The organism is Natrinema sp. H-ect1, from assembly GCF_041821105.1.
In the GTDB taxonomy this organism is placed as follows: domain Archaea; phylum Halobacteriota; class Halobacteria; order Halobacteriales; family Natrialbaceae; genus Natrinema; species Natrinema thermotolerans.
On the sequence record NZ_JBGUBA010000016.1, the window covers coordinates 1 to 41,146 of the forward strand.

Annotated in this window: 38 protein-coding genes and 1 pseudogene; 19 read left to right on the forward strand and 20 right to left on the reverse strand. The window is 66.6% G+C overall.

Annotation, left to right across the window (positions count from 1 at the left end):
- Positions 1-98: 98 nt before the first annotated feature.
- On the reverse strand, positions 99-905 hold the full coding sequence (locus ACERIM_RS18395; RefSeq protein WP_373633724.1) for a UbiA family prenyltransferase: 807 nt from the start codon (positions 903-905) through the stop codon (positions 99-101).
- 96 nt (positions 906-1,001) lie between these two features.
- Positions 1,002-2,654 carry a histidine kinase N-terminal 7TM domain-containing protein gene (locus ACERIM_RS18400; RefSeq protein ID WP_373633725.1) on the reverse strand — a complete coding sequence of 551 codons (1,653 nt, stop codon included), beginning with the start codon at positions 2,652-2,654 and terminating at the stop codon, positions 1,002-1,004.
- 386 nt (positions 2,655-3,040) lie between these two features.
- On the opposite strand from ACERIM_RS18400, the gene ACERIM_RS18405 reads away from it, so the two are divergent.
- The 3 genes from ACERIM_RS18405 (at position 3,041) to ACERIM_RS18415 (ending at position 4,388) form a co-directional block, all read left to right on the forward strand.
- Entirely contained in the window at positions 3,041-3,388 is a 348-nt protein-coding gene (locus ACERIM_RS18405; protein WP_006179535.1) for a winged helix-turn-helix domain-containing protein, read from the forward strand.
- Complete coding sequence (locus ACERIM_RS18410; RefSeq protein WP_006179534.1) at positions 3,385-3,696, forward strand: hypothetical protein; 312 nt, start codon at positions 3,385-3,387, stop codon at positions 3,694-3,696. Before ACERIM_RS18405 ends, ACERIM_RS18410 begins: the two co-directional genes overlap by 4 nt.
- A 308-nt stretch (positions 3,697-4,004) precedes the next feature.
- Positions 4,005-4,388: a universal stress protein gene (locus ACERIM_RS18415; RefSeq protein WP_049966394.1), complete on the forward strand. Its 384-nt coding sequence runs from the start codon at positions 4,005-4,007 to the stop codon at positions 4,386-4,388.
- Positions 4,389-4,466: 78 nt separating this feature from the next.
- Here the strand turns inward: ACERIM_RS18415 and ACERIM_RS18420 are convergent, their stop codons facing one another.
- The 3 genes from ACERIM_RS18420 to ACERIM_RS18430 all read right to left on the reverse strand — a co-directional run bounded on the left by ACERIM_RS18420 (position 4,467) and on the right by ACERIM_RS18430 (position 8,379).
- The gene (locus tag ACERIM_RS18420) at positions 4,467-5,255 is read right to left on the reverse strand and encodes a VOC family protein (protein WP_373633726.1); all 789 of its coding nucleotides are present in this window, start codon (positions 5,253-5,255) and stop codon (positions 4,467-4,469) included.
- A gap of 48 nt (positions 5,256-5,303) precedes the next feature.
- Complete coding sequence (locus ACERIM_RS18425; protein WP_006650419.1) at positions 5,304-7,028, reverse strand: Na+/H+ antiporter NhaC family protein; 1,725 nt, start codon at positions 7,026-7,028, stop codon at positions 5,304-5,306.
- A gap of 238 nt (positions 7,029-7,266) precedes the next feature.
- Positions 7,267-8,379, reverse strand: coding sequence for a GTP-binding protein (locus ACERIM_RS18430; protein ID WP_006179529.1), 1,113 nt, complete (start codon positions 8,377-8,379; stop codon positions 7,267-7,269).
- 155 nt (positions 8,380-8,534) lie between these two features.
- Here ACERIM_RS18430 and ACERIM_RS18435 point away from each other — a divergent pair, with 155 nt between their 5' ends.
- Positions 8,535-10,160 (forward strand): hypothetical protein, encoded by a 1,626-nt coding sequence (locus ACERIM_RS18435; protein ID WP_373633727.1) that lies wholly within the window; start codon positions 8,535-8,537, stop codon positions 10,158-10,160.
- 172 nt (positions 10,161-10,332) lie between these two features.
- The gene (locus ACERIM_RS18440; RefSeq protein ID WP_373633728.1) at positions 10,333-10,536 is read left to right on the forward strand and encodes a hypothetical protein; all 204 of its coding nucleotides are present in this window, start codon (positions 10,333-10,335) and stop codon (positions 10,534-10,536) included.
- 6 nt (positions 10,537-10,542) lie between these two features.
- On the opposite strand, the gene ACERIM_RS18445 is transcribed toward ACERIM_RS18440, so the two are convergent.
- Positions 10,543-11,835 carry a DUF1743 domain-containing protein gene (locus ACERIM_RS18445; protein WP_373633729.1) on the reverse strand — a complete coding sequence of 431 codons (1,293 nt, stop codon included), beginning with the start codon at positions 11,833-11,835 and terminating at the stop codon, positions 10,543-10,545.
- 181 nt (positions 11,836-12,016) lie between these two features.
- Between ACERIM_RS18445 and ACERIM_RS18450 the strand changes: the two genes are divergently transcribed.
- The gene (locus ACERIM_RS18450) at positions 12,017-12,982 is read left to right on the forward strand and encodes a transcriptional regulator (protein WP_006650422.1); all 966 of its coding nucleotides are present in this window, start codon (positions 12,017-12,019) and stop codon (positions 12,980-12,982) included.
- Between the two features lie 42 nt (positions 12,983-13,024).
- A complete protein-coding gene (locus ACERIM_RS18455; protein ID WP_373633730.1) occupies positions 13,025-13,234 on the forward strand; it encodes a hypothetical protein in 210 nt (69 codons plus the stop codon).
- Between the two features lie 72 nt (positions 13,235-13,306).
- Here the strand turns inward: ACERIM_RS18455 and ACERIM_RS18460 are convergent, their stop codons facing one another.
- A complete protein-coding gene (locus tag ACERIM_RS18460) occupies positions 13,307-13,561 on the reverse strand; it encodes a glutathione S-transferase N-terminal domain-containing protein (protein WP_049966401.1) in 255 nt (84 codons plus the stop codon).
- Positions 13,562-13,686: 125 nt separating this feature from the next.
- Positions 13,687-15,123 (reverse strand): NCS2 family permease, encoded by a 1,437-nt coding sequence (locus tag ACERIM_RS18465; RefSeq protein ID WP_373633731.1) that lies wholly within the window; start codon positions 15,121-15,123, stop codon positions 13,687-13,689.
- A gap of 192 nt (positions 15,124-15,315) precedes the next feature.
- Between ACERIM_RS18465 and ACERIM_RS18470 the strand changes: the two genes are divergently transcribed.
- On the forward strand, positions 15,316-15,978 hold the full coding sequence (locus tag ACERIM_RS18470; protein ID WP_006179522.1) for a TrkA family potassium uptake protein: 663 nt from the start codon (positions 15,316-15,318) through the stop codon (positions 15,976-15,978).
- Positions 15,979-16,134: 156 nt separating this feature from the next.
- On the opposite strand, the gene ACERIM_RS18475 is transcribed toward ACERIM_RS18470, so the two are convergent.
- Positions 16,135-17,226 carry a DNA methyltransferase gene (locus ACERIM_RS18475; RefSeq protein WP_373633732.1) on the reverse strand — a complete coding sequence of 364 codons (1,092 nt, stop codon included), beginning with the start codon at positions 17,224-17,226 and terminating at the stop codon, positions 16,135-16,137.
- 111 nt (positions 17,227-17,337) lie between these two features.
- Here ACERIM_RS18475 and ACERIM_RS18480 point away from each other — a divergent pair, with 111 nt between their 5' ends.
- Entirely contained in the window at positions 17,338-18,300 is a 963-nt protein-coding gene (locus tag ACERIM_RS18480; protein WP_373633733.1) for a calcium/sodium antiporter, read from the forward strand.
- A gap of 87 nt (positions 18,301-18,387) precedes the next feature.
- Positions 18,388-19,398, forward strand: coding sequence for a glutathione S-transferase family protein (locus tag ACERIM_RS18485; RefSeq protein ID WP_006650429.1), 1,011 nt, complete (start codon positions 18,388-18,390; stop codon positions 19,396-19,398).
- Positions 19,399-19,431: 33 nt separating this feature from the next.
- On the opposite strand, the gene ACERIM_RS18490 is transcribed toward ACERIM_RS18485, so the two are convergent.
- From ACERIM_RS18490 to ACERIM_RS18500, 3 genes are all read right to left on the reverse strand, one after another.
- Complete coding sequence (locus tag ACERIM_RS18490; protein WP_006650430.1) at positions 19,432-19,755, reverse strand: hypothetical protein; 324 nt, start codon at positions 19,753-19,755, stop codon at positions 19,432-19,434.
- A 65-nt stretch (positions 19,756-19,820) separates the two neighbouring features.
- The gene (locus ACERIM_RS18495) at positions 19,821-20,597 is read right to left on the reverse strand and encodes an NAD(P)-dependent oxidoreductase (protein WP_006650431.1); all 777 of its coding nucleotides are present in this window, start codon (positions 20,595-20,597) and stop codon (positions 19,821-19,823) included.
- Between the two features lie 176 nt (positions 20,598-20,773).
- Complete coding sequence (locus ACERIM_RS18500; protein WP_006650432.1) at positions 20,774-21,787, reverse strand: alcohol dehydrogenase catalytic domain-containing protein; 1,014 nt, start codon at positions 21,785-21,787, stop codon at positions 20,774-20,776.
- A 123-nt stretch (positions 21,788-21,910) separates the two neighbouring features.
- Here ACERIM_RS18500 and ACERIM_RS18505 point away from each other — a divergent pair, with 123 nt between their 5' ends.
- Positions 21,911-22,285 carry a 2Fe-2S iron-sulfur cluster-binding protein gene (locus tag ACERIM_RS18505; protein WP_006650433.1) on the forward strand — a complete coding sequence of 125 codons (375 nt, stop codon included), beginning with the start codon at positions 21,911-21,913 and terminating at the stop codon, positions 22,283-22,285.
- 87 nt (positions 22,286-22,372) lie between these two features.
- Positions 22,373-22,807 carry a DUF393 domain-containing protein gene (locus ACERIM_RS18510; protein ID WP_373633734.1) on the forward strand — a complete coding sequence of 145 codons (435 nt, stop codon included), beginning with the start codon at positions 22,373-22,375 and terminating at the stop codon, positions 22,805-22,807.
- A gap of 60 nt (positions 22,808-22,867) precedes the next feature.
- On the opposite strand, the gene ACERIM_RS18515 is transcribed toward ACERIM_RS18510, so the two are convergent.
- Entirely contained in the window at positions 22,868-24,259 is a 1,392-nt protein-coding gene (locus ACERIM_RS18515; protein ID WP_373633735.1) for a plastocyanin/azurin family copper-binding protein, read from the reverse strand.
- 148 nt (positions 24,260-24,407) lie between these two features.
- Positions 24,408-25,691, reverse strand: coding sequence for a Tat pathway signal protein (locus ACERIM_RS18520; protein ID WP_373633736.1), 1,284 nt, complete (start codon positions 25,689-25,691; stop codon positions 24,408-24,410).
- Positions 25,692-25,822: 131 nt separating this feature from the next.
- On the opposite strand from ACERIM_RS18520, the gene dps reads away from it, so the two are divergent.
- The 3 genes from dps (at position 25,823) to ACERIM_RS18535 (ending at position 28,009) form a co-directional block, all read left to right on the forward strand.
- On the forward strand, positions 25,823-26,482 hold the full coding sequence (gene dps, locus ACERIM_RS18525; protein ID WP_373633737.1) for a DNA protection during starvation protein: 660 nt from the start codon (positions 25,823-25,825) through the stop codon (positions 26,480-26,482).
- 139 nt (positions 26,483-26,621) lie between these two features.
- Positions 26,622-27,062 (forward strand): SRPBCC family protein, encoded by a 441-nt coding sequence (locus tag ACERIM_RS18530; protein WP_373633738.1) that lies wholly within the window; start codon positions 26,622-26,624, stop codon positions 27,060-27,062.
- A gap of 266 nt (positions 27,063-27,328) precedes the next feature.
- Positions 27,329-28,009: a DUF6735 family protein gene (locus ACERIM_RS18535; protein ID WP_373633739.1), complete on the forward strand. Its 681-nt coding sequence runs from the start codon at positions 27,329-27,331 to the stop codon at positions 28,007-28,009.
- Positions 28,010-28,019: 10 nt separating this feature from the next.
- On the opposite strand, the gene ACERIM_RS18540 is transcribed toward ACERIM_RS18535, so the two are convergent.
- Together ACERIM_RS18540 and ACERIM_RS18545 are read right to left on the reverse strand one after the other, a co-directional pair.
- Complete coding sequence (locus ACERIM_RS18540; protein WP_373633740.1) at positions 28,020-29,795, reverse strand: DNA mismatch repair protein; 1,776 nt, start codon at positions 29,793-29,795, stop codon at positions 28,020-28,022.
- Positions 29,796-29,900: 105 nt separating this feature from the next.
- Positions 29,901-32,978 carry an FAD-binding and (Fe-S)-binding domain-containing protein gene (locus ACERIM_RS18545; RefSeq protein ID WP_373633741.1) on the reverse strand — a complete coding sequence of 1,026 codons (3,078 nt, stop codon included), beginning with the start codon at positions 32,976-32,978 and terminating at the stop codon, positions 29,901-29,903.
- A 418-nt stretch (positions 32,979-33,396) separates the two neighbouring features.
- On the opposite strand from ACERIM_RS18545, the gene purF reads away from it, so the two are divergent.
- Both purF and ACERIM_RS18555 read left to right on the forward strand, forming a co-directional pair.
- Entirely contained in the window at positions 33,397-34,869 is a 1,473-nt protein-coding gene (purF, locus tag ACERIM_RS18550) for an amidophosphoribosyltransferase (protein ID WP_373633745.1), read from the forward strand.
- Between the two features lie 449 nt (positions 34,870-35,318).
- Positions 35,319-35,527 (forward strand): annotated as a pseudogene (locus ACERIM_RS18555) (tautomerase); the annotation flags it as partial.
- Positions 35,528-35,584: 57 nt separating this feature from the next.
- Here the strand turns inward: ACERIM_RS18555 and ACERIM_RS18560 are convergent.
- From ACERIM_RS18560 to ACERIM_RS18570, 3 genes are all read right to left on the reverse strand, one after another.
- A complete protein-coding gene (locus tag ACERIM_RS18560) occupies positions 35,585-36,790 on the reverse strand; it encodes an ArsA family ATPase (protein WP_373633742.1) in 1,206 nt (401 codons plus the stop codon).
- Positions 36,791-36,940: 150 nt separating this feature from the next.
- The gene (locus ACERIM_RS18565) at positions 36,941-38,383 is read right to left on the reverse strand and encodes a glycosyltransferase family 2 protein (RefSeq protein WP_373633743.1); all 1,443 of its coding nucleotides are present in this window, start codon (positions 38,381-38,383) and stop codon (positions 36,941-36,943) included.
- 73 nt (positions 38,384-38,456) lie between these two features.
- A complete protein-coding gene (locus ACERIM_RS18570) occupies positions 38,457-39,557 on the reverse strand; it encodes a pyridoxal phosphate-dependent aminotransferase (protein ID WP_006650446.1) in 1,101 nt (366 codons plus the stop codon).
- 109 nt (positions 39,558-39,666) lie between these two features.
- Here ACERIM_RS18570 and ACERIM_RS18575 point away from each other — a divergent pair, with 109 nt between their 5' ends.
- On the forward strand, positions 39,667-40,179 hold the full coding sequence (locus tag ACERIM_RS18575) for a CinA family protein (protein ID WP_373633744.1): 513 nt from the start codon (positions 39,667-39,669) through the stop codon (positions 40,177-40,179).
- 109 nt (positions 40,180-40,288) lie between these two features.
- Positions 40,289-40,774, forward strand: coding sequence for a metal-dependent hydrolase (locus ACERIM_RS18580; protein WP_006650448.1), 486 nt, complete (start codon positions 40,289-40,291; stop codon positions 40,772-40,774).
- Between the two features lie 19 nt (positions 40,775-40,793).
- Here the strand turns inward: ACERIM_RS18580 and ACERIM_RS18585 are convergent, their stop codons facing one another.
- Positions 40,794-41,117: a multidrug efflux SMR transporter gene (locus tag ACERIM_RS18585; protein ID WP_006650449.1), complete on the reverse strand. Its 324-nt coding sequence runs from the start codon at positions 41,115-41,117 to the stop codon at positions 40,794-40,796.
- Positions 41,118-41,146 lie beyond the last annotated feature (29 nt).

The window sequence follows — 41,146 nt, forward strand, 5'->3', positions numbered from 1 at the left end:
CGAGACGTCTACCCGGTGGACAGACCTGACTCGAGACGATCCTCGCGTGTTGTAGACGATGTTTGGCCCGGGTTTCTCTCCGGCAGTAGTACCCCTTCTCACCACGTCCCGTTCGACGGCTCTCCGGGTCGGTACTCCGGTGGCGGGGTGATATTCCGTGTCAGTTTACGAAACAGGGAGAGATACAGCAGGTATACTACCGTGAGGAGTGCCGGAATCACTCCGCCAAACCCGTAGATCGTACCGAGTCCGGCTGTTTTCAATGACAACACGAGGTATTTCGTCCGGCGCGGGCCGAGAGTAGAGGCAACAGTCGCGCGGTTCACTTCGTCGTCTCCGGTGATATCGTTTACGTTCCTCGACTCGACACCTGCAAAAATAATGGCGAACCAGGCCATGAACACCGCCACCGTTGGCATCGTAACACGCAGTGTCGTACTGAGAAATATCGGGAGGAAAATCAGCACTGCCCAGACCACTGCGACGTATGCAGAATCAATGAAGGGATAGCGCTTCGAGTCGTCGTACGTATAGATGAATACGAACGGCAATTGTGCGATGAGTAGTGCGAGTCCCGTCCGTGACGTCGATGCGAGGCCGATCGCAAAGAAGAGCGTGATGGCCTGATAGATGACGATACTGGCGAGGCTCGTATAGAGCAGTGGCGTATCGAAGCGTTCGACGAGCGCCGTCCTGTACGCGTTATTGATGCGGTCTTCCGGACTGATGTTGCGCCGGTCCTCGACGTAAATGACGTATACGCCCAGTGCAGGGAGGAGTATCCCAACACCGATTGCTGAAAGTGGGATATCGAGCGTGATTGCGGTTATGCATACCATAAGCACAGCGCCGATGCAAAGCCAGAGATTCAACAGGAAGGGGGTATGAACGGTCCGTGTATCCACAGTACTCGTACCGAGGCACCATGCTGAGTTAAAATTTCCTGAGGGAATGGAATCAAAACGCCGTCGAATGGCTCCGTTCGAAGAACATGTGAACACTTACCTATCCGAAACGGTCCGGGCTGGCTCATCCTCGGACTCCGCAGGAACGGGAAGCGTAATACGGACCTGTGCACCGCCGCTGTGCTGATTTCTACACTCGAAGACACCGCCCGCCTTTTCGGTCAGATACTTCACGATCCAGAGTCCGATCCCGCTAAGATGACTCATTTGGGTCTCTCCTTCCTCTCTCAGTACCTCGAGTTCGGTTTCGGGGATACCCTGGCCGTCGTCTTCGACGAATAACGTTACAGCGTGCTCCTCTATTTCGCTCCGAAGCACCACGGTAGCTTGATCGGGCTGGCCACGGTGTTCGACCGCGTTCTCGATTAGTTCCTGAACGGCGAAAGCGAATTTCGAATGACACTGCACGTCGACATCGTGAATTGACACCTCGAGAACGGTATCCGAGGGAATGTCGGCCTTCGTTATACCGTCTTCGACCATTTCCGGGAGGCTAGCAACCACGTTCCGGTCCTCACCGATCACACTATCGATAAGCCTAATTTTGTGGGCTTTGTTCACGATGTCTTCCGATGTATCCACAATATCTGTCAAATTATCGTCACCCCCATCGGGAAGGTCCTTTTGGAGACTTTCCGATTGACCGAGAATAATCTGCATCGACGTACGGATATCGTGTCGAAAGAACCTGATTAGAACGTCTTTTATCCGCTCGAGTTCCTTCTCCCGCTGTTTGAGTTCCGTTATTTCTCCGACGACGATTAATTTCCCGGCCAACCCACGACCGTACGCAAACGGTTGCGTCTGCGTTGTATAGTACTTGAGTTCGCCACGCTCCGTCCGAGAGAACGTCCCTTCGATTTCGCCTGTCGAAGAACGGGTCGGCAAGACGTCCTCGATACGTTCTCGGGAGTCCAAGTTCACATCGAACGTTTCAGCAGCGGTACTGTTCCCGTCGATGATTTCGTCTTCGGCGTTAAGAATGAAGACCGCTTCGTTGATAGCATTGAACGCTTGGTTTCGAGCGACGGGTGAGAACTCCAGAAACCCATGCCGGTTCACGGAGTGAGCGAAGTAGATTCCCGCGAACCCGTACAGTAGCGCGGTTCCATCGTAGTATGGGGGAAGGTAATCGACGATCGTGAGTGTCGTGGCGACCAGTACGCCGATGAAGAATATCGCGAGTGTCACCGCTCGTCTGCGATGCTTTCCGTCCGAGTGGATGGCTTCTGCGAAGAAAAGCGCAGTACTGGCGATCGTCATCAGATAGCCGTATCCCTGAACGATACCGACGAACAGGATTCCTTGTGGAAATCCGACTTGAAGCACGCCGTCGGTCCCAACAGTGTACTCGGCAGTGTAGACGATATCACCCGGATTGATCCAACTAAGGGCGAAGAATACGATCGCAGGCAGAAAAAAGGGGACGGCAGCTCTGTTCGATAGCGGTTGTTTGTAGGCAAACTCATACGCGAACAGGAAGAACGCGCCACCTGTTGCAGTAACGACTGTCCAGAAGACGTTCGCGATCGCATACGTAAGGCCAGCGGCTGGGACTAGATTCATCGTCGCGTAAAGAAATGCCCAGGCGGCCGCCAGAACCATGAAGAGAATAAACCATTGGATTGCCGGTTTCCGCCGCTTGTCGTACACCGTATAGGCGCTGTATAGTGCTGGGAGAGTACTCATGTATAACAAAAATGTTATAGTTATATAATTTAGCATACTCATTCTTCTATCTCAATAGAAGATACGGCTCCGATCTATTAAAAAATTCTATAGCTTGGAAAAATATTGGTGGCGATATAGAAAACGTCTGACATTCGTATCCTCTCATCGTCTCGTTGCTCAAAAACGAATCCACAATACCGTCCAGCGACGTCCGTGTGATGAGCCGGATGTCAGTTCCTCGAACGGGAACGCCGCATCGCTTATCAATGCTCATCACGCTACAGCCATGTTACTCACCCACGTTCCGTTCTCCGAACCCTCTGACGTCTCCACGGTGGGGTGTTTTCTCAGCCAGAAAAACCGGACCGCTTTTGATAGCCATGGCGGAAGGAACTGCCATACCAGTGAGTGAGGAAACCGACCTGTCGACCCTGCTTTCGGTTCTCGACGACGAGTACGCACGGGAAATCCTCACCCACACGAGCGTCGAACCCATGTCTGCTAGTACCCTGAGCGAACGGTGTGATGCCTCCCTCCCGACGATCTATCGACGACTCGATCGCCTCGAGGAGTGTCGCCTCGTCACCGAGGAGACCGAACTCGCATCCGACGGCAACCACTACAGCGTCTATAGTGCGAACCTCGACCACCTCGAACTGTCCTTGGAGGAGGGATCGTTCGAACTCGAGTTGACGTATCGCGAGGAAGACGTCGCCGACAAGTTCACCCGGATGTGGGAGGGGATGCGATGAGTCGGAACGTCGTCCGGATCGACGAGGCGACGCTGTTCGAGCTACTGACCGTCGCGAGTCTCTTCCTCGTCGCGCTGTTTGGCGCGGTCATCGCGTATCAGGCCTACCGTGGGTACCGGCGCAACGACGCACAGTCGATGCTCTATCTGTCCATCGGTCTCTCGCTGTTGACGGTGTTTCCCTTCCTGCTCAACGTCTTCGTGACGACGCTGGTCGATCCCGATCAGGTCGTCATCGCACTGCTCGAAAACGTGAGTCGATTGCTCGGGCTAGTTGCGATCACGTACTCGCTGTACGGTCGGCATTGAGTTGTCAGGCGGGCCGAAGCGGCAGGGACCACCGCTCAGGGGAACGGCCGACGCCGCACGTCCCCGCGCGAGGGGGGAATCGCGGGGACGTGTGGGGCAGGCGTCGCGGCCGTGGGATGATCGGATGCGGGGAAGCGGGGGACCACGCAGGCGTGCGGGGATTGCCTATCACGTCCCCCGTTTCCCGCTACTGCCCCGTTCCTATTAGTGATCCGAGAGCGTTTTCCGAGTCGGAAAATCCGCCCGACCGACGCGTTCGACGGTCCCGATCCCATAGGTTTGTGTCGACCCCAACCCTGCTAACGGCCATGCAGTATCTCGTCGGAACCGACTCGGTCCACACCACCGCAGCGATCTGTGACTACCTTGAGGAACGGGCGAACGGCGACGACGCTGTCACCGTGGTCGCCGTCGCGCCAGCCGACGACCCGACGGCGCGCCGGGACTGCGAGGAGGCGTTGAACGTCGCCCCCGTTCGGCTCGCGACGGTGGGCGAGGTCGAGACCGAGGTCCGTACCGGCTCCCCGGTCGCGGAACTCCGCGACGCGGCTACAGCCTCGGCGGCCGACGAACTCGTCGTCGGGGCTCACAGCGGCGATCCCGATGCGACGCGCGACCTCGGCTCGACCACGCGGGGATTGCTTGCGGATGCGGACCGGCCGGTCGTCGTCGTGCCGATCCCGGACCTCTAGCGGTTGCCCTCGTCGCCGACGGCTCGAGTGCTGACCGGCTCGAGACGCTCCGAGAAACGGAGAGAGCGTCGGGAGCGCTCAGAACGGGAACAGCGAGTCGGCCTCGAGGTCGCGCTCGATGAGTTCGATCTCGTGGCCGTCCTGGTCCGTGGTGAACGCGTACATGTCGTCGCAGCTCTCGGGATCGCGGTAGTCTTCGGCCTCCCGGGTCATGAGCTGCTCCCAGTCGTCGTGGAGGTCGTCGAGGCGGACACAGAGGTGACCCCAGGCGTCGCCCAGATCGTAGCTGCGGCCGTCGTAGTTGTATGTGAGTTCGACGGACATCGCCTCGTCGGCGGCGTCCGCGGGTTCGACGAAGTAGTTCGCGAAGGTGTCGGCCTCCCAGCGGCCAACCTCGTCGTAGCCGAACTTCCGGGTCCAGAAGCCGAGCGCTTCGTCGGCGTCCTCGACGCGGATCATGGTGTGATCGAGCGACCACAGCGCGCCGGTCTCACGCTGGACGATCTCGATCTCGTGACCGTCGGGGTCTTTCACGAACGCGTAGCGCCCGCCACAGGACTCGGGGTCCCGATAGTCCGCGACGCCCTCGTCCATGAGCTGCTGGTAGTAGTCCTCGAGTTCGCCCTCGGGAACGCGGACCGCAACGTGCCCCCAGGCGTCGCCCACGTCGGGCTCCTCGCCCTCGTTGTGGGTGATCTCGAGCATCGCGCCGTCCTCGTGCATGTTTTCGGGCCCGAGGTAGACGATGGTGAAGCCGTCGCCCTCGTAGCGGTCTTTCTCCTCATAGTCGAGGTGAGACTGGTACCAGTCGAGAGACGCCTCCAGATCGGCGACGCGAATCATCGTGTGATCGAGCGTTCCGTCCATACGCGAAGACAGGCCAGCAGACGGCAAAAACGTGGCGGAGGCGGCGGGCTACTCGTCTCCACCCGTCGAGTCCGCGTCGATTTCTCCCTCTGGCTCGGGCCCGGAGACGACCGGCTCCGTCGCAACCGGCTCGAGCCCCTTCCGGCCGGCGTCGAGTTCCGAGAGGCCGACGACGAGGCCGACGAGGACGACGACGCCGAGCGGGAGGAAGACGATCGGCGGGACGCCGAGATAGCCGTTGAGCAGGTAGCAGCCGACGACCACGAGGAAGACGGTCAGGGCGTAGGGTAGTTGCGTGCGAACGTGATCGATCAGGTCCGCACCGCTGAACGTCGCCGAGAGGACCGTGGTGTCGGAGATCGGCGAGGCGTGATCCCCGAAGATCGCACCGGAGAAGACGGCACCGACGGCGACCGGAACGAGTTCGAACCCGCTTCCGAACTCGTAGGCGACCCGGACCGCGATCGGGGTGACGAGTCCCATCGTCGCCCACGACGACCCCATGGTAAACGCGACGAACGCGGCGACGAAGAGGATGAGGACGGGGAGCAACGCTTCCGAGAGGTACGGTTCGGCGACAGTCGCCACGTATTCGCCGGTGCCGAGCGTCTCCGCAACGCTGCTGATCGTCCACGCGAGGACGAGGATGGTCACCGCCGTCAGCATGATTCCGAACCCGTCGATGACGGTCTCGACGCCCTCGCCGATGTCGAACAGGCCGTAGGCGAGGCCGATCGCGATCGCGGTCACGACCATGGCGAAGGAACCCCATATCAGCGCCGTCGCGAAGCTGCCCGCCCCGACGACATCGATCAGTACCTGCGTGAATCCCGCGTCGTTGACGGCTGCACCGAACGCAGTCGGCGCTCCCGCCTCGGCCTGACTCGACTGCCAGGACTGATATCCCGTCCAGAACGCGCCCGCGAGCGTGACCGCGACCAGGACGACGACGGGCGCGAAGAAGGTCCGCAACATCGGCCGCTCGTCGATCGGCTTGCCGAGGTCTTCCTCGACCTTCTGGAGCGGCTGTGCCCCTTCGCGGTTGACCGCGCCCGTCGTTCGGGCGCGGTGTTCGGCGTCGAGCATTTCGCCGTAGTCCCGGCCGGTGTAGACGACGATCCCGACCATGACGATCGCCAACAGTGCGTAGGTGTTGTACGGAATCGAGCGCACGAAGGTCGCGAACGCCGTCGGGGCCTCACCCGCGACACCCATCTCCTCGTAGGCACTGCCGATCAGCGACAGCTGGAACGCGACCCAGCTCGAGATGCCAAGCGTCGCGACGGGCGCGGCCGTCGAGTCGACGATGTAGGCGAGTTTTTCGCGGGAGATCCGCAACTGATCGGAGATTTCCCGCATGGTACTGCCGACGATGGCGGTGTTGGCGTAGTCGTCGAAGAACATGGCGATGCCAAGCCCCCACGTGGTCAGTCCGACGGTCTGTTGCGTCTCGAGGCGGTTTGTGGCCCAGTTTCGGACGGCGATCGCGCCCCCGAGTCGCCAGATGAGAGCGACACCGGAGCCCAGAAGCAGCGTGAAGACGAGGATCTGGACGTGGAAGCCGTCGTCGACGATGATCGCGGCCACGATCCAGTCGAAGGTCTGTGCGATGCCGTGGCCGCCGGTATGGATGACTGCACCCGACCAGATGCCCAGAAACAACGCCAGCATCGGTCGGCGGGTCGCGATCGCAAGGGCGATCGCCAGTAGCGGCGGGACGAGCGAGAGTATCCCCGAACCGATCAACTGTGAGAGCCACTCGATAGCAACCATATCTACCTACTAGTGGGGCTGCCGGATATTTTTGAGCGTTCCGTTTCGAACCCGTTCAGGTCAGAAACCCGAGACTATCCGAAACTCACTGAGGCGGGCTAGTAAACGGCAGTATAGCCGACGATAGTACGCACTGAAACGATTCACACACTAATCGAAACGAAGTCGTTCGAGTAGGAAGCGACGTGCTGATCGTACCCGGCAGGGTGTCGTCCGCTCGGCCGAACCCGTCGACGCGCTACCGTCGCAGAATCAGTTTCAGTACGTCCTCGTCCTCGAGGACGTGATCCGTCCCGACCTGCTGTTGGTCGTGGGCCGCACTCGGACCGGTCACTCGCGCAAAACGGAACCGCTCTTCCATTTCGCCGCCGAGTTTCGCGACGGCCTCACCGACGGTCGCGCCTTCCTCGACGACCAGCGGCTCCTCCCAGTCGATCCCGCGGCCGGGTTTGTCCATGTAGACCCGAATGAGCCCGAGGTTCTCCCAGAGGCGATCTTTGAGCGCCTCGAGGCCCTTCTCCTCTTCGGCGCTGATGAAGGTTACTTCCTCGGGGTCGAGGCCGCGCTCGCGCAACTGCTCGTCGACGGTTTCCTTGTAGTCGGGGTCGATGAGGTCGACCTTGTTGACGCAGGTGATCGAGGGGATGTACTCGCGATTTTCCATCAGGCCGTCGACCAGCCGGTCGATGGTGACGTTCTCCTGGAGGTTGACGTCGGCGTTGACGTAGCCGTGTTCGCGGAGGACGTGCTTGATCGTCTCCTCGTCTAGGTCCTGGTCGGTACTCGAGGTGATCTTGATGCCGTCTTTGATCTTCGGACGGACCGTGACCCGCGGGGGCTGCTGGTCGACGCGGATGTTGATGTCGTGGAGTTCCTTCTGGAGACGGTCGTACTGTTCGATCTCGAACACCGAGAGCATGAAGACGATCAGGTCGGCGTTGCGCACGACCGCGAGTACCTGCTGGCCGTCGCCCTTGCCCGCGGCCGCGCCCTCGATCAGGCCGGGCACGTCCAACATCTGGATGTTCGCGCCGCGGTGGCTGAGCATCCCGGGGTTGACGTCCAGCGTCGTGAACTCGTAGGAGCCGGTCTCGCTCTCGGCGTTGGTCATCGAGTTCAACAGCGAGGACTTGCCGACGCTCGGGAAGCCGACCAGCGCGACGGTCGCGTCGCCGTGTTTCTCGACGGAGTAGCCGCCGCCACCGCCGCTGCCGGACTGCTGGTTCTCGAGTTTCTCCTTTTTCTCGGCGAGCTTGGACTTCAACCGGCCGATGTGGGCCTCCGTGGACTTGTTGTAGGGCGTGTTGGCGATTTCTTCTTCGATCTCCTCGATCTCGTCCTCAAGCCCCATTTGGTCGTACACAGCCGGTCGGGCCGAAAAACCCTTTCGAGACTCCGCGTGGGCTCCCCGAGAGGTGCCGGAAACCCGGACGGTCGTTTCCTCGCGCCGGTTCGTTCCCGAGAGCTTCGATTAGCTATACCGTTCCCCGAGCGGTATGTCAGCGTATGCACAGGCGGGAGTACGTCACGGCGGTGGGAACCGTGGGAGCGCTCGCGACGCTCGGGACCGGGCGGGCACAGCGGGCACTCGAGCGGGGGTGTCCAGTCGACGACGCAACGAGCGTCCGGCCCGGCGAAGACGTCGTGTTCGAAGCGGCGGCAACGCCGGGCGTCGATCCGGCGACGGCCGAGTGGACGGTCGAGGGGCCGGGAGCGGCCGACCTCGCGGGAGCGGCCCCCTTCTGGAGTTACACGTATCGGACGGGGCATCCGGCGGCTCACGGTCGATTCGAGGAGCCCGGCGTCTACGAGGTGTCGGTGACCGTCGACGGGGCGAGCCTCGCGTGGCAGGTTACCGTCACCGACGACGCACCGTCGGCACCGACCGTCGAACTGACCTGCGAACCGGGACCCGACACGACTATCACGCCGAACGAGTCGATCGAGGTCACCGCGACGGCCGCCGACGACCACGGTGTTCTCCACTGGCTCGTCTGGCAGGAAGGGCGCAACGCAACCTTTCTCGAGCGGGCCGATCTGTCGGGGTCGACGGCGACGGTCACCTACGCTACGACCGGGGGCGATGCGATCTGGTTCATCGGCGGCTATCCGATGGCCGCGTGGGCCATCTGTCGCGACGGTCGGACGCGGGCAGCCCAGACCGACGGCCCGTCTGTCGAGGCGCTGCGTGACGTCTCGATCACCGGGACGAACACGCCGGTTCACGCCGGCGAGGACCTCGTCGTCGACGCCGAGGTCGCGGTCGAGGGGTACTCGACCTATCACGGGTTCGTCGAGGCGACCGTCGATCTGATCGTCGGTCACGATCCGACCCACGTCGACAGCGAGACCGTCGAGGTGTTCGCGGGCGAGTCCGAGCCGGTGGCCCTCGAGTTCACCACTGCGACGGTCCGCAACACCCAGACGTTCCCCGCCCGCGTCGAGACGCGCCACGCCGCCGCCGAGACCGACGTCACCGTCATCGGGACCGATGACCCGGCCGAACACGGCCACCTCGCGGTGACCGGCCTCGAGACGAACGCACCGGTCACGGGTGGCGAGTTCCTCGAGGTGACGGCCACGCTCGCGAACACGGGCGAGGGGCCGGCGAGTCGCGAGGTCGAACTCGTGGTGGGGCACGATCCGACGACCGTCGATAGCCGATCGGTCGCCGTCGGGGCTGGCGAGACGACGACGGTCACGATGGGCTATGACACCTATCCCGTCGCGAACGACGACGAGTTCCCCGTCCGCGTGCGGACGGGCGACGACAGTGCTTCGCAGTCGGTCCTCGTCTACGGGCGTGACGGGGGCAACGGCGGCGACGCGGCGCAGTTCGCCGTGTCGATCACCGGAACGAACGCGCCGGTGTCGGGCGGCGAATTCCTCGCGGTGACCGCGACCGTCGAAAACGTCGGCGGAGCCGCGGGGTCGGGCGACGTCGAACTCGTGGTCGGCCATTCGCCGGAAGTGGTCGATTCCAGAAGCGTCGGACTCACGCCCGGTGAGACGACGACGGTCCGACTTGGCTACGACACCTACCCCGTCGCGAACGACGATACGTTCCCGGTGTCGGTCCGATCGACCCACGCGAGCGACACGCGGACGGTAACGGTCTACGGGACTGACTGATGCACGATCGAAACGGAGCGCGATCTCGCCGTCGCGGTAGCTGAGCGTCTCGAATCGCCGTCGCCGGCCGGGGTCCGCATCGGCCGATAATCCCCGCTACTACTACCCAGTATAATTACCATTCACAACGAAATTCCGGTACACCTAAACGACCTGCGGGCGACCCTCGAGTATGTCGAAGGCGTCGCAGCTGCGTGACAGCACCCAGATCGTGCTTCCCGCGGAGACCCTCGAGTCCCTCGAGCCGCAGCTCGACGAGGCGTTCACCGTCACGATCGCGCCGGCCGGCGAAGAGCGCCGTCGGATCATCGGCAGTCCCGTCGAGATCCGAGATGTCCACGAGTTTCTCACCCGCCGCGGCATCAGCGTCCGCTGATTCCACTTACCGCTCCGGGTGCGTCGGCGCGTCGAACCCGCCCCGAACCAGCGGTTTCGCGACGTGGCGACGCGCACACGGCGGCACCTCGTACCAGCCGCGCTCGAGGTCCCGCTCGAGGCGTCGAGTCGCCTTCTCGTCCCGGCTCGTCCCGCAGTCCCGGCAGCGGTACCCCTGATTCCGGCCGGCGCTTTTCATCCGCCGGTCGCAGTCGGGACAGGTCGGCGTCACCCGCTCGGTGCGGACGAGATCGCGGACCGCCAGCTTCTCGAGTTTGAGCGTCCCGTCCGCCACTTCGCCACAGGCCATGACGCGGTCGCCGACCCGGAGCGCCCGCACCCGATCGCGGAACCGTTTCGTCGGTTCGAAGGCGGCACAGGTCAGCCGCTCGGTCGCTGCGCTCTCGCCGACCTCGGGCGGCTCGAGGTCGACGAAGACGTGGCCGCCGCGGCGGGTCTCGGGCTCGCTGGCGACCCGGCCGGGGAGCCGGTAGGCCCGTCCGTCCCACACTTCGGGGATCGAGCCGTCCCGGAGGTGGACGTCGGTCCCCTGATTGGTTACGAACAGTTGGCTCGAAGCGGCCGGTTCGGCCTCGATCCGCCGGGCGACCGTCCGGACCGCGTCCGGATCGTCCCCGCGGATACCGTGCAGGATCGGGCCCGGCGTATGCGGGACGCAGACGGTCTCGTCCTCGCCGCGATCGACGGTGTCCCAGACAGCGGGATAGCCCCAGTCGGCCGCCGCGAAGACGCTGTCGTGATCGACGTCGCGGGGCGTTCCCCAGCGATCCGGCTCGCGGTAGGTGATGTACTCGTAGGTCCACTCCTCGAGCGCCGCCCACGAGCCGACGGCGGCCAGCGCGCCGATCCGGCCCCGGCCGTCCCCGGCATGCCACGACCGATAGCCACAGCCGTCGACGAGCGCTACGGCGTCGTCGATCGCGAGGTGATCGCGGATCGCAGCCCGCGAGAATCGTCTCACCGCGTCGGCCACGTCGCCAGGGTCGTGATCCGCGACGACCAGCCCGGGATTCGTGCGTTCGTCGGCGGTTTCGGAAAGCGCCTCGAGGCGGTCGCGGGCGACGGCGAACGCCGTGTCGGGATCGCAGTCGGTGTGGATCGCCAGTGCGGCGTTGCCCCGCGTCTTGTACTCGACGGCGGGGTTGAGCCGGACGAGGAGGATGCGGGAAAGCGCCGCTCCGTGGTCCCGTTGCAGTCGATCCGCGATCGTCGCGGCGAGGTAGGTCGTACACATCCCGCGCTCACGCGAGTCGGTATCGTCGATCCCGACGACGGTCATCGGCGGTCCTTGGCCGGGCAGCGGGTAACCCCTTTCGGGACGGCGTTGTCGTCGGGGATCGCCACCGGTCGCGGGTCGAACCAACTATATAAGCATATTCCCGGTACGGGTCCGAATCGCGACACGGCACACGGACATATCGGGGAAAACGTCTTATAGGAGGAATCGCTTACAACCCCCTATGTCCCGCTCCGCAATGGTCGGCAACGTGACCGCGATGTTAGAGGACGCGGGATTCGTGGTAAGCGACCGGTGTGCGATCCGGCCGAAGAGCTTCGATATCGCCGCGCGCCGCGGCGAGGATCTGCTGTTAGTCAAGATCCTCGCGAACATCGACGCGTTCAACGAAGCGACCGGCCACGAGATGCGGCGGCTGGGGACCTACCTCCGTGCGACGCCGCTGGTTATCGGCCTGCGGAGTCGCGACGAGGACCTGAAACCCGATGTCACCTACTTCCGACACGGCGTCCCGGTCCTCAGCCCCGACACGGCGTATAACCTCTTTATCGAGGAAGTACCGCCGCTGATCTACGCCGCTCCGGGCGGCCTCTACGTCAACATCGACGGTGACCTGTTGGCCGACGAACGCGAGGACCGCGACTGGAGTCTGGGCCAACTCGCCAGCGAACTCGGCGTCTCCCGACGGACCGTCTCGAAGTACGAGGACGGCATGAACGCCTCCGTCGAGGTCGCGCTGGAACTCCAGGACCTCTTCGACGCGCCGCTGACCAGCCCCGTCGACGTCCTCGAGGGGGCCGACGACGTCCACGAGAGCGAGGCGACCCCGGACGACCCCGAGGCGGACCCGGACGACGAACGGGTCGTCGCCGTCTTCACCCGGGCCGGTTACAGCGTCCATCCGACGGCCCGCTCGCCGTTTACCGCGGTCAGCGAGGACGAAGACGACAGCGACGTCGTGCTGACCGGCCACTCCGAGTTCACCAAGGCCGCGGAGAAACGCGCCCGGATCATGAGTTCGATCGGTCGCGTGACCCGCACCCGCTCGGTCTACGTCGTCGACCGGGCGAAACAGGACAACGTCGACGGCACCGCCCTGGTCGAACGCGACGAACTCGACGACCTCCGGAACGCCGACGAACTCCGCGATGTCATCCGGGAACGTGCCGACTACGAGGAAGCGGCCTGATCGGCCGCCGTCTTGGAGCCACTTCCGAACGCGGACACCCTGATGACACTCGATACTCACGTCGATCTCGTCAGTGAATACCGCGCCCTCTCCGTGGCGGTCCTCGCCGTCCTCGGACTCGTGTTCAACCTCGGCACGACCGTGACGACGGCCGGCGACGCGGTTCTGTTTCTCACAGTCTCCGTCGTCGTCGGCTACCCCCTCTGTACGGTGTTCAGTTTGTTCTCGAGTCGGTTCTGGCGGGACGAATAGTTCGCTCTACCGGCCGTCACCAAAGCGACTGCGACGCAGTCAGCCCCACGAAAACAGTTGCTCGAGTCGGTTTCAGGCCGCGCCGCCGTAGGTCTCCTCTAAGTATTCGACGATGTCGTCGCTCTCCGACATCCCGTCGATCCCGTTGGCCTCGTCGACGATGACCGGCACGCCCGTCTGGCCGCTGACCGCTTCGACTTCCGTTCGATCGTCGTGGGAACGGGGCACTTCGATGGTGTCGTACTCGAGGTCGAGTTCGTCGAGTTTCGAGCGGACCTTCGCGCAGTACGGACAGCCGGGGAGTTCGTACATCGTGATATCTGCCATGGATACACAGTAGCACGGAAGGCGTATCAGCCCACCGGTCGACCGAGCGGTTGCCGGAACTCGGGCAGCATGGAACGGGCGGTCGACGGGGTGAAAACGGACGGCGGGCTGAAACGGACGGACAATCAGAACGAGAGCATGCCGGCGTCGACGGCGAAGTAGATGGCAAAGTAGACGACGAAGGCGACGGCGAGCGCCCACTGTCCCATCGAGACGTCGTCGGCCTCGCCCATCGCGCCTTTGACGAGCGGGTAGCTCATGATCCCGGCAGCGAGCCCGTTCGAGATCGACGCGGTCATCGGCATGACCGTGATCGTCAGCCCGCCCGAGATCGCCCACGCGGGATGTTGCCAGTCGATGTCGGTGACGCCTTGCAGCATGATGATCCCGACGACGACCAGTGCCAGATAGGAGGCGTACTGTGGGATCGCGCTGATCAGCGGCACGAGCAGCAGCGACAGGAAAAACAGGGCCCCAACCACGAGCGCGGTGAAGCCGGTCCGGCCACCCTCCTCAACGCCGGTCGAGGACTCGATGTAGGTCGTCACCGTCGAGGTCCCGATCATCGCACCGACCGTGGTCCCGATCGCGTCGGCCATCAGCGGGCGCTCGATCTGGGGAAGGTCGCCGTTCTCGTCGAGGAAGCCGCCGATCTGGGAGACGCCGATGAGCGTCCCGGCCGTGTCGAAGAAGTCGACGAAGAAGAACGTAAACACGACGATCACGAAGACGAGCGGATCGTCGGAGATCATGCCGAGGCCGTCGATGAAGCCGGCGACCAGCGGCGTGAAGTCGTACTGGACGTTCGCGATCAGGCTCACCAGCCCCTCGTTCGTCATTCGTTCGTAACTCCCGGGCGGCGTCAGCGTCCCTGGCGAGACGACGTCGAGGGCCGTCAGTAGCCAGCCGGCGACGGCCGTGGCGATGATCCCGATGACGATCGACCCTCTGATACCGCGAGCGTGTAAGACGAGCATCAGCGCGAGCCCGGCGACCGACAGTGCCGCGACGGCGCTGGTTGCGACGTTCCCCAACGAAACGAGCGTGTCCGGGTTGTCGACGACGAGTTGCATCTCCTGCAGGCCGAGAAAGAGCAGGTAGACGCCGATCCCGGCCCCGACGGCGAACTTGACCGGTTCGGGGAACAGCTCGATGATATAGCGGCGCGCGCCGACCGCGGTCAGGAGGATGAAGACGATCCCCTCGACGAAGACGGCCGCGAGCGCGACCTGCCACGGGACGCCGAGCCCGAGGACGACCGTGTACGCGAAGAAGGCGTTCAGTCCCATCCCGGGCGCGAGGCCGAACGGCCGGTTCGCCCAGAACGCCATCACCAGCATGGCGACCACCGAGGAAAGGATCGTCGCGACGGTGATCATCTGCGTGACTTCACCCGTATTGTAGCCCTCGAGCGAGATCGCCTCGCCGAGGATGACCGGGTTGACGACGATGATGTACGACATCGCCAGGAACGTCGTCAGCCCCGCGATCGATTCCGTCTCGAGGTCGGTCTCGTGGTCGCCGAATCGGAAGTACGCTGCGAGCGAGTCGAGTGCCCCCATATTGGATGCTCGAGCATAACAACAGGGGTTAGTTAAGCGTTCTTGTCCGGATCGATGCGGAATGTAGCCACGTTCGTGCATAGTCGCTCGAACCCGCCGGCCCACGGCCGCCGCGAGCGCCGCGGCACCGCACCGTCTTGGGCAGCGATGTCGGACGAACGTATTTCACCCCGGAGCGTGTATCCCGTTCACATGAGGTTTGTCATTGTGGGGTACGGCCGAGTCGGCTCCCGGACCGCGCGCATCCTCGCGGAGGAAGGCCACGACGTCGTCGTCGTCGACAACGACATGGACCGGATCGAGCGCGCCAGCGACGACGGGCTCGAGACGGTCCACGGCGACGGTGCCGACGAGGACGTCCTCGTCGACGCCGATATCGGGACCGCCGACGCGATCGGTGCGTTCACGCCCGATCTCAACGCCAACTTCGCTGCCTGTATGGTCGGGACCCACCACGGCTGTCGGACAATCCTACGGATCGACGAGGACTACCGCGAGGACATCTACGAGAAGTACGCCGAGGAAGTCGACGAGATCATCTACCCCGAGCGGCTGGGTGCGGCGGGTGCGAAGACGGCGCTTTTGGGCGGCGACTTCAACGTCGTCGCCGACCTCGCGGCGAACCTCCAACTGACCGTTCTCGAGATCCGAGAGGGATCGCCCGCGGTCGGCAAGCGAATGAGCGAACTCGATCTGCCCGAGTCCGCGCGGATCTACGCCCATGGGCGCGCCCGCGAATCGCTGACCATCCCGTTGCCCGGGACGGAACTCGCGGTCGGCGACGAGGTTGCGGTCATCACCGAGACCGACCACGCGGCCGACGTTCGGTCATCGCTGTTGCCCGCCGGTGCCTGAACCTCGCGGTAGCGATCGGATCGAAAGGGGGGAGAGGAACGGTAGCAGGCGCGCGGACGGACGGATGGGGGAGGGGTGGGGAGGCCGTCAGCGCGCCTGTTCGTTCCGACGGTTTCGAACCCAATAAAACTGCGTCAGACGATCGACTGACGACGGTCAGTTGGCGTCCGAATCGTCGGCGGGTCGGAAGACGAGGACGTTCTGGTGGACCATCGACGGGACGAACGAGAACGGGTAGCCGTAGACGTGGAGGTCCTTCGTCGGATCGTACCAGATCAGGGTCGCCGCCAGCGTCAGCGGTGCGGCCGCTTCGATCGCCTGCGCGAGTTCGGCGGAGAGGAACTCGTAGGACTGGTCGCGGTACATGTCGCCGATGAAGACGACGACGTGGCCGTCCGGTGCGACCGCGTCAGTAAAGCGGTCGAACTTCGTGGCCATCTCGTCGAGCCAGTCGGCTTTCGTCTCCCACTCGCCGTCCGTCGACCCCTCTCGGCGGGACTGGGCGCCCGGCTCGTCGTCGCTCTCGTCGTCCACACCGTCGGCGTCCCGACCGTCGAACGAACCCAGACTGCTCTCGCGGGTCCGGCGCTCGTTGCGCGTCTGCTCGAGTTCGTCCATGTGCCAGTAGGGGACGTCGGTCAACAGGAGGTCGACCGAGTCGTCGGGGACCTCCTCGATCAGGTCCGCACAGTCGCCGTGGCGCATCTCCTGCTCGGCCAGTGGCGGGTCGCCGCGCTCGCGTCGCTCCTCGTTTTCCCGGACGAGGGCCGTCTCGTAGATCTCGACCCATCGGCGCGTGCGCTCGAAGCCGATGGCCTCCCGCAGGCCGGTCCCCTCGTGTTCGCAGACGCTTGCGCCCAATAAGGTGCCGCCGACGCCGGCGAAGGGATCGAGGACAGTGTCGCCGGCCTTGCTGAACCGGCCGATCAACTCCGCACAGAGCCGCGGGGGCTTCTGGCCGCCGTGTTCCCTCCGCAAGTCGTGCTGGAGGGCCGGCGGATAGCCCTCGGCGATCACCGACTTGGTGGCGTACTTCCACTCTTTGCCGGTGAGGTCGTTGACCCGGTTGCGCTCGTCGTAGATCCCGCGGCCCTCGAGGTAGGTCTGGTGATCGGCCAACTCGTCGGTATCGATCACCTCGCCGTCCTCGACGGGCAGTGACTCCTCGCGTGCGCGCTCGGCGTCGAACCCGCCGTCGTCGTCAGTGAACAGCCGGCTCTGGCGGTGCCGGCCCCCGTCGTCTGCCATACCTCGAGTGGTCACGCGACCCGTTTAAATACTCCTTTCGCGATCCGCCCGCTCGAGCGTCCCGGTCGTCCCTGCCGTTTTTGCTTGCCCCCTCCAAAGGCGTCCGATACGATGCTCCCCGTCGGAGACGTCGCTTCGCTGATAGTCGGCGTTCTCGCTCTCTGGATCGGCGCTCGCTTCCTCGTGACCGGTGCCTCGCGGCTCGCCGGCGCGGCCGGGATCCCGGCGCTCGTCGTCGGGCTCACGGTGGTCGCCTTCGGCACGTCCGCGCCGGAGATCGTCGTCTCGACGGGGGCCGCCCTCGAGGGCCGGGGCGACGTCGCGGTCGGCAACGTCGTCGGCTCGAACGTGTTCAATCTGGGCGTGATCCTCGGGCTCGTCGCCGTCATCGCACCGTTTCGCGTGTCCGAGCCGCTGCTTCGCCGGGACGTACTGGCGATGGCCGCCTCGACGGCCATCGCGGTCGCCGTCCTCGCGAACGGCCTCGTCTCGCGGCTCGAAGGGGCCGTCCTCCTCGCGCTGCTGGCGGGCTATCTGGCGGCGCTCGTGATCGCGGTCAAGAACGGCGACGAGGCGGCCGAACCGACGGGCGACTCGAGCGGGGCGACCGACGGCGCCGGGCGGGACGTCTGGCTCGGCCTCGAGGTCGGCCGCACCGTGGCGGGACTCGCGATCGTGATCGTCGGCGGGCGCGTCCTGGTCGACGCCGCGGTCGGGCTGGCTCTCTCGGTGGGGATCTCCGAGTGGGTCATCGGCGCGACGATCGTCGCGGCCGGTACGTCGCTGCCGGAGCTGGTGACGTCCGTCGTAGCCGCCCGCCAGGCTGATACCGGAATCGCCGCGGGCAATGTCGTCGGCTCGAGCGTCTTCAACGTCCTCGGCGTACTGGGACTGGCCGCCGCGGCTCGCCCGCTGGCCGTCGACCCGGCGGTCGTTCTCGCGCTCGGATGGCTCGCCGCCGTGACCGCGTTCGCAACGGTCGTCCTCGCGACGGGGCGGCAGCTGACCCGCCTCGAGGGGGCCGCGCTCGTCGCGTTCGGAACGGCCTACTGGGTCGTTAGCGCCATTCTCTGAGGCCGCGGCGTCGCCGATCGCTGAGACCGGACCGGGTGACACGAGTGTTAGCGAGTATATATGTGGGACACAGCCCTGAACGTGTGTATGAACATGCTCGTCGACGGCGAGTGGCGAACCGACGCGTACGAGTCGACTGACGACGACGGCTCGTTCGAGCGCCAGACGACGCCGTTCCGCGACGAAATCCGCGACGACCCCGACGCCCGATTCCAGCCCGAATCGGGCCGCTATCACCTCTACGTCTCCGCCGCCTGCCCGTGGGCCCACCGGACGCTCGTGACGCGGGCGCTGAAGGGCCTCGAGGACGCGATCTCGGTATCGATCGTCGATCCCTATCGGGGCGAGGACGGCTGGCAGTTCACCCCCGAGAAGGAGGGGTGTACGCGCGATCACGTCCACGACGCCGACTACCTGCGCGAGCTATACGTAAACGCGGATCCGGACGCGACCTGTCGCGTTACGGTGCCGGTCCTCTGGGACACCGAGGAGGGGACGATCGTCAACAACGAGTCCGAAGAGATCATGCGGATGCTCGACACCGAGTTCGACGAGTACGCGACTCGAGACGTGGACCTCTACCCCGAAGGCTACCGCGACGAGGTCGACCGGATCATCGACGAGATCTACGAGCCGATCAACAACGGCGTCTACCGGGCCGGCTTCGCGACGAAGCAGGGGCCCTACGACGAGGCGGTCGACGACCTCTTCGCGGCGCTCGACCACTGGGACGAGGTGCTTGCCGACCAGCGCTACCTCGCCGGCGACCGGCTAACCGAAGCCGATGTCGCGATGTTCACGACGCTCGTCCGGTTCGACAACGTCTATCACACGCACTTCATGTGTAACGTCCAGTACATCCGCGAGTACGACAACCTCTGGCCGTATTTGCGGGACCTCTACCGAACGCCCGGCGTCGCCGAGACGGTGAACATGGACCACATCAAGGAACACTACTACACGACCCACCCGGACGTCAACCCCAACCGGATCGTCGCTCGAGGGCCGGATCTCGACTTCGAAAAATCACACGACCGCGACGACCTCCCCGGCGGCCCGCCGTCGGATCTGGTCGCGGCCGCCAGCGCCGACGACTAGGTCGTCCTCGAGCAGAAGAACGATCTCGCGGCGTCAGGACTCCGCAGTCGCCTGTTCGGTTTCGTCCTCGGATTCGGCATCGTCGGCCTCGGTGGCTTCCGTTTCGGCCGCCGCGAGTTCCGCGTCGGCGGCGGCCGCACGGTCATCGGGGGTACGGCCGGTGTCGCGCCGCCAGTCCTCGAAGCTGTGGCCGAACTCCTCCTCGGCGACGAACACTTTCCAGAGGATCCAGACCGGGACCAGGACCGGGATCAGTGGAAGCAAGACGATCACGAGTACCGCGGCCATGATATAGCCGAACAGGGACATCTGGGTGTTGGGCCCGTATCCCGTCGACTCGGACACCTTGACTGACATATGGGTTCGTACGAACGTACCGGTGTTCGGTCTTTCGATTCGTCGGGTTCGTTGCCGTGGCTGTGCTAGTCGCCGGTCAGCACCACCTCGGCGTCGTCCTGCGGTCGATACGACAGCGCCTGCATGGTCTCGGACAGCGAGAGGAACCGCTCGGCGTTGTCGGAGATGCCGTGGGCGATCAGGGGAGCCCCCTCGAGCGTCGCCGTCGCGGCCGCGTTGAGCAGTCGCCGGCAGTCGCCGGGGCTGAGCCACATCGCGCGGGCGTAGCGCTCGCCGGCCCCGTCGCGGTCACGGCACTCCGCGCGGAGTTCGTCGCGGGTGAGCAGCCAGCCGATCCGGAGGTTCACTACGTCGAACCCGTGGCGCTTCGCGTAGTAGGACCCCATCGACTCGCCGAAGACCTTCGTGACGCCGTAGTAGGTGTCGGGATCGGTCGGATCCGACGGCCGAACGATCTCGGGGCTGCCGACCGTCGACTCCGGGCGGCTCTCCGAGACGGTGTTTTTCATGTTGACCGCGTGGTTCGAACTCGCAAAGACCACGCGCTCGAGGTCGTTCTCCGCCGCGGCCTCGAAAGCGTTGTAGACGCCGTCGACGTTCGGTTCGCGTACCTCGTCCCACTCGGCCCGCGGGGAGGGGTTAGCCGCGAGGTGAATCAGGACGTCCTGACCCGCGAGCGCGTCGCTGAACGCGTCGTAATCGGCGATCTCGATCGGTTCGGACTCGAGGTCGTCGGTCTCGCTGTGGGTAAACAACGCGAGGTCGTGATCGCCGTCGGAGAACGCGGCGATTGCCTCCCGGCCGACGTTGCCCGCCGCGCCGGTGATGGCGATGTTCGTCATACGGAAGCGACGGTGACCGGCGCAAAATAGGTCGGGCCGGCGTCTTCTTGCCTAGCCGTGTGCGCCATTGCGATAGGTAATCCGGACGCCGGAGACGCGGACACGACGACCTCGATTCCCGCCCGCCGGGGGATCGATCGGGCGGCAGGAACGCGTCGGCGGTCGGTACTGTGGTGTTACGGCTCGACGACGATCTTGCCGACGCTCTCCCGGTCTTGCATCGCCGCGAAGGCCGCGTCGGTGTCCGCGAGCGCGTACGTCTCGTCGATCTCGGGCTCGAGATCCCCGTCGGCGGTCAGCTCGACGAGCCGCCGGAGGTCGTCCTGGGTCCCCATCGTGGAGCCGACGATGCGTTTGTGACCCAGAAAGAGGCTCGCGATATCGATCGTCGACTCGCCGCCCGCCGTGCGACCGCAGATCGCCATCGTCCCGCCGCGTCGCATGACCGACTGGCCGAGCCGCGTGAACTCGCCGCCGAGGTGGTTGATCACCGCGTCCGGCTCGCCGATCCGCTCGACCGCCGTGCGGATCTCGTCGACGTCGGCCGATTCGACGCCGTGATCGAGGCCGAGTTCGCGCACTCGCTCGAGCTTCGACGCCGACGTCGACGTGCCGATGGTTTCGGCACCGAACACGGCCGACAGCTGAACCGCCGCGACGCCAACGCCGCCGGTCGCGCCGGGGACGAACACGAGGTCGCCGGGGCCGACCTCGGCCCGGCGGAGCATGTGGAAGGCGGTCATGTAGGCCGTCGGGATCGCGGCGGCGGTCGTCGCGTCGACGCCGTCGGGCAGCGGGATAAGCCGGTCGCCTTCGACGCACGCCGTCTCGGCCAGCCCTCCGTGATAGAGCGAGAACCGCTCGCAGGTGTTTTCCGGCCCCTCGCGGCAGAACCGACACTCGCCGCAGGTCTCGTTCGGACAGAGAACGACTCGGTCGCCGGGCTCGACGCCTCGAACGCCGTCACCGACCTCGCTGACGACGCCGGCCACGTCCAGCCCCGTGACGAACGGCAGATCGTCGGCGTCGACCATCGCCGAGTCCCCCTCGAGGATCCAGAGGTCGTGGCGGTTGATCGCGCAGGCCGCGACGTCGACGGTGGCTTCGCCCGGGCCGGGCTCGGGCTCGTCGCGCTCGATCGTCCTCACTCCCTCGGGTCCGCTCAGTTCGGTGAAGGCTGCGGCTCGCATCGAGTTTCGGATCGATCCCGAGGACAAAGACCCTAGGGAAGGCGGAACCCCACGTCGAGCGCGGATCGGCGGGCTTGGGACCGCCGACCCAGCCCTTTTTCGCTGCCGGCCGTAGGTGTACCCGTGACAGCGCCCACGACGTGGGAGGTTGAACTCCGCGTCCCCGACGACGCCGACCTCGAGGCAGCCGGCAAGTCCCGGACCATCGACGTCCGCGCGGACGAGGCGATCCTCGCGGCGGCCCGCCGGGCGGGGCTGTGGCTCTCCGCGGACTGCCAGCAGGGGTGGTGTATCACCTGCGGCGCGCGACTGCTCGAGGGTGAAGTCGACCACAGCGACGCGAAGCGGTACTACCCCGAAGACGAGGCCGAGAACTTCGTGTTGACCTGCGTGGCCCAGCCCCGCGCCGACTGCGTTATCCTGGTCGAACAGTACGACGAACTGCTTCGCCATCGGGCCGACCACGACAGGCCGCCGGGACGGTCGAAACTTGGCTAGCCGAGGGGCGACGGCGGTCCGTCCGGATCCGACCGACCCGGCGACTGCCCGCCGAACGTTTTCGGCCCCCGCGATTGACCGCCCGGTATGACCGAGCCGCGGTTTACCGCCGTCCTGCTCTCCGACGGCGACTGTCCGTTCTGTTCGGCCGCCTCGACCGCCGTCCGGCAGCTCGAGTCAGTCGGCGTCGTCTCGTGGTCGGAGCCGGCCGCACAGGCCTTCCTCGACGCTCAGTTCGGCGAGACGCCGTTCGCGCTCTTTTTCGCGGATTGCGAGGCCGGGACGGTCTGGGCGGGCCGTGCGGCCGCGACCGAACTCTGCGAGCGGGCGGGGATGCCGGTGCTGGTTCGGGACATCGTCGGCGAGAACTACGAACGACTCGCGGACGCCGTGCGGGTCGTCTGGGGAACCGACCGGGAGATCGATCCCTACCACGACGCGTATCCGATGGCCAGCGACGCCGCGACGCTGTTCGACGAACTGGCGGCTAGCGCGGGCCGGACGCACGTGCCCGGAACCTGAGCGGCCCTCGAGGCGAGCCGGCGGTTCGCCGACCGATGGGGCGCTCGAGCCCCGCAGGGACTACACGTCGATCGTTCCCCGCATGGAGTTGGGGTGGACCTGACAGTAGTACTCGGCCATCTCGGCGCTGGCGGTGAATGTAGCCGACTGAGTCGCCCCTTCTTCCCCGAGCAGGTCCGTCTCGAGTACGTCCTCCCCCGACTCGTCTTCGATCGCGAAATTGTGCTGGAGACCGTCGCCGTTCTCCCAGACGAGGGTGTACTCGGTCCCCGCCTTGAGCGACAGGGTCGGGTTTTCGGTCCCCGCGACGGTATCGGGTGCGGCTCCCTGCCAGCCGGATGTCTCACCGACGAGGCGGATGTCGGCCTGTGTGTCGGTGCCGTCGTCCCCATCTGCCGGCGTCTCGCCGCCGTCGCCGGGGAACTCCCAGTCCGCGAACGGCCCCTCGACGATCTCGTCCTGTTCCCACATCGCGTGGATAAACGGTTGAGTCTCGCCGTTCGGGAGTTCGAACGCGGTCGGTACCGGATCGTAGACGGGGCCGTCGGGTGTCGGCCTGATCGGCAAGACGACGCCGTGCGTGTGGTGGATCTGTCCGGCGATCGTCTCCGCGGGCGCGAGCGGCAGCTCCTCGTCGAGGACCATCCGATACCGTTCGTCACGCACCGTCGCAGTCGTCATGAAGTGGACGACGCGCATCCCCTCCTCGGTGACCCGCTCGCCGTTGACCTCGAGGTGGCCGACGCCCCAGGACGCGCCGTAGGTGTAGACCTGCGGGAACAGCGGTGAGCCGGTCCCCGTGATGCCGTGCAGCGAGCCGCCGGTCAACACGCCGCCGCCGGTCTCGTAGCCGGGGATCGGCGGCTGGATGACGTGATCGTGGTCGATCCTGTACTCGTTACCCGCCGGATCGGTGAACTGCGCCTCGAGGGCGACCGTATCGGTCGTCTCGCCCGGCGCGCCGGGGAGATCGTACGGCTGGTGATCTTCGTAGGTGATCTCGAACGAACCGCTGGTAACCTCGGCCTCGTCGCTGTACAACGTCGGTTCGGTCAATCGTTGCTGGGCGATCGAGTCGTCGTCCTCGATCGGTTCGCGGGCCTCGTCGGGTGCGGCGACGAGGAAGGGCAGGTCCGCGAGCAGCTGTGGGACGGCCTCGCCGAGCGGCGAGGGGAGCCCCCGGGCCTGTTCGATCCGTGCCTCGAGGAGGTCGGTCCCGCGTCGCGGGTTTTCCGCGGTTCCGAACACCGACGGACTCAGTCGCCGCTCGCCGGGCAACACCCAGTAGACGGCGTCGCCCGGCTCCTGTCTGGCGGTGACGGTCACTTCGGGGTCGTCGCCCTCGTCGCCTTCGCCGTCGGATTGGGTCGCGCCGACGCCGGACGCGCTCGCGAGTCCGCCGATCGCTGCTATCGTCCCTAGTTCGAGGAATCGCCGTCGTGATGACGCCATAGCAATCGGACACCGAGGGTGTGGATAAAGCCCGACCCGGTGGTGTATCCCGGTCGAATAGCCATCGCTGCTGAAATCGAAGGGACGTGGACAATCACGGTGAGCGAGATAGCGGCGACCGTCCGCGGCTAGCCGCGTTCGCGGACGCTCAGTCGCGTCCGGGTGCAGGCTCGGGCAAGGCCCGCCGTTCTCGAGGCGGCACGAGGTAGTTCGCCCGGTTCGCGACGGTGATGTACTGGAGGATGCCGTTGTTCGTTCGCCGGCCGACCGAGCCGTCGGTGAGGTCGCCGCCGGTCATCGCCGTCCGGGTCGTCACGAAGTCGTCGATCGAGCGCTGCAGCGAGAGGAAGTGAAGGCCAGCCCGGTCGTCGTCGGTCGAGTCGAAGTCCCGTCGGAGGACGATCGGCTCCCCGTCTTCGCGGGCGCGAGCGGTCTTCTGTGCGTGGCCGACGGTCCCCTTCCGCCGGGCAGCCTCGTCGGCCGCGTCGGCGACCTCGGTCACCCGACTCGAGTCACCGAGGTTGTGGCCGGCTCCCTCGACGAGCCCCTCCTCTGCGTGGGTCGGCGAGAACATCTTGGCGACGCGTTGCTCGCGGCTGTCCTGCTCGTACCACTGCTGGAGATGCAGGTTGAGCTTCGAAAGGTGGATCGTGGTCCCGCCGGCGAACGGCCCCTCGTCGATCGTCACGCGGTCCTCGCTGGCCTGCGTGCGCCGGAAGCCGGACTTGAAGCCCATGAACATCGGCGCGTCCTCGGGGACCGGTTCGCCGTCGGGGATGCCGGCGACGCCCGACTGCTTCTCGGCCGGGAGCCCGCGGCCGATAAACCCCGTTCGGCGTTCGGCGATCTCGAATACCCCTTCGAGCGTACCCTCGACCGCGAGTCCGTTCAGGTCCGAGAGTTCGCCCTTCAGCGCTTCCTCGGCGCTCAAGGTGACGTGGCCGTAGTCGCTGGCCAGATGTACCAGCGCGTCGTACTCGTCGATCGCGGGGTCTTCCAGCGCGGTCAGGGGCTCGGGATCGGGAAGTCCGACCCCCTCGAGGTCGCTCTCGAACCGGTCGAAGTACGCGGGGCCGTAGCCGACGGTAAAGGCGAGCCCCTCGTTGCCCCGTTTGTAGGCCCGCTCGAGCGTTTGGAACGCGGCCTCGAGCTGGTCGCGCTCCTCGATGGCGTCGGCGGGGCCGTCGCCGACGTACTCGAGGGCCAGCAGGAGGTGGTGTCGGGGCGGCACGTCGTTGCCGTGGTCGTCCGTCGAGAGGAACTTGTTCCAGGCGTGCTGTCGGGTCGGGAGTTCGTCGGGCGCGAGGACGGCCTGTGGGACGTCCTCGCGCTCCTCGCGCTGGAGACACGCGGCAAGCCCAGCGGCACCGCCGACGGCGACGGCGCTTTTGACGAACTCGCGACGCGGGAGTCCGCGGTCCGACCTGTCCATACACGACTCTGGGGTGCTGACGACTAAGGATATTGTGGTCCGACCGTTGAACCACCGAGGGAGCGACACCGACGGTTCTCGGCAATTGCAAGCAAAGCTTCATGCGCCGAGTTATGGGAGTGGACCGGTGGATGTCGGACGAGAAACCACACGCGGCAGGCAACGTCGACGCAGGGGACACGAGCGAGCGCGTCGGGATGAAGGTGCTTCGCGAACGCGGGCTCGAGCCCGAGGAACTGCGCGAGAAACTGATCGATGCGATCGGTGCCGAGTTCACGACCTATTACTACTACACCAATCTTCGAATGCATCTCGCCGGTCACGAGGACTACAAGGAGATCACCGAGGACGCCCGCCTCGAGGACCGGGCCCACTTCGAACTGGTCGCGCCGCGGGTGTACGAACTCGGCGGCGCACTGCCGAACGACATTCGGGACTTCGCCGATCGAGCGTCCTGTCCCGACGCCGAGGTTCCGACGCCGATGGCTGGCGACGGGAGCTTCGACACCGAGTCACTCGACGCCGAGAGCATCCTCGAAGTCCTGCTCGAGGCGGAACGCTGTGCGATCCGGACGTGGTCGGAGGTCTGTGACATGACCCACGGGAAAGATCCCCGGACCTACGACATGGCCTCGCGCATCCTGCAAGAGGAGATCGAACACGAGGCCTGGTTCGTCGAACTCCTCTCGATGGAACGGGACGGCGAGATCAATCCGGCGGGCCACTTCGTCCGGGGCGAGCCCGGCGATGCACCGCTCTCGACGAACCGCCGGTTCAACGACAGCGCGTAGCCGGGACGCGCCGGCGACCACGGCGTCGACCCCGAGTCCGACCTCGAGCGCTCGCTGGCCCCGGATCCCGGCCCACCCCCATCGCGGCGCGCCAGCGATGACCGGCAGTGCCATCCGTCTTCGAGTGGTATACGTTCCCATGAATCAGATCGAGGCGTTCGTCGAGATCGACGCGCCACCCGATGTCGTCTGGGATGCGCTCATAGCGTTCGACACCTACCCGGAGTGGGACCCGCTCACGCGAACGATCGAGGGCGTCGCCGTCGACGCGACGGGTGGTTCCGAACGGAGCGACGCGTTCGCGTACCGCCCTCGGCCCATCGGGCCGACGGTCGTCGCCGCCGAGCCGCCGCGACGGCTCGCCTGGCACGATCGGCTCGTCGTGCCGTTCGCGTTCGATCGCTACCACGAGTTCCACCTCGAGCCGATCGGCGACGGACGCCGGACCCGACTGCTCCAGCGGGAGACGGTCCGCGGGGCACTCGCCGGTCTGGCGTTCGACGAGGCACGCCTCGAGCGGGCCTTCGTCGCGATGAACGAGGCGATCGCGACGCGGGCGGAACGGCGGATCACCGCCTAGAAACGCCGAGAGCGACGCGAGCGATCCGATCCCGTGTGTCGGCCCGACCGGCAGTTCGTCGTCGGTGCGGTGGTCCAGCCGGCGGAAGTCGGCGGTGACGCGCCGTGGCGAGGGGACGCCGGGACGAACAGCGTCTCCACGTGACTCGAGGGTGGCTCGGCGAGGGTTCAAGTACGGACAAGCGGCGAGGCTCGCCGTGACCCGCTCTACCCGATGTCGTACGAGCCGTGAGCGAACCGCCCCGAGTCCACCAGCGAGGCACGCACATGGGACATAGAGCGCTGGTCGCCTACCGGCGGCCGGACCGGCTCTACGGACTGCGGTACAGCCACTGGGGCGGCGAGGACCTCGCCCTCGCCGAGGCGATCACCCCGCGGACGCCGCTTGCCGACGGCGCGATCGACGGTGCGTTGCTCGCGGATTCGATCAGCCGCGAGCGGATCCTGACCGATCACCTCGACCCCCGCGTCCACGAAGCACTGTATCTGGTCGCCCCTGACGCCGGCTATGCCGTCGATCCCTATCGGGTCTGCTGGCTCGAGTGGGGCGACGGCCGCGACGGCGGCCGGGGCGCGATCGTCGCGACGGAACCGGTCGACGACCGCGCGGTCAGGGTCTGGTTTCGTGCGACCAAGACCGCGCTGGCCGACGTCATCGAGATGGGCGTCCTGTCCCGGCGGGCCGCACAGACCTACCTCGAGGCCCGTGTCCACGAGGAGTGGGACGGGCGGTGCTACACCTACGGCGACGCGCCGGCCGACGAGCCGGCTGGCGGCTACGATCCGCCCCTCGACCGGTGGCTCGGCGGCGCGGACGGGCTCGAGGGAGCCGACGGGGAACGCGACACTGACGGGGACGAAACCGGCGAGAACGAGCGTGACGAGGGGAACAGATGGGACGGTGAGGGGAACGGACGGGAGGACGAGGAGAGCGGAGACGGGGCCTGAGACCGATCGATCACTCGCCAGTCGTCCACCTGGCGTCCGCGAGCGTCCGCTGGACGACGTCGTTGCCGACCGCCTCCGCGAGCGTCTCGAAGCCGGCCCGCTCGCCGCGGTCGTCCGCGTTGGCGACTAACCGTGAGACGATGAACTCCGGCGTCGACCGGCCAACCGTGTCGAAGCGGGGCTGGTAGTCGACGAGCAACTCGAGGTCGGGGTTGAGCCCCTCCGCGAAGATGCCGTCGACGCGGGCCTCGGGTGGCAGCGGCTCTAAGTCGTCCGCGAGGTGGGTGACGAAGACGCCAAGCGCCTCGCGGTCGACCGAGAGCGTGACCAGGCCGTGTAGCAGGTCCGCCGCGCTGCCCGGTTCGGTGATCGCCTCGAACTCGTCGACTAGCATCAGCGTGCGCCCGCCCGTCGAGAGGGGCGGGACGATCGACTTGAGCGTGGACTCGAGGACGCCGGCATTGAAGCTCGCGTGCCGGCGGTGAAAGACCAGCGAGTCGACCGGCGTCACCTCGGCCCGATCCGCGGGGACCGGCAGGCCCATCGTCGCCAGCAGGACGATCTGACACAGCGTCTCGAGCAGGGTCGTCTTCCCGCCGCTGTTGGCCCCGGTGAGGACCGCGACCCGCTGCTGGCCGGGGACCGAACCGACGCCCTCGGGGACGCTCGCGACCCCGTGATCGCCGAGCCCGTAGGTCACCGGCTGGACCGACTCGTCGTCGCGCGCGGCGAGCGTGAGGTTGCGGGCGTTGACGACCGAGACGGCGGCGTCGTCGCCCTCGACGAAGACGGGACGAGTACAATCGTACTCGAGTGCGAAGCGGGCCAGCGACAGGTGCAAGGCGATGTCGTCGACGGCTTCGATGGCCTGATTAACTGCGTCGCGGGCATCGTCGAGGGTGTCCTCGAGGTCGCTCGCGACGGTGTCCTCGCGCTCGTCGACCGCTTCGGTCAGGTCGCTCCGGAGGGCCCGTAGCGTGGCGCCGACGAAGTCCGTCGCGTCGGTGGCGTCGGTCGCCATCGCGTCCCGAACCCGATCGATCGTCACGCCGGTCTCGGTCAGCAGGTGGTCCTCGAAGGACTGGCGAAAGCCCTCCACGTCGCGAACCCCCTCCGAGCGCAGCTCCTCGATCAGCTCGAGGGCGTTCGCGTCCAGATCCTCGATCGCCCCCAGCGAGTCCCGGAGGCGATCGAGTTCGTCGTCGGCCCCCTCGCGGACCCGATTCCCGTCCAGCGCCGCCAGCGCGTCGGCGGCGTCGGCCAGCCGGTCGCGCTCGAGGTCGGCGATCGCGGCGAAGGGACCCGAATCGACGCCGGCCTCGAGCAGCGCTATCGCGGCCTCGACCGCGGCGTACTCGCTGCCCTCGCGCTCGTCGTAGCGCTCGTAGGCCGCCAGGACCGCCTCACGCTCTTCCTCCTCGAGGGCGGCCCACGCGTCCCGCGCCGCGATCACGTCGTCGAGGCGAGAGTCCATCGCCTCGCGGGTGGCAAGCGGGGTCAGTACCCGGATTCGGTCCGCAGCCCGCTGCGTGACGGCGTGTTCGACCGCGAGATCCAGCAGTTCCTTGTAGGCCGACCGCGCGTCGCTGGTCGCCAAAACGTCCATGCCAGCGCCGCCGGTCGCCCGCCGGAGGATCCGCGTCGCCCGACCGCGGGCGAGCCCGGCGTCGGCAAGCGCCCGGACGTCGCCGTTCTCGATCGCCCGAACCGCCGCTTCCGTCCCCAGTTCGTCGACCAGCCGCTCGCGCGTCTTCGGGCCGACGCCCCAGTACTCCTCGAGTCGCATACGCTGTTGACTCGAGGCGACCGTCTTGAACACTGCGCCTCGTGGCCTCGAGTCCCGTCGTAGAACCACGGTGAACGCGCCGATGGGGACAGCGCCGAGCCCGCGTTACCGCGACGCGGCGTGTGCGAGCAGTTCGATCGGCGTCGGCGGCGACTCGCCGTCCAGCGAGCCGCCGGCGAGGGAACTGTCGGCCGGAACCGGCTCGACCTCGCTGTCGCCGAGCTGGGTCCGACAGGAGGTGCCCGGCGCGGCCACGACGTCGGCACCGCTGTCCTCGATCTGGCCGACGAGGATGTCGCCGATCGACTGGCTCAGCGAGTAGTGTTCGGCCTCGTAGCCGAACGTCCCGGCCATGCCACAACAGCCCGAGTCGAGCGGGTCGACGGCGTAGCCGGCCCGCCGGAGGACCCCCACCGCGTGGTGGTCTTTCTTCTCGGCCTTCTGGTGACAGTGGCCGTGGTAGACGACCGACTCGTCGGGTGCCGCCCAGTCGACGTTCTCGTCGAGCCGGAAGGTGTCGAGGTACTCACAGAGACCGTAGGAATTGGCAGCGAACCGCTCGACGGCCGTGCCCGAGCGCAGGTCCAGGGCGTCTGACTGGAACATGACCGCGTCGGAGGGCTCCGCGACGACGACGTCCCAGCCCTCGCGGATCCGGGGCTCGAGTGCGGCCACGTTCGCCTCGATCGCATCGCGAGCGATATCGATAAAGCCCTTCGACAGCGCCGGTCGGCCGCTGTCGGTCCGGTCGGCGACGTCGACGTGGACGCCCGCGGCCTCGAGGACGCGGACCGCCGCCTTGCCGACCTCGGGGTGGCTGTAGTTCGTGTAGGTGTCCGCGAAGAGGACCGCCTTCCGTTCGGCCTCGGATTCGGCGACGCGCGAGCCGCCTCGCTTCTCGAACCAATCCTGCAACGTCTCGCGCTCGAACTCCGGCAGGGACCGCTCGCTCGCGATGCCGACCGTCTTCTCGGCGATCGTTCCCGAGCCGGGAAGCGACTGCACGAGGTTCGACACCGGCGCGAGCGCGCTGCCGACGGCCGCGAGCGTGTCGAAGTTGGCGAACAGTTTGTCGCGGAGGCTCGCGCCCTCCTCCTGGTGGCGCTCGTGCATGACCTCCGTCTTGAGTTTGGCCATGTCGACGCCGCTCGGGCAGTCGCGCTTGCAGCCCTTACAGCCGATACAGAGGTCCAGCACCTCCTCGGCGAACTCGTCGTCGGTCGGGTCGTCCGGCAGGTCGCCGCTCATCGCCTGCCGGAGGAGGTTCGCCCGGCCGCGGGTGGCCGTGATCTCCTCGTCGGCGGCCCGGTAGGTCGGACACATCACGCCGCCGGTCGTCTCCTGACTCCCGCGACAGCCGCCACAGCCGTGACAGAGTTCGACCATCCCCTGCATCCCGTTCTCGTTGTCCCAGTGCAGCGACGGCTCGAGCCCAGCGTCGTACTCGTAGTCGGCGTCGTACCGGAGGTGTTCGCTCATGTCGTGGTCGCCACAGACGTTGCCGGGGTTGAGCAGCCAGTCGGGGTCGAACGCGGTCTTCAGGTCGCGGAAGGCCTGCCAGAGATCGTCGCCGTACAGCTTGTGGTTCCACTGGGTGCGTGCCCGGCCGTCCCCGTGTTCGCCGGAGACCGACCCGCCGAACTCGACGACCATGTCGGTGACCGCGTCGGCGATCGCGACCATCTCCTCGCGGTCACGGTCGGCCTTCGTGTCGACCAGCGGCCGGACGTGGAGGACGCCCGGGCCGGCGTGGGCGTAGAAGGCCGCATCGTTGTCCCGCCCTTTCTCAGTCAGCAGCGACTGGAACCGTTCGACGAACTCGGGCAGGTGTTCCGGCGGAATCGCACAGTCCTCGATGAAGCTGATGTGCTTCTCGTCGGAAGTCCGCGAGAGCAGGATCGGGAGCCCGGCTTTTCGCAGCGTCCAGAAGGTCTCGCGCTCGCCCTCGTCGTGGGCCTCGAGGCCGTCGAACGCGATCGTCTCGTCGATCGACGGCCGCTCGGCGGGCGGGGCCGCCTCGGCGTCGGTCCCGGGGGCCCTGTCGGCGAGCAGGCCGGCCGTCTGTGCCCGCCCGTGGTCGTCGTCATCGGCGTAGAACTCGACCAACAGCGCCGCGTTCGCGGCGTCGGGCACCAGCGACGCCGCTTCCTCGAACTCCGTCGTGTCGCGGGCCAGCCCCAGCAACACGTCGTCGATGAGTTCGACCGCCGCGGGCTCGTGTTCGAGGACGTGCTGGACGTCGGTGACGGCCTCGAGGACGCTCTCGTAGAACAGCAGCGAGACGGCCTTGGTCTCGGGAACGGGCTCGAGCGCGACCTCGGCCTCGGTGACGACCGCCAGCGTCCCCTCGCTGCCGGCCAGCAGCCGCGCGAGGTTGACGGTCCCCGTCTCGGCCTCCTCGACGAGGACGTCGAGGTTGTAGCCGGAGACGTTGCGCTTCATGTCCGGGAACCGCTCTCGGACCGCCTCGCTCTCCTCGTCGATGATCCGGACGACTTCGGCGTGAATCCGCTCGAGTACGGAGCCGTCGGGATCGGCGGACTCGCGGAGATCATCGACGGCGACCTCGCCGAGCGTGGTGACCGTGCCGTCGGCAAGCACCGCCTCACATTCCTCGACGTAGGCGTCGGTCTTGCCGTAGACCAGCGAGTGTGCGCCCGTTGAGTTGTTGCCGATCGCGCCGCCGATCGCGCTGCGGTCGCCGGCCGCGGGGTCGGGTGCGAACTTCAGGCCGTGAGGGGCCAGTGTGTCGTTGAGTTCGCCTAGGACCGTCCCCGCTTCGACGCGGGCCCGGCGGTCCTCGGGATCGATCGAGACCACGCCGTCCATGTGGCGGGTGAAATCGAGGACGACGGCCTCGTTGACGGCCTGTCCGGCGAGGCTCGTCCCGCCGCCGCGCGGGAGGACGGGAATCCCCCGGTCGGCGCAGTAGGCGACGGTCGCGGCGACGTCGTCGGTCGATTTCGGATAGACGACGCCGATCGGCGTCAGCTCGTACGCGCTCGCGTCGGTGGCGTACAGCTGTCGCGTGTAGGTGTCGAAGCGAACGTCCCCCGCGACGCGGTCGCGGATCTCGTCGACCAGCGCCGGTTGCGCGACGTCGTCGGAGACGAAATCGTACTCGGCCCGCCGGTCACCGGTTTCGGCCCCGCCGTCGAACGTCGTGTTAGAGCTTGCAGTCATCCTCAACTGAACACGTTGAATAGTCGGTCACACGTTTCACACCGATAAACCGTTCGGACCACCGGCCGATGCCGTCGGCGAACTATTATGCGCCGAACACGACAGAGCCCCAACGGCCGGATCCGGGCGGCTCCGATACCGGGTACGCACGCACTTGGGGTTCGACGCGCCACCGGATCCTCCCGACCGGGCAGGCAATCCGGGACGTCATCACCGAGCGCGGGATCCGAGGTCAGTCGACCGTTCCCGCCGTGACGTGACAGGCCGTCACGCAGTCCCCGACGGGATATACACAAACGCGCATACAATTCTGGTCGATGGGGAGCCGAAGCACCACAAACACGGGGATTTTTATCGTCTCGGTGCCCTACGAACACCCATGACTGATGGGCGGGGCGAGACTCCCCGGCGAACAGGAATGACCGAAAAGTGCGGCGTCGTCGGCGTCTCACTCGACGGTCGGGACGCGGCACGACCGTTGTACTACGCGCTGTACGCGCTCCAGCACCGCGGTCAGGAGTCCGCCGGTATCGTCACCCACGACGGGTTCCAGCAGCACAGCCACGTCGAAATGGGGCTCGTGGGTGACGCCTTCGGCGAGGGCGATCTCGACGAACTGACCGGCGCTGCGGGGATCGGCCACGTCCGGTATCCGACGGCCGGCTCGGTCGACTCCTCGTGTGCCCAACCGTTCTCCGTCTCGTTCAAGAGCGGCTCGCTCGGCCTGAGCCACAACGGCAACCTCGTCAACGCCGACGAGATCCGCGACGAACTCGCCGCCGCGGGCCACGCCTTCACCAGCGACGGCGACACCGAGGTCATCGCCCACGACCTCGCGCGCAACCTCTTGGAGGAGGACCTCGTCCGCGCGGTCAAGCACACGATGGGCCGGATCCACGGCTCGTACTCGCTGACGATCACCCACGACGATACCGTGCTGGGCGTGCGCGACCCACAGGGCAATCGCCCGCTCTGTATCGGGGAACTCGAGGACGGTTACATCCTCGCCTCGGAGTCGGCGGCGATCGACACGCTCGATGGAGAACTCGTCCGCGACGTTCGGCCGGGCGAACTGGTCGTTCTCCAAGAGGACGGCGAAGGCTTCGACTCATATCAGCTCGTCGAGAACGAGAACACCGCCCACTGCTTCTTCGAACACGTTTACTTCGCCCGTCCCGACAGCGTCATCGACGACACGCTGGTCTACGAGGCTCGCCGGAACCTCGGGCGCAAGCTCTGGGAGGAAAGCGGCGTCGAGACCGACGTCGTGATGCCGGTTCCCGACTCCGGACGCGCCTTCGCCTCGGGCTACGCGGACGCGGCAGGCGAGACGACCGCCGACGGCGAGGCCCGCGACGCCGACGACGACGGCGTCGAGTTCGCCGAGGGCCTGATGAAGAACCGCTACGTCGGGCGCACCTTCATCATGCCGACCCAAGACGAGCGCGAGCGCGCGGTGCGGCTCAAGCTCAACCCGATCAAGTCGACGATCGAGGGCAAGACCGTCACGGTCATCGACGACTCGATCGTCCGCGGGACGACCTCGACCCAGCTCGTCCAACTCCTCAAGGACTGCGGGGCCGAGGCGGTCCACGTCCGGATCGGCGCGCCCGCGATCGTCGCCCCCTGTTACATGGGGATCGACATGGCCACCCGCGAGGAACTCATCGCCGCGGACAAGTCCGTCGGCGAGATCCGCGACGAGATCGCCGCCGACAGTCTCGCCTACCTCTCGACCGACGCCGTCGCCGACGTCCTCGGGAAAGAGCGCATCGACCTCTGTCTGGGTTGTGTGACCGGCGAGTACCCCTACGACATCGAGGGCGAGGAGACCGACCGCGACGTCAGCCGGCCCGACGTCGGCGGCCAGCAGCTGCCCGCGGACGACTAACGAAATTTTGCGCTGCGCTCTGAGCGGACGGTTGCGCCATCAGCGCAACCGTCCGCTCGTCACTCGGCAAAATCTTCAAAAGAGCGCACAGCGCTCTTTTGGACAGCGAGGGACCGGAGGTCCCTCGAGCAGGCGGTGCGAAGCGCCGCCGACCTCGCGGGATCGAAGATCCCGCTCAGTTTCGATCAAAAGCACTCCTCCTTCCCCTCCGCTCGCTTCGGGTCAATCGTCGGCCCGCTCGTGCCGACGGCACTCGCGGTCGTAATCGGTGTCCTCCTGCTCCCCGTCCTCGGAAGGCGTTCGGGCACTCCGTCGAGAGCGTTCCGATCTCGACAACCTACGCGATCGGGAGCCAGTTCACCCCGAACAGCAGGACGACGCCCTACGGGATGTCGACGGTGTTCGGCCGCTGCCGGAACGCCCAAGCCGGTCACCGGTCGACTCGAGGGATGCCGCTATTGTGGTTCGAGACGACGCTGTCGCTGTCGGACGAGGAAACGACCGCTCTCGCCGATCGGGTGACGGAGCTGGACACCGACGGGATGGTGACGACGGCGGGTCACGTCGCGGTCTCGATCCGCGATCGCGGGCGGGCCGAGACCTCCACGACCTCCACCTCGAACGCGTCGTCGACGGCCCGCTGCTCTTTCTGAGGGCAGCGACTAACGGTCGTGAAAGGCGGCCGGCCGGGTACCGATTCGTCGGGGGCTGACGCCTACCGCAGACAGGCCGCGACGACCTCGAGCATGCCCTCGCCCCGGACCTCATCGGCGAACAGGGGGACCCGCCGAACGTCGGTGCCGCGGAACAGTTCCTGTGCCTCCGCGAGGGCGCTCTGCTGGACGTCCCAGCGGCGCTGACAAAATTCGCAGTCGTCCAGATTCGGCTGCAGGAACTCCCCGTGAACGTCGTCGGTGACGTTCGACAGGGGCTCCATCACGCGGTTGACGACGACGGTGCCGACCGGAATCCCGAACTCCTCGAGTTGGGCCCGCAGGCGCTTGGACTCGAAGACGCTCATCTCCTCGGGGACCATGACGATCCGGAAGTCCGTCCGCGCGGGGTCGCGCAGGGCCGCTCGGAGGCGTTCGATGCGCTCGCGAAGCACCTCCAGGTCCTCGAGGTCGTCGCCGTCGTCGGGCGCGTCGCCGCCGAACATCCCCTTGACGCCCTCGAGCATCCCGCCGAGGCGCTGGCGGAGTTTCATGATGCGGCCCATCATCGTGTCCATGATCTCGGGGAGTTGCAGGAGCCGGAGGGTGTGACCGGTCGGTGCCGTATCGACCACCACGCGCTCGAACCGCGGGTCGTCCATGTACTCGAGCAGGAGTTGCATGGCGGCGGCCTCGTCGGCACCGGGCATCGCGCCGCCGAACAGGGCATCCATCGGCGACTCGCCGCCGAGCATGTCGCCGAGGCCACCGAGCGGCCCGCTCGCGTCCCCCTCGCCGCCGGGGAAGGGCGAGCCGCCCGCCTCGCCGCCAGCGAAGGGGTCCGTCTCGTCCGCACCCTCGCCCGCGCTGAAGGGCGTCTCTCCCTCCTCGAGGGCGGTTTCGGGGTCGATCTCGGCCGCGTAAAGCGGGATATCGTCCCGGATTCGGCCGGGCTCGGCCGGGATGTCGGTCTCGAAGGTGTCGGACAGCGAGTGGGCCGGGTCGGTCGAGACGACCAGCGTCGACGTCCCGCCGCGGGCGCTGTCCAGCGCCGTCGCGGCCGCCATGGTCGTCTTCCCGACGCCGCCTTTCCCGCCGTAGAGGACGTAGTCGGGGCCGTCGATCGGCTCGTCGGACGGCTCGACGTCGACGGTCTCGCGCTCCTCGTCGCCGACGGAGTCGGTCGGCGTTACCTCGATGGTGTGGTCGCCGTCGTCGCTTTTCCCCCGCTCCTCCTCGTCGACCGGTTCGACGTCGATGCCGCTCATACGCCGCCGTTCCCGGTCCCGACAGGAGTATTCGTCGGTCTCCCGCGGACGATCGTGCCGCTCTCGAGCCAGATGGATTGCTGTCCCGATGTCCCGGCGCACCCGCGATCCGGCGGCGGTTGTGCCGGCAATGACTGACAGGAAACCGTCTCAGTCCTTGGGCGTCACGTCGAGCGTCGGGACGACGCCGCGGACGGCGTCGGCGAGCGCCAGACAGATCGGGACGGCCCACAGCGTCGCGTACAGCGCCTGCGTGATCGGGTTCGAGACCAGCGAGTACCGGACCTGTTCCCACCGGCTGTCGAAGGCGATCGCCTCCCAGGCCGCGCGGTAGGACCGCCAGCTGTAGTAGCACCAGACGACGCCGTTGAACGCGACGAGCGGGAGCAGCGACCCGGGGACGACGCCGGTCAAGCCGGTGAGGGTCAGCCACAGGACGGCGAGCCCGACCGGTAGCCCGAGGACGTTCGTCACCGCCAGCAGCTGGGTCAACACGGTACCCGCCCAGAACCGGGCGCGCTCGAGCCCGGACCAGCCCGGCGTCAGCAGGTGCCGATACGGGCCGCGGACCCAGCGGCGTTTCTGCCGGATCCAGGCCTCGAGGTCGGCCGGACAGAGGTCCTGCACGTAGCGGTCGATGATGCCGAGCGTACAGCCCCGTTCGTGGGCGGCGACGCCCAGCGCCATGTCCTCGGTCACCGCGTCGAGCTGCCACCGGTCGAGGTCGTAGAGGACGCCGGCCGGCACGAAGTAGGCCTTCCCCAGCAGCTGGTAGGGGCCGTCCGTCGAGTTGGCGTAGATCAGGTCCGACCACGCTGCGATCCCCATCGACTCGAGCAGCGGGAGGAGGCCGTCGTCGACGTTTCGCGCGGTCTGTTTCGCCTGCACGATATCGTACTCGGTGAGGCCGGCGGCGGCGAGTTCGAACGTGTCGAGGGGCACCTGCGTGTCCGAGTCGAAGACCGTTACGACGTCGTCGGCCGAAAACGACAGCGTCGTGAAGGCGTAGGTCAGGGCAGCGGCCTTCGTCCGTGGGACGCCCGTCCCGCTGAACGTCCAGTTGCCGGGCGCGCGGTCGGCCGCGAGCGCCGCCCGGTCGACGGCGACGAACTCGACGGCGATGTCGTCCTCGCGGGCGGCGATGGACTCGCGGACCGCCGACACGGTCGGATCGTCGGGTTCGTGGATCACGTACACGGAGACGGCCGCGGTCGGATACCGCTGGGCGGCGATGTTGTCGAGCGTCTCCGCGAGGACGGCCGGCGACTCGCGGTAGATCGGGACGAGAACGCGGAGCTGACGGACCGCCGACTGGGGGAGCCGACAGCCCGAACTGGCTACGGTCGGCGGTCCGCTCGAGGGGCGCTCCTCGTCCGTCGACGGGGCGTCGACCTCCGCGTTCCGTCCGCCATCGGGCCGTGCCAGCGGCCGCTCACGGTCGCGTTCGGCCGCCTCGGCGACGACCCGCTCTACGGTGCCGTCGTCGATCAGGGCGTCGGAGCGGCGAACGAGCAGCGTCACCAGCGCACAGTTGCCGACGAAGTAGGCCACCTGTGTCAGGACGAACACGGCGACGACGGCCTCGAGAAGCATTACGTAGTCGGTTGGCTGCCCGACGTATTGGTATTTCGGCCGGACTATCGTCGCCGCCGAACGGTCGGCACGGTCAGTCGAAGTACGCCGCCAACCGCCGGGCTGCCTCCTCGACGCGCGGGGTCACGAGGGCAAAGCGCAGCCACTCGGATCGGGAGTCCCCGAACGCCTCGCCGGGCATCCCCGCGACGCCGGCCTCGTCGATCAGGCGCTCGACGTTTGCGAGCGTCCCGGGGTAGCCGTCGAAGCGTGCCATCACGTAAAACGAGCCCTGTGGCGTCGTATACTCGGCACCGGCGGCCTCGAGCGCGTCGGTGAAGGTGTCGACGCGCTCGCGCAGCAGTTCGCGATTGCGCTCGTAGTAGTCGGGCCCCGTCTCGCGAAAGGCCTTCAGGGCCGCGTACTGGCCGGGGCGGGTCGTGGCGACGTTGACCAGCATGTGGCGGCTCTTGGCGTCCGCGACCAGTTCCGGCGGGAAGATCACGTAGCCGACCCGCAGACCGGTGACCGCCATCGATTTCGAGACGGCGTTGGTGACGATCCGGTGAGTCGATTCCGTCTCGAGCGCGCTCGCGAACTGGCCGGAGAGGTCGTAGTGGTCGTAGACCTCGTCGCTGATGAGAACGGCGTCGTGGTCCTCGGCGACGGCGACGAGTTCCCGCATCGTCTCGGCGGGGTAGACCGCACCGGTGGGATTGTTCGGCGTGTTCACGACGATCGCGGCCGTCTCGTCGCTCGCGGCCGCGCGGACTGCCGCGGGATCGAGTTGTCCCTCCGCGCCGGCCGCGACGTACCGCTGGGTGCCCCCGAGCATCGTCGTCTTGCCCGGATAGTAGGAGTAGACGGGATCGGTCAGCAGGATCTCGTCCCCGGCGTCGCGCTCGAGGGCCCGCGCCATCGCGAGGTAGTTGGCCTCGCCCGCGCCGTTCGTGACGACGATCTGGTCGGCGTCGACGCCGCGCCGGGCGGCGATCTCCGCGCGCAGTTCGGGTAAGCCCTCGCTGGCCGGGTACTGGAACCGGTCGGGCTCGAAGTCGGCGTACTCTCGCAGGCCGTCCCGGAGCGCCTCGGGGGGCTCCCAGTCGGGGTTGCCGCTGACCATGTCGACCACGTCGCGGTCCGCCGCGTCCGCGTACTCCATCACGTGGAAGAAAAGCGGCGTTTCGTAGTCCATGCGGCCCACTGGGGCGACGGCCACCGTTTGTCTTTCCGTTTCCGGCGGTACTCGCGAGGTGACGACTCGGACCCTCGCTTTGACAACGACCGCGTCCGTCGACTCGCACATGAACGACGACATCGACCGCGAGCTGCCGATGGCCGTCGGCGACGCGCTTCGCGACCGCGAGGAGCTGCTCGCAGTCGCCGAGTCCTGTACCGGCGGGCTGATCGGAGCCGCGATCACGGCCGTTCCGGGCGCGAGCGACTACTTCGATTCGGGGTTGACGACCTACGCCTACGACGCCAAGCGCCGCCATCTCGGCGTCAGTCGCGAGTCGCTCGACGACCACGGCGCGGTCTCGGAACCCGTCGCCCGCGAGATGGCACAGGGGATCCGGGACGTGACCGACGTCACCTGGGGCGTCGCGACGACCGGCGTCGCCGGTCCCACCGGCGGGACCGAGGCGAACCCGGTCGGCACCGTCTACATCGGCGTCGCCCACGCCGCCCCGTGGGACAGCGGTGACTCCTACACCACCGTCTCCCGGTACGTCTTCGACGGCGACCGGGCTGACGTCCGTGCGAAGACCGTCGATCAAGCCCTCGAGGACCTGCTCGCCGAACTCGAGGGCCGTTGATCGGCCCGCGAGTCGCCTCCGACGGGCCCGCGCCGACGCGGGATCGGTTCGCAAACCTGACAGTCTCGAGAGAAAGCTATTCCCGAGTCGGCTCCCCAGAGTCGGGTGAATGAACAAGAAGGGACACGTGTTGAACGCCGTGCTGTTGAGCATCGGGCTGGGGTATCTGCTCGAGCCGTCGGGGAGTCTGGAGACGTTCAGGACCATCGTGATGATCGGCGTGCCGGTGACGCTGGGGGCGCTCTTTCCGGACGTCGACACCGCCTTCGGCAAACACCGGAAGACGCTGCACAACCTGCCGATCCTGCTTGGCTTTCTGGCCTTTCCGTACGTCTTCGGGAACCTCGAGTACGTCTGGGTCGGCGTCCTGACCCATTACGTCCTCGACGTGGCGGGGAGCAAGCGCGGGATCGCACTGTTTTACCCGCTCTGGAAGAAGGAGTTCGGGCTGCCCATCGGGGTCGCAGTCAGCAGCAAGCGCGCCGACCTCATGATGGTGATCGTCACCGTCGCCGAACTCGCACTGGTCGCGCTGGTCGTCTTTCGGATTCCACAGTGGGGATTCGAACTGGGTCGGCAGGGACTCGGGCTGTAACGGCTTCTCTATCCCACCGTCACGGCCCGCCGCTGACGAGATGGAGCCCGACGATCCCGACGACGATCAGGCCGATGAACCCGATTCTAGCGAGCGTCGCCGACTCGTCGAAGAGGACGATTCCGAGCGATGCGGTCCCGACGGCCCCGATACCCGTCCAGACCGCATAGGCCGTCCCGACTGGAAGCTCTTCGACGGCCCGCGCGAGGAGGACGACGCTGACGAGCATCGCGACCCCGGTCACGAGCGTGGGCACGGGCCGCGAGAGCCCGTCGGAGTACGCGAGTCCGATCGCCCACGCGATCTCGAAACAACCGGCGACGAACAGGAGGGGCCACGACATGCCATCGATGGTATCGATCCGCGGCGAGT

Bases quoted from the DNA above. Each gene is read 5' to 3' on its own strand.
- ACERIM_RS18400 (WP_373633725.1), bottom strand. From the start codon at position 2,654: ATGAGTACTCTCCCAGCACTATACAGCGCCTATACGGTGTACGACAAG.
- ACERIM_RS18410 (WP_006179534.1), top strand. From the start codon at position 3,385: ATGAGTCGGAACGTCGTCCGGATCGACGAGGCGACGCTGTTCGAGCTA.
- ACERIM_RS18415 (WP_049966394.1), top strand. From the start codon at position 4,005: ATGCAGTATCTCGTCGGAACCGACTCGGTCCACACCACCGCAGCGATC.
- ACERIM_RS18420 (WP_373633726.1), bottom strand. From the start codon at position 5,255: ATGGACGGAACGCTCGATCACACGATGATTCGCGTCGCCGATCTGGAG.
- ACERIM_RS18425 (WP_006650419.1), bottom strand. From the start codon at position 7,028: ATGGTTGCTATCGAGTGGCTCTCACAGTTGATCGGTTCGGGGATACTC.
- ACERIM_RS18430 (WP_006179529.1), bottom strand. From the start codon at position 8,379: ATGGGGCTTGAGGACGAGATCGAGGAGATCGAAGAAGAAATCGCCAAC.
- ACERIM_RS18435 (WP_373633727.1), top strand. From the start codon at position 8,535: ATGCACAGGCGGGAGTACGTCACGGCGGTGGGAACCGTGGGAGCGCTC.
- ACERIM_RS18440 (WP_373633728.1), top strand. From the start codon at position 10,333: ATGTCGAAGGCGTCGCAGCTGCGTGACAGCACCCAGATCGTGCTTCCC.
- ACERIM_RS18445 (WP_373633729.1), bottom strand. From the start codon at position 11,835: ATGACCGTCGTCGGGATCGACGATACCGACTCGCGTGAGCGCGGGATG.
- ACERIM_RS18450 (WP_006650422.1), top strand. From the start codon at position 12,017: ATGTCCCGCTCCGCAATGGTCGGCAACGTGACCGCGATGTTAGAGGAC.
- ACERIM_RS18455 (WP_373633730.1), top strand. From the start codon at position 13,025: ATGACACTCGATACTCACGTCGATCTCGTCAGTGAATACCGCGCCCTC.
- ACERIM_RS18460 (WP_049966401.1), bottom strand. From the start codon at position 13,561: ATGGCAGATATCACGATGTACGAACTCCCCGGCTGTCCGTACTGCGCG.
- ACERIM_RS18465 (WP_373633731.1), bottom strand. From the start codon at position 15,123: ATGGGGGCACTCGACTCGCTCGCAGCGTACTTCCGATTCGGCGACCAC.
- ACERIM_RS18470 (WP_006179522.1), top strand. From the start codon at position 15,316: ATGAGGTTTGTCATTGTGGGGTACGGCCGAGTCGGCTCCCGGACCGCG.
- ACERIM_RS18475 (WP_373633732.1), bottom strand. From the start codon at position 17,226: ATGGCAGACGACGGGGGCCGGCACCGCCAGAGCCGGCTGTTCACTGAC.
- ACERIM_RS18480 (WP_373633733.1), top strand. From the start codon at position 17,338: ATGCTCCCCGTCGGAGACGTCGCTTCGCTGATAGTCGGCGTTCTCGCT.
- ACERIM_RS18485 (WP_006650429.1), top strand. From the start codon at position 18,388: ATGAACATGCTCGTCGACGGCGAGTGGCGAACCGACGCGTACGAGTCG.
- ACERIM_RS18490 (WP_006650430.1), bottom strand. From the start codon at position 19,755: ATGTCAGTCAAGGTGTCCGAGTCGACGGGATACGGGCCCAACACCCAG.
- ACERIM_RS18495 (WP_006650431.1), bottom strand. From the start codon at position 20,597: ATGACGAACATCGCCATCACCGGCGCGGCGGGCAACGTCGGCCGGGAG.
- ACERIM_RS18500 (WP_006650432.1), bottom strand. From the start codon at position 21,787: ATGCGAGCCGCAGCCTTCACCGAACTGAGCGGACCCGAGGGAGTGAGG.
- ACERIM_RS18510 (WP_373633734.1), top strand. From the start codon at position 22,373: ATGACCGAGCCGCGGTTTACCGCCGTCCTGCTCTCCGACGGCGACTGT.
- ACERIM_RS18515 (WP_373633735.1), bottom strand. From the start codon at position 24,259: ATGGCGTCATCACGACGGCGATTCCTCGAACTAGGGACGATAGCAGCG.
- ACERIM_RS18520 (WP_373633736.1), bottom strand. From the start codon at position 25,691: ATGGACAGGTCGGACCGCGGACTCCCGCGTCGCGAGTTCGTCAAAAGC.
- dps (WP_373633737.1), top strand. From the start codon at position 25,823: ATGTCGGACGAGAAACCACACGCGGCAGGCAACGTCGACGCAGGGGAC.
- ACERIM_RS18530 (WP_373633738.1), top strand. From the start codon at position 26,622: ATGAATCAGATCGAGGCGTTCGTCGAGATCGACGCGCCACCCGATGTC.
- ACERIM_RS18535 (WP_373633739.1), top strand. From the start codon at position 27,329: ATGGGACATAGAGCGCTGGTCGCCTACCGGCGGCCGGACCGGCTCTAC.
- ACERIM_RS18540 (WP_373633740.1), bottom strand. From the start codon at position 29,795: ATGCGACTCGAGGAGTACTGGGGCGTCGGCCCGAAGACGCGCGAGCGG.
- ACERIM_RS18545 (WP_373633741.1), bottom strand. From the start codon at position 32,978: ATGACTGCAAGCTCTAACACGACGTTCGACGGCGGGGCCGAAACCGGT.
- purF (WP_373633745.1), top strand. From the start codon at position 33,397: ATGACCGAAAAGTGCGGCGTCGTCGGCGTCTCACTCGACGGTCGGGAC.
- ACERIM_RS18560 (WP_373633742.1), bottom strand. From the start codon at position 36,790: ATGAGCGGCATCGACGTCGAACCGGTCGACGAGGAGGAGCGGGGGAAA.
- ACERIM_RS18565 (WP_373633743.1), bottom strand. From the start codon at position 38,383: ATGCTTCTCGAGGCCGTCGTCGCCGTGTTCGTCCTGACACAGGTGGCC.
- ACERIM_RS18570 (WP_006650446.1), bottom strand. From the start codon at position 39,557: ATGGACTACGAAACGCCGCTTTTCTTCCACGTGATGGAGTACGCGGAC.
- ACERIM_RS18575 (WP_373633744.1), top strand. From the start codon at position 39,667: ATGAACGACGACATCGACCGCGAGCTGCCGATGGCCGTCGGCGACGCG.
- ACERIM_RS18580 (WP_006650448.1), top strand. From the start codon at position 40,289: ATGAACAAGAAGGGACACGTGTTGAACGCCGTGCTGTTGAGCATCGGG.
- ACERIM_RS18585 (WP_006650449.1), bottom strand. From the start codon at position 41,117: ATGTCGTGGCCCCTCCTGTTCGTCGCCGGTTGTTTCGAGATCGCGTGG.